This is a genomic window from Secundilactobacillus angelensis (assembly GCF_012641075.1).
Lineage (GTDB): Bacteria > Bacillota > Bacilli > Lactobacillales > Lactobacillaceae > Secundilactobacillus > Secundilactobacillus angelensis.
In genome coordinates this window covers 1-57,671 of record NZ_JAAXLJ010000011.1, presented here as the reverse complement: position 1 = coordinate 57,671, position 57,671 = coordinate 1, and the positions used below count along the sequence as shown (strand labels likewise).

The window sequence follows — 57,671 nt, the reverse complement described above, 5'->3', positions numbered from 1 at the left end:
GAATGAATGAAACTGGCGCCCGTTCTAAGGCGGTTGCTAAAGTTGGTGCCATCAGCATGGGTCTCGAAGCGATCATCTACATCTTCTTGATTGCTCTTGGTGCTTCAAGTTTAAGTTACCTCAAGTTAAGTGCTGATGGTGGGACTGCCTTCTCTGGTATCATGGCCCACTACACCGGCATGATTGGTATCGCTATCCTCGGTGCCGTTACCTTCCTCGCCTGCATCACTTCATGCATCGGCTTGATGGCCGCCCTTTCCGAAGATTGGGGCCACCGTTTTCCAAAACTTGGCTACCATTTCTTCCTAACTTTCAGTTCCATTGGCGCCTTCATCATTGCTAACTTCGGTTTGGATCAAATCATCACTTACTCAACACCACTACTTAGCTTCATCTACCCATTAGCAATGTCTTTGATCTTTTTAGGTTTGCTGCACCCATTCATGGGCAAGAATCCGTTCATCTACAAAACCACGATCATTTTAACGTTCATTCCAGCCTTCCTGGATGCCTTTCACACTTTGCCACCATTCTTTGCCAACATGGGATTGTTCAAAGCCATCAACGCTTGGGCTGGTAACTTTATCCCACTCTTCAATCAAGGTTTGGACTTCTTCCCATTCATGCTGATTGGGATCTTAGGCAGCTGGGCAATTACCAAGCTCTTCAACTTACAGCCAACGGCTAGTCTAGAGAAGAAATAACTCATTTATTTCTATAAATAGAAGTCACATAGTTTCAGTTCCTCCAAACACACATAGTTAAGAAATGAAAGTGGCTCTCATCGGCAGTTTTAAAACTACCGATGAGAGCCACTTTTTATGGTTTATCCTTTATGACGATTACCGCGCCTGTCCAATGAAAAACTGATATAAATCAGTAATAAAACCACTCCAGCACCAAAAATGGTGGTCAAATTATTAGGAATTTGATGCGATTTCACAGCCCAAGCAATCCAAATTAAAATAATTTGAAGTGCCCAGGAAACGATCGATTGACCCGCAAAGTGTTTGGTAAATAGATTCATCATGTCTGCTCCTTTCCATTTTCATTCAGGGATACTGCCGTTTTCAGGAATATAATCAATTGAATCTGCAATCCGTTTAGGAATTGGAATCTGTGGATCAACGTGGGGATTGTTTAAATGAATTAAGTTATAGGATTTACGGTATTCCGACGGTGAAAGCCCCATCTCACTCTTAAAGCGGCGCATGAAAACTTTTGGATCGTTGAAATATGAGTTGTAGGCAATCTCCTTGATCGACATTTCGGTTCTGATCAACAGCAGCGTAGCCACTTCGATTTTAATGTGATTAAGATACTTTAACGTCGACATTCCCGTACAGTGTTTAAATAACCGCGTTAAATAATCTGGATTGAGATGAACTTTTTCAGCAATTTCAGCAACCGTCAGCGTATTTGAGATATTAGCCCGAATCCACTCTTTAACGTAATCGATTCGTGAGCTTTCGTCGTCGCTTAAATCAAAATGATGCCAATAAGAATTGTACAGCTGGATCAACAATGCTGATACCAGGTAATCCCGCTCTTCTATAAAGGAAAGCTCATTATGAATCGACAAAATTTGGTGAATCAAAATAGTGGTCTGTTCGTAATCAACTAATTTGAATTGCATGGGCAAATACAGCTGCTTATCGGTATGGTCACTGTCTTTATTTTGAATTTTGGAAAATAAGTCCTGAGCTTAAACATTCAGCATTTTTTCCTGCTGCTGTGAAAAGAAGTGGACCCAGTAGAAATCGACGTTAGCTGATTTTTTGTAACCAACCATTGTTGTAAACGGTGGCACGATCAGAATCTCATTTTGGCGTAACGTTAACCGCTCATTGCCAACCTGCAGATAAAGTGGATCCTTGATACAAAAAATGAGTTCATAGTCGCCTTTGTGAAACATTTCTTTATGTTTCCAAGGACCATCAGCTTTAAATTCGCCACCCTTGTAATATAACAGCGTCTTTGACAAGGTAAATGTTGAAAATAGCATAATACAAGCCTCCTAACGTGGCAGTCGGAAATGGTCACCAAATGTTTAAAATGAATATCAATTCTAAAGGTCGGAAACCGTCACCATTTGTCGAAAACAGTAGTATGTAAACGCTTCAACCGCCATAAATTATACACAAAATTAAGTCTAAAATATTAGTTTAGTCGGATTTAGTAACTCTTTATGCCATTATAGCCCTTTTTTGATCGTTTGAAAACGCTTACTATTTAATTGTGCACAGAAACTTAATCCGGATTTGAAAGAAGGTACCAAATTTGAAATCGTTTGCAATTGTGTTTTACCGAGCATTTCAAAAGGGTTAGCAATTTTTAGGTTTATTTTTAAGTATCAAAGTACCACTATAAAATTTGGGGGTTTTAATTATGAGCGCAAATGCAAATCACGTTGATCCAAACGCCAATGCTGCCAGTGAGTTGCTTAATAACGACCGGTTACCCTGGCACCGGAAAATAACTTATGGCTTTACCGATATGTCTGGGAACTTGCTTTACTGCATCATCAGTAGTTACATGCTGTATTTCTTCACTAACGTATTCGGCATCGGTGTTGGTACTGCTGGGGGACTGTTACTCCTAGGACGGTTCTTCGATGCAATTGGGGCACCCGTCATGGGGATCTTGGTTGACCACACCCACAGTAAATATGGTAAGAGCCGGCCATGGTTCCTATGGATGTCATTGCCATTTGCCGTCTTTGTTTGGTTACTGTTCACCACACCTGCTCTGAGCGGAACCGCAAAAATTCTCTATGCGGGTGTCATGTACATTTTAGCCGACTTGTCCTATACCGCTATGTCGACACCAATTACGTCAGTTTTACCTAACCTGACCTCTAATTCTGATGATCGGATGGCTGCCAACTCTATCCGGCTGGTTTTAGGTAACGTCGGTAACTTCTTCGCCGTTACTTTCATCATTCCATTTGCCGGCTTACTGGGTCATGGTAACGAGCAGCGCGGCTGGTCATTGGCCGTTGGTGTTTATGCCATCGTTGCCTTTATCCTACTGATTATCGCTTTCTTCGATATGCGTGAAAAAAACATTGAAGAAGAAAAAATCATTACAATCAGGGAAAGTTTGAAAGCCACTAAGGGAAACTGGCCATGGATTCTGATCGTATTGGCTAACTTAACTTACTGGACAGCCTTCATTGTCCGTAACTCAGCACTGCCATATTATTTCCAGTATAATTTAAACGACAAAGGTTTAATTTCATTCTTCAACGGCTTCTCCATTATCCAAGTCTTAGGGATGGCATCCGTACCGTTCTTCGCTAAATACTTACACAAATGGGGCACGACCGTCTTCATGCTTGGCTTAACAATGGTTGGTCAAATTTGGATGGGCTTCGCGGGTACTAACGTTACCTCAGCTTTGATTGGCTGGTGCCTCGCATGTATTGGTTCTGGTAGTGCCTGCACGATGTTCTTCGCCATGGTTGGTGATACCGTTGATTTTGGTGAATGGAAGACCGGTATCCGGGCTAACGGCTTCTTAACTGCCATTGGTGCTTCATTCTGTATTCAAATGGGTTCCGGCTTTGGTTCCTTCATCGCTTCAATGATCATGAAGGCCTTTGGTTTTACCGCTGCTCGTGCTCACCAGACAGCAGCAAGTTTAACTGGTATTCACGTTTCCTTTATCTGGGTTCCCGTAGCTATTTACGCCATTAGCTTGATTCTCATGGTCGTCTACCGTAAGTGGGAAAATCATGAACCAACTGTTAAAGCTGACTTAGCTAAACGAAACGCAGAAAAAGCCCAAACTGCTGAAAGTGCTAACTAATTAAGAGAATTGAAAGGAAGGAATTACAATGCAAGTTTTTACAACGCCCAAATTAAAACACGTGGAAATCACCTCTGATTTTTGGAAACGTTATCGCGAACTCGTCGTTAAAGAGGTCTTACCTTACCAGTGGCAAGTGATGAATGATGAAGCTGATATTGCAATCGCGGAAGATCCGCAAAATAATGGTCAAGACAAGAACAGTCACGCTGTTGCCAACTTGAAAATTGCCGCCGGTAAAATGAAGGGCCACCATTATGGTTTCCCCTTCCAAGATACCGACGTCTATAAGTGGCTGGAAGCCGCTGCATACTCTTTCAGTTATCATTCAAACAAAGACTTAAAGAAGATTACCGACGAGCTGGTTGATTTGATTGCTGAAGCACAGGATGACGATGGCTACTTATCTACCTACTTTCAAATTGACGCGCCAGAGCGAAAGTTCAAACGCCTGCAGCAGTCTCATGAGCTTTACACCATGGGCCATTACATTGAAGCCGGCGTAGCCTACTATCAGGAAACCGGTAATCAAAAGGCCTTAGACATTGCCACCCGCATGGCTGATTGCATTGACCGCAACTTTGGCCTTGATGATGGCAAGATTTCTGGCTACGATGGTCACCCTGAAATTGAGCTCGCATTAGCTCGCTTATACGAAGTTACTCACACCAAAAAATATCTGGAATTAGCCCACTACTTTTTGAATCAGCGTGGTCAAGATCCAGCATTCTTTGAAAAACAGATCAAAGCAGACGGTGAAACGCCAGATCGTGACTTGATTCCGGGCATACGCGCCTTCAAACGTGAATATTACTTGGCTGCACAGCCGATCAAGGATCAAAAAGTGCCCCATGGACACGCAGTCCGGGTTGTTTACCTGTGCACTGGGATGGCCTACGTTGCCCGTTACACACATGACCAAACCTTGCTTGATGCCTGCGACCGATTCTGGAACGATTTGGTCAAACGGCAAATGTACGTGACCGGTAATATCGGCCAAACCACCACTGGTGAAGCCGTCACTTACGATTACGATTTGCCTAATGACACTGACTACGGTGAAACCTGCGCATCCGTTGGGATGTCGTTCTTCGCTCGGCAAATGCTTTCGATCCGGGCAAAGGGTGAATACGCTGACGTACTGGAAAAGGAACTCTTTAACGGTGCTTTAAGCGGCATGGCGCTAGATGGTAAACATTTCTTCTACGTCAACCCACTGGAAGCAGATCCCGCAGCCAGCAAGGGTAATCCAGGTAAGTCTCACGTACTGACCCACCGGGCTGACTGGTTCGGCTGTGCCTGCTGCCCTGCTAACTTAGCACGGCTCATTACATCAGTTGATCAGTATCTTTACACGGTAACTGAAGATAACACGATTTTATCTCACCAGTTCATTTCTAATGATGCTCAGTTTGACGACGGTATCGAAATTAATCAAAGTAACGGTTTCCCTTGGAATGGCGATATCCACTATGAGATTAAAAATCCTAATGGCCAAACCTTTAAATTAGGTCTCCGAATTCCGAGCTGGTCGGCTGACTTTGGCTTAGAAGTCAATAGCAAAACTGCTACCCAACCAGTCAAAGATGGGTTTATCTACTTTGATATTACTGATAAGTCGACAACGATTGATCTTTCATTGGATATGCGCGTGAAGTTCATGCGGGCAAACAACCGTGCCAGTGCTGACTTCGGTAAGGTTGCGGTTCAGCGCGGCCCAATCGTTTACGCAGCTGAACAAGCCGATAATCCAGCCCCACTGTGGACGTATGAAGTGGACACCAAGACAAAGCCAAGCAGTGCTTATGAGGATAAACTGCTAAACGGTGTTGAAGTGGTTAAAGTCAACGCTAACCAGGTACAACTTGATAGTGATGACGGTCCTTTGTATACGGAAGAATCCGACCAATCCACCCAGTCAACTGAGCTGACTTTAGTGCCCTATTATGCATGGGCTAACCGTGAAAATGGTCAAATGCGCGTTTGGTTAAATAAGTAAATCAGTTAATTACTGACAAGAAGCCTCCCGAAACAGATTTGTTTCGGGAGGCTTCTTTGAGTTGTTTAGCCGCTAATGAAACGACCAACTAGTTCACTCTATAAACGTGTGTCTGCGGTGCAAAAAAATTGTCGGATACAATAATGCCAGTACCCCAAAGACTAATCAGTATCACTACCGCACAAACTAAGTAGATTGTCTTATAAAGACTGTTATAGCGACTGTTTCGCCACATCACGTATACTGGTAGTAGTATCCCGACCGGTGGGACAATTGCCGAAATGAGAGCTAACATGACTAAAATCAAACCTTCATCGCGATTTTGAAATAGATTTCGATTCACTTTTTTTAACTGTTTTGGCTTCTCATGGATCTCGATATTATTTACGCCAATCTTAGCCTTCATCTCATCATTATCCTTTAAAAGACTATCGACAGACACATCGTACAACTGACTTAAAAAGACTAAGTTATCAATATCGGGGTAGCCACGGTCGTTTTCCCACTTTGAAAATGATTGCCTCGAAATGTGCATAATGGTTGCGGCATCATTTTGCGATAATCCAGAACTTTTTCGTGCCTCACGCAAGCGTGCCCCTAAAGTTTCCTGCATAACATACCTCCACGTTGTCTGTTACATTAATTAGCCATTTGATAATAACATATAGCAGTTTTACTCATAGCCTTTATAGGTATTCATTTGTTTAAAATGGATACCTGTGTCCAGGGCTACTTCCAGTTTACATGTCGTTAAGTAAACGCCACGTTTCTATTCAAGGCGCTACTCTAGCGTTATATTAGATTTACGCTCATGTAGATGAGTAACTTCACCAATTTTAGAAGAATTGCTATGCTATTGCATTCTTCTAATGCGGGGGAAAAAAAAAAGAAATAAAATAGCGGAGGACTAGCGATGAAATCTAGAAAACCTTCAAAAGTGTTCATTAAGCCTTACGATAAATGGAACCGGCGTCTTGATTCTCTGGCGGCGATTGGTTTGGTTCTAATATTTATTACCTTTTTTTATCATCCACTTTGGCTGACAGCCCTAACCTCAATCAGTTTTTTTGTAAATATTTTAGCTTATTTAGGTTTACTTGTACTCAATGCTCGTAAAAAAAGAAAACTATCTAAGATAAACCATGATAGGTGACCATAAGGAGTAAGAAACGCTTAAAACAATGTCAAAACGGAATTAAAGAATGGGGAGTAGAAATGCAAAAAATGTTATCTAACATTATTTTTTGTCTAGGAATATTATTACTAGGGTTCGGACTCAATTACACGCTGACGACCAAAGCGATTGGTGGTTTGCTAATTTTAGTGGCAATCCTTTTAGATCCTAAAGTCTGGCGGCATATTAAACAATAACTATAATGACACGCAGCTATATAAAATTGAGGTGCTTTTTGATATTGCTTATCATTTTTACAGCGTAAACCCTACGTAAACTCGTGTAACTTAAGCGTTCCTCGCGCGTCCTAGTAATAAAATGTAACCTCAATTTCAGGAGGTTGCGTCATTCAAAAATGGTGAATTTTTGAAATGCGTCACTAGACGTTCATCAAAGTTAAAAACTAATAAAATAGTGGAGGAACATCGATGAGACCTATAAAGCCTTCAAAAGTGTTTATTGAACCTTACGATGACTGGAATCGGCGCCTTAGACCGTTAGACACAATTACTTTTATTTTATTAATCGGTACCATTTTCTATCATCCACTTTGGCTAGCACTTTTAACGTCTATCATCGCTGTTACAGACGCCTTTGCTTCTATAGGCTTAATTGTACTCAATGCTCGTAAAAAAGGAAACTATCTAAGATGAACCATGACCGATGATTTAAGTGGAAATAAGAAGCGGCTTGAGGAGTCATTTAACTCCCGCCGTTGGTGTAGCACTACTTCTGCCCACTTAGCAGCTCATTCCAACCATATTACCAACAAATAATGACGGGAAAAGCAACCATCACGTCCTAAAAAGCACATATTTTCCAATTTAAAGGTGGCAATTATAAATCATGGTCATATCAATAAAACGGATTTTAATCCTACTAATCAGTTTGCTGGTAGCAACTGGGGCTACACTCTTTTTAGATGTAACCATTTATGTTAAGGCAATACTATGCCTGCTATTTTCAATTTTGAACTTCATTTTACTTAAGAATCTGCTGCAAACAAAGCATCTTCTCCACTTGTTAATAGAGGATAGCCGTAAAACTGTACCTACTTGGCTAGAGTTACTTGCTGGACTATTCGTTGTCATTTGGTCGCTGCAAGTGGCTCCAGATCTTACACTCATAGAGAACCTTGTTTGGATTCCAACCAATGCTATTTGTGGCTTCAGTACACTTTATGTGATTTATAAGTTAATTAAACTGGTGCATTAACGCTGGCTTGAAAAGGCTCCCGAAACATTCTGTTTCGGGAGCCTTTTTAATGACGCTATTTTCCTACCACTGCAATCGATTGATTAACATGAGTCCCATTTTGAATCTCCTCAACCACTACCTGCGCAAACGCTGCAACGCTAACCGGTTTTACTGGAACCGGCTGTCCTTCATTAATGAGTTGGACCTCAGCAGATCCAACTTGATCATCGATAATCGGCCGTAAGACGGTGTACGGCATCTCAGCCTCATCCACAATTTTAATGCCATAACGTTGCTGTTTGAGAAACTCTTTAACATCGGTAATCCCGGAATATGTAAGCGGGCCATCAACTTCTTGATCAATACCCGCAACCGAGCGCATCACGGTTCTGACGGTTTGCTGCTGCTTTCGAAGTGCGGTGAAGACGGCTTCTAACTTCCAATCAACATCCATTCCAACGAAATCGGAGTAGATGACGTCCACTCCTTTAACTGCTTCCATATAAGAAGCTGCTTTACGGGCATCGACGTAAAAATCAGCGCTTTTATCAACTTCAGAAAAGCCGACCACTTCCAGCCCAGTCAGCTGTTTAGCCACCAACTGCGCCACTGGCTGATCGATGCCTAAAATTAAACACTTTGTCATATCTCTAACCTCATTTCGTTAGTTTCCGTAATTACTTTACACTATATTCCAACTATTTTCTTCAGCAAATTCCGAACATTTGTTTTTTAAAATAAATATTATTCGTATATTGCAAACGATATAAAATAATGTTACTATAATATCTGGTTTCTTTTGATGAAACACGAACATTATAGCAATTATTTTAGAAGAGGGAGTTAATTCTTATGGGCCAAAAAATCGCGTCATACTTTCAGTTCGATGAGTTAGGGACATCATATAAGAAGGAATTCCTAGCAGGTTTGACCACTTTTATTTCGATGGTCTACATTCTTTTCGTTAACCCCAACGTTTTAGGGGTTTCTGGCATGGACAAGGGGGCTGTCTTCACTGCCACCGCCTTAGCTAGTGCTTTTGGCTGTTTCTTAATGGGAATCGTTGCCAAATATCCGATTGCCATTTCCGCTAGTTTAGGGATCAACGCTTTCTTCTCATACACCGTTGTTTTAGGAATGAAGATTCCTTGGCAAACAGCCTTGGCTGGTGTGTTTGTTGCCTCTATCTTATTCATGATTCTAACCGCGTTTAAAATTCGTGAGATGGTGGTTGACGCCATCCCTCGTGATTTAAAAATGGCCATCAGTGCCGGGATTGGATTATTCATCGCCTTCATCGGTTTAAGTGACGGTGGTTTAGTTACCGCCAACAAATCAACCATGATTGGTTTAGGTTCATTACACGTTGGCTCAACTTGGTTAACCATTATCGGCTTACTCCTCACCATCATTTTAATGAGTGCTAGAGTGCCGGGTGCCATTTTCATTGGGATGGTCATCAACGTCATCGTTGGTTTATCAACCGGCTTGATTCATGCACCATCTCAATGGGTCTCTGGCGTACCAAGTATTCATTCCACTTTTGGGGTCGCTCTGATGAACGTGGGTCACATCAATACCTTGCAGCTAGGTGTGGTCGTTTTGACCTTCTTACTGGTGACCTTCTTTGATACTACCGGGACGTTGGTTGGTTTGACCGAACAAGCCGGTATCGTTAAAGACAACAAGATTCCTCGTATTGGTCGGGCTTTGACAGCCGATTCTACCACAATGGTTGTTGGTTCTTTACTTGGGACTTCACCAATGGGCGCCTTCGTTGAATCATCCGCTGGGATCGCCGTTGGTGGTCGTTCCGGGTTTACGGCTGTGGTCGTCGGGGTATTGTTCCTATTAGGCTCATTCTTCTCCCCACTGCTGACAGTCATTACTAGCCAAGTAACTGCCCCTGCCTTAATCATTGTTGGGACGTTAATGGCACAATCCTTGAAGAACATTCACTGGGAAAAGTTCGAAGTTGCGGCTCCCGCCTTCCTGATTTTAGTTGGGATGCCATTGACTTACAGTATTTCAGATGGGATTGCTTTAGGCTTCATTACTTATCCGCTCTCAATGATCGCAGCAAGACGTGGTAAGGAAGTCAGTCCGATTATGTACGGTTTAGCCGTTGTCTTCGTCATCTTCCTATGGATTTTGCAAGCTGGTTAATGTGTTACAATTCAATTATATAAATAAAACGGCGGTTCCCTTTAGTGGGAACGCCGTTTTAAATTTCCCGGGAAATGAGGCAATTTTTGTGACTATTCAAGAACACCAAGCATGGATCAAGCAATTTTACGAAGAACGGAACTGGTACCGGTTCAATCCTCTCATCCGGATGAACTTTTTAACTGAGGAAATGGGCGAACTTTCCCAAGTCGTCCGCACCATTGAACTTGGTCGTGATCACCCTGGTGAACACAAGGCAACTGCTGAGGAACTCCGAAATCATCTGAAAGAAGAACTATGTGACGTTTTTGATCAAACCTTAATTCTCTGCAGTAAATATGATTTAGACCCAGCGGAGGTTTTTCAATATGGCGAAGATAAGCTGAAACGCCGATTTAATTCGGAAGCCTAACTTGAAATTAAGGTCTAAATACGGTAACGTATACCACTGTTGTATGTATCGCACTCATTTTAATATCTCAAAACGGAGGAAGAATTTACGATGAATTCTAAGACAACTCACTTCGGCATCAACTCGGTAGCGGATATCGCCCGGGTTGCTGTCATCGCTGCACTCTATGTCGTTATCACGACGGTCTTGGCAGCCTTTAGTTTTGGACCTGTCCAGGTAAGACTGGCAGAGATGCTTAATCTATTGGCCATTTATAACAAGCGCTACGTGATCGCTGTCCCCCTCGGCGTTGCCATTGCCAATCTGGCTTCACCATACGGGATCATTGACATTATCTGGGGCAGTTTATCAACTTTTGTGACCATGCTAGTCCTTTACTTTGTCGCCAAGCATATTTCAAATTTCTATGGCAAATTAGTTGCTGGTGTTTTGATCGTGACGTTCTCAATGTTCACGATTGCTCTGGAACTGGCTTGGCTAGGTAACGCTGCTTTTTGGCCAACTTTCTGGATTAACTGGGGTACCATTGCCGTTGGTGAGTTTATCTCACTAACCATCGGTGCCATTCTATTAGTCTTGATGAGTTTCCGAATCGATTTAAATAAACTTTTTGACTGACTTACACCCACTTCTCACTAATTTTGCAGTGATGAGTGGGTATTTTTATATTTTAAAAGTCTCCCAGTTGCGCTTAGGTACCAATTGCTTTATGGTTACATCATAATAACTGTAGCTATACATTAAGGGGATTCAGCAGATGTTTCTAGCATTAAAAGAAATCAAAAAAGAAAAGTTTCGATCGGGTCTGATTATTGTCATGATTGTGCTCATCAGTTATCTGATTTTTATTCTGACAAGTCTCGCTATCGGATTGGCTCGAGAAAATACCGACGCCATCAATTCCTGGGGTGTCGAAAAAATGACGCTGAATTCCACTGCTAATGTTGATATGCGGCAATCGTTTTTAACCAAAAAGCAGGCTGGCACACTGACCAAGAACGAAGCCTATTTAGGTGAAACACCTGTCGTAGCCGAGGCCAAGGGACATAAGCAGCAATCAGCCTTCTTTGTGGGACTAAAAGCCGATCAATTCATCGCCAAAAACATTAAACTTGAATCTGGTCGCTGGGTTAAACATCCCCATGAAGTTGTCGCAGACGACTCATTAAAGCTAAAAGACTACACACTCGGCGATAAGTTCAAAATAGCGGACGATAAAACCAAATTTAAAATCGTGGGTTTCACTAAAAACGCTAAGTTAAATGTCACCCCAGTACTTTACGGTCAGCTCGGCACATGGCGTGCACTTCGCGGTATCGCAATGGGACCAATCAGCAGCGTAGTGGCCTCGAAAAATAGCCAGTACCAATCTACTCAATCAGGAACTAAAACCTACACTCGGCAACAAATTATCAATAAATTACCCGGTTATCAGGCACAAATTTTAACCTTCGTGCTCATGATCAGTTTCTTAATGATCATTTCACTGATCATCATTGCGGTCTTTCTCTACATTCTCACCATGCAAAAATTACCAAATTACGCTGTCCTGCGTGCTCAAGGCATTCCAAGTCGAGTACTCGTCAGCGCAACAATCAGCCAATCATTATTACTGGTCTTCAGTGGCCTGATTATTGGAACCGTTCTAACGGTCATCACTGGCTTTATTATTCCAGCTCAAGTCCCAATGGCCTTTGATATTCCAATGTTGACAGCGGTCGGCCTGGGAATATTGATTATGGCATTGATTGGTAGCCTGATCCCTGTCAGAACCGTCTTAAAGGTCGATCCAGTTTCAGTAATCGGAGGTTAACTATGAGCATATTCGCCCTCATGAAATTTGGGGCAGCGTGTTGATAAAATGGAAACTAGTCAATAACTAAACTTAAGGGCTCACACCGAAATTCAGTGTGAGCCCTTATTTATGATTTTAAAGTCCTATTAAAGCAGCTGTTTAGCTGAACTCGGAGTAATTTCTAGAACTTTACGAATAAATGGATACTTTCCTTTGACGTCATCGAATTCTTGACCTTCATCAACAAACCGAGCCGTCCCTGTTAACCGAAAACCGGTGCCTTGATAACCATCGCGTCCTTCAACTTCTCTTGCGCCGACCGTGAACAAAACCTGGTCATTTTGTGCCAAATCTTTTTCAGCATGAGTAAAGCCAGCTGCTGGAATTAGAATTCGTTCATCGTCAGTCACGGTGAGATACGAATTCCAAGTGTTTGTAATGTGTGGTTCATCTGGTGTCCAGGTAACAACGGAAACGACACCTTCGTGGTTTAAAACGTCGTGAAATTTCTCAGTTAACATGTTTATTCCTTCTTTATATTATGACTTATTCCGATAATATATCAGACTAGTAGCCATGTCAATTCGTGCCCTCTTTTATTTTGCCAAAACGTGTTCACGCAAGCAGACAACTGCATGTAAAGCCGCCCCAGCGTAAATCCCAGGCCCATGATTCTTACTTCTACTTTGCCAAAACGTGTTCACGCAAGCAGACAGCTGCATGTAAAGGGCCTTCATCACAAATCCCAGGCCCATGGATTTATGATGAAGGCCCTTTACACTCCGCTATCTAACCGCTTGCGCTCACACTCTACACAAAAAAGCCATCTCCCCAACAATCGTTATCAGGGAAACGGCTCCTGTATCTAAACCGGTCGCAAACTTCACGACCCTTTCGTACCTGTAGAAGGTTATCGACCAACAAATGGTAAATCTTGGATCTTAACCGTTGGGATTCGTACTCTTGTCGGCTCGAGGGTTTCCATCGAATACCGATTCCATCTCCTGTTATTCGATGCCTCAATTCTCATCTTAGCAGCCTAACAAGGAAACAGCCTATTACCCATTTGATTCTACTCTCAGCTCGATTGGTCTAGTATCACTAAATACCGAGCCTTTGTTGCTTCACAGCAACGATACTACTTTCAAAACTAATTGGTCTTATCTAACCTTCCAACATTATAATACCTAATTTTGTAACCGATTACAAGAAATATGACTTGTCGATTGCCTTAAAATTTCGCTATAAAATTGGGGACAATAACCGGCAAAAACTCTGCTTAAACAGCAGATATCGTGATTGATTGTTAAAGTCCTCAGCCGTCACCAAGCGACTAACTCGCTGATCTTCTTCGAACAGTTTAGCCAGTTGGGCTGCCAGCTTCTCATCGTATAAAAAGGCGTTCACCTCAAAATTCAGCTTAAAACTGCGATAATCCATATTTGCTGAACCAACAGAGGCCAAACGATCATCCACTACCATTGTCTTAGAATGCATAAATCCGCGTTCATAGTAGTAAATTTTAACGCCATCTTTCGCTAACTCATGCGCATAGTACTGAGTCGCACGGTAAACAAACGGGTGATCTGGCATTTGTGGAATCATAATTCGCACATCAACGCCTGCCATGACAGCAATTCGAATGGCATCCATCACACTATCATCTGGGATCAGATACGGGCTTTGAATCCAGACTCGCCGTTTGGCAGACTGAATTAACCGAATATAACCCATTTTAATTTGTTGCAAGTCCGAATCAGGTCCACTACTGACGATCTGCATGTTGGTATCACCCTTCACGTGAGTCAGTGGGAAATAGCGCGGCTCAATGTGACTTGTTGGTAATAACCCTTCTGAGGCCGTGGCATTCCAATCTAGGATAAATCTCCCCTGCAAACCAAAAACTGCAGAGCCCGTCACGCGTAAATGAGTATCGCGCCAATAGCCAAACTTTTTACTCCGGCTCAAGTATTGATCACCAATGTTAAAGCCACCAACGTAACCGACTTTTCCATCCAACACCACAATCTTACGGTGATCACGGAAGTTCAATCGAAAATCGGTAATGGCAGAACGAGCCAAGAATGGTTCCGCGTAACCACCGGCTTTTAGCAGTGGCCTAAAGAATGAACGAAACGCACCCAGCGAACCAAACGGGTCATAGATGACGCGAACTTCAACGCCAGCTAATGCCTTTCGGACTAACAGATCGCGAATTTCCTTGCCGATTTGATCGTTTTTGAAGGCGTAAAATTCAATATGAACACTACTTTTTGCCCGCTCAATATCTTCAATCATTTCGTGAAATAGCTGTTGCCCATCCGCAATGATTCGAACTCGATTTTTCCGAGCTAAAAAAGCATGATTGGCTGTCTGAAACATTGTGACCAATGACTTGACCGAATTAGAGACTAAATCTGCTGGTAAGTCTTCAGTACCAAGCTCCTGCCGTTGTTTAGCTAATAGTTCATCCAGTTGCAGTTGAACGTCACTTTTAACTTTAAACAGTTTATTTTTAGGCAATTGGCGACCAAGAAAGGCATAGATCAAGAAGCCAATTACTGGTAATAAAAAGAGCACCAGCAACCAAGCCCAAATCGCGACAATATCTCGTCGTTGCCTAAAGATAATGATAATTGCTAAAATAATGTTGATGAGATAAACGCCCTCACCAACCATTGTCATGGTAATCTGCATAGATTCTCCCTCTTAGCATTCTAATTGTGCTACTATGAAAAGAATTATAGCACACGCAATATTGCTAGCTTCGAGAAAGGAAGTTTCACATGTTTACTACAATTGTTCCCGCAATTTATGGTATTCACGGCCTTGGTACTATTCGAATCTTTCACTGGTTATTCCGTGAGAACCCGGTGATTGGTTATGGCTTCTTACTCGCCATTGTCCTGTATGGTATCTATCGCTATAATAACCGTCGTTAAATTCAATCTAGAGCGCGCGACACAACCCGGTAGATTCCATAATTTAAACCCCAAAATGCGTATGTCGAACTTTGTCGGCATACGCATTTTGAGGTTTAAATGACAGGAATCTGAGTTGCATTTTAGTCAAGAAACAGACGAAACTTTTATCAATATAAACGTGTGCCACAATTTCTTATCGTTAATAAACCGTCGTTGAAAGTAACACTTCCGGACTGTGATTAGTTAAAAGGTACCCATGACCGCTGCCATCGAAAGTGAGCCCTTCAGTTTCTCGCTTCGGGGACAGTTCTGACCAATTGAACGAATGATTCGTTAAAGAGCCGTGACCCTTTAGTCGTTTCGCGGGAAAACTGGCGACAGAATCATCAGCAACTAAGTAAAGTCGACCACGCTTCGGATTATAGCCCATACTTTGAACGTGTGTCCCAGGCAGATGCCGGAAAATTTGATCCGTTCTTCTAAAAATTACGTGATGTTTAGAAATTTTACCCTTATACAAATTGACGCCGTTACCAGGGTTGCTCCAAAAATAGGCATTGCCGTACTTATCAAAGGCTAAAACGTTACCACCATGAATAAAGCCATGTGACACTAGGTGGAAACTAATTGCCCGATCTGGCTTCAATGTCTTAGTGCTAATATGCTCGATATAGCCACTAGTGGATGCAGGCGCACCTGACTTAGTCTTGTCATCCCGCCACATATATAACGCATGACTCTTTAAATTATAAGCCAGCGACTGCCCATGACCTGTATCAAAAATACCACCAGCTTTAATAGCTCGCTGAATGTCTTTTTGTTTAGCCGAATATTTACCGTTATGTTTGACGTAAACTGACTGCAGTAATTTAGGGTCCTTCGTCACCCCTATTTGACTGAGCCGCTTCATATCATAGCGAACGATTCGACCCTTATTTCGGGCGTTCTTTGGGCAATAAACAATATACATATAACCACTCTTAGAAACCGCGATAGATTGCGGATTACCCCAGTGTTGGTGGCCCTTACCTGGGTCTGGAAGCAAAAAGCGGGTCTTGAAAGTGACCTTGTTACCATGAATCGCCTTTATCTTATTGCTATCATGAGACTTACGCATATGGGTATATCTTCTTGGTACTTTGACGTATTTAACTTTTGAATTATTAAGTCCTCGTAGACTGGATGGATGATTGATCAACGCAGTAGAGCGTTGATGGTATACCTTAACCGAGGCGTTTGCGACAAGAGATTGTCCCAAAATCATGCACACCACAAAACTCATCACCCCTAAAATTAACCTTTTCACGTTGTTCCCCCCAAAAATTAAGACACTTTTAAAAACATACGTATCTATAATAAGACAAAAGGGGTTCTTTGCTCAATAAAATCTTAAAACTTTTTTAATTATTTTGTGAAAAAAACCACTCTAATTAGCATGCGTGACCACTGAGCGTCCAGTTGAATAGTCAATCTTAGCTCCGGGCTGAACGTTAAAAATGTAGATATTAAATCTAATGGCATTGTTGCCTATCGATTGCGCCTGCATTTGAACGCCTCTTGCCAGCAGTTCATTACCGCGGAACACGGGCGTAACCCGATACCTCACGTAATTTGTCGGGCTTAGCTTCAGGTAGGTAGCAACTTCGGTTTCATAGTCTTCCATTCCAGGTGAATTCAGGGATCGTGTCCCGGTCATCAAATTCTTAGGGTTATTGTTCTGCCCGGTAAACTGATAACCAATCAAGTGGCTTCGATTATAAAGCCAGTCTGTCTTCCCCTGATAAGTAAACCGTTTATTATGCCAGCCAGTGGGGTCCACATATAACGGCTCACGCTGAGAACGAGGCATCAACGACTTTGCTAATAACGCATCAGCTCCAGTGACCCGGTTGTACTGATCTAAATTATGATAGACCTGCCACGGTCCTTTAGCCGTGCTTAAGTCAGCTTTGGTAAACGTCGGCACGCCATGATTAACTTTGACGACCTGTTGTCCCTGATAAGTTAATTCTGCTAATTGCGTTGTGCTATTTGCCTGAGTTTGCCCATCAGCGTGAGGTTTGGTATCTGGACGATTATTCTCATTCCCCTTAAAGGATTGAATCACTGAACTCGCTTTTTTCTGTAGCGTTGTGGAACTGCTGTCAGAACCAACGGAATCCGAATTGGAACGATTCCCAGTTCCCGTGGCTGAAATCCCCGCGATGATCGCCACAGCGATGACTAGCCAAGTAAAAAATGAATCATTCCTGCGTGTTCGTCGCCGTCTTGGCATCTTATTTCCCCCTCAATATCTAATGATTATAGTTTATCATTGAACGTATGTTCGTTCCAGCCCCCAAAAAAGCTCATCGCATCATTGATCGATACGATGAGCGTTAAGTTAGTCACTCACTTTTTTAGCATTAAAGTACTCTTGCTCTGCTTTATGGCGCAATTCAACAGCTTCATCAAAGGAACGGGTGGCTTGGTTTAAAACGTACCTTCCATGATACATTAATCGGGCAATATAAGTGCCTGATTTCTTATCAAATGACACGCCAATAACGCCCGTCCGATTACGCTTAGACTTAATCAATGATGAATAGCCAATGCCATTTTTATTTACGAGTGCGCCCCCTTGCGCATTGATGAAACTCTCGTTATGACGGGCATTTTTTCGGGAAACTTCACGTCTTAGGCATCCGCAGCTACGAGTGATTCCCTTTCGCAGTGCATAGCCTTCAACAACTACCCGATTACCGCAATCACAAAGACATTGCCAGCAAACATTTCCATTCCGCGCGACTATTTTTGCCCGCTTTTCTACTTTAAGCCGGCCAAATCGCTGATCTGTTAAATCAATACAATGACTCATTAAAGATCCTTCCCTTCATTTCAAATAAATTCCCCATAACGATTGCCAAATAATTAACGTGATTAACCATATTATCACGCTTACGAATGTTATCCCCATTCCATGCCCACATTATACAATATGTAATTTAAGTTATGTTTCTCAGTTTTTGCTAATTTTTTTAAAAAAATGGGAAACTTTGCCTGTGTTATATCCTTGAATATTTGTTAACGGGGTTTTAGGATCCGGTGGTATCGTCTTATTTTCTTTGGAAATTCTTAACTCTGCCTCAAATACTTGCGTTACCACTCCTTCCACTGCTATACTCGATTCACATAATAATGAGGTGATTAGTAATGAAAACATCCCGAACAAAGGTCATGTTACTGAGTCTCGTCGCAGTTTTAGCCATCTTTTTAACCGCGTGCGGCAGTAAATCTTCTAATAATAAATCCAACGAGCAAGCTAGTTTTAAAAACGAACCCGCAACTACCAAGCACACAGACGTCAAGTCAACCATTTTATCAGGGGACGGATTCTGGTACTTGGCAGGAAAGATCAATCACAAGAGCAATTCTGGTCTTGAAGCAATCGCGTTTGATAAAAGTTCTGGTAAGGCAACCATGTACAATGTCGATAAATTTTACAAATCATATAGTGCAGCTAAAAACGCCAAGGCTTTGAACAAGGAAGGTACTGTAAAGTACACTTTCACCACAAACAAACAAAACCAAACCCTAATTAAGCTTTCTGGTAAGTTGTCGGGTATTGATATGACTCAAACCGTCACGATCAAAGACACAACCAAGGGAACTAATAAGGCGACTAAGTTGCACCTTAGCGGCTATCACGCTACTCGTGATGTCGATATGGATAAAACTAACGTCGTCTTTGTTGAAACAAACTAGCTTCAGGATCTTATAACACAAAACCCGTATGATAGCAGTCTACTCGCTATCCCACGGGTTTTTTCGTATAATCAATTTAAAGTAAATTCAAGGAGGCTGGACCATGGGACACACCAACGCTTATCCGTACCAAGAAGTATTTGAAGCTTACCTTCATCGACAAGAACTAGCCCAGCCTACCATTGTCGAATATCGTTCTGTTCTCACTGACTTATTTAGCTTTCTCAGCAATTTTAACGTAGGATATCAAGCTGACCATCGTGTCGCTACACTGCTGGATCGTGATGTCGAGCAGTACCTAGCAATGCTGGTCAACCAACGCCAAGTAACCAACGGCACTTACAATAAGATGCTGTCACACATCAACATCTACTTTAAGTACCTCTTTACTCACGACCTGATTACCCACTACCCAACACTGACACTAAAAGGTAAATCACACGATGATTTAAAAGCGCCCACTACTAAATGGCTGCATCTCATGCCAAGTATTTTGGCTAATCAGCAACTGGCAGTTTATACTCGCCTGACACTGCTGCTGTCTAGCCACTTTTACACTATCTCGGAGTTTTTGACACCAGGCTTTAATCAGCAATTGGACATCCAGAACTTCAAAACTCACGAGCAGGCTTTTTGGCAGGAATATCAACGGTTCATTGAACCTTTACAAGAACGTCAGCACAGTCGGGACCTCTTTTTAAAACAGCGCCTTGATGGTGACCCTCACCTAACAGCTGCCGGACTGCACAAGTATTTGAAACCTGATGAAAAATTATTAGGGTTCTCTTTAACGCCAACTCGCCTTTACCAAAGTGCAATTCTGGACTTCCTACTACAACACCCTCGCCTAACTGATCAACAGCTCAGCGAAAAGCTTCGCCTTGACCCGCAATCACTTAATTATTATCGCCAACTGGCCATGCAGTACCGCGGCTAAATTTTTCAGTGTTACTCACTGCAATTCGATACACTTTACGGTATGATAAGGAGAAAGGAGTGTGGTTTTTATGGCAAAGAAAACGGTTACTGTTGATTTCGCAAAACTCGCCAACCAGCGGGCCGAATTTGTAAAGGAAAATCCTTGGCTAATTCCGGCTGGGTTAGCAATTCAAATGATTCCGTTAGCACTGTTGATTCATGGTCATGTAAAAACTAACATCTATAAGAAGAAGCTCCAAATCGAACGCGAAAAAACCAAGCAGTTAGAACTACAGCTTCAAAGTGGTCATCCGCATGGTCGTGGTCACGGCCATCATCGTCACCATTATCAACATGACGGTGGTTACCGCAACTTTGAACCGGCAGCTCCCAAGCAACTGTAACGTTAATCAAAAACCAAAATAGCGGTTGGTTCCCAATGAGGAATCAACCGCTATCTCTATTTTTGATTACTTTTAGTTTAATGTATCAACTAGCGTGTAATTCGCTGGCACGGCAAACCTATCTTCTCGCTTAATAGCAAACCCTTCGTGGGCATAAAACTTCAAGGCCTCTTCATTCCTAATCACACACTTTAACGTTAAGGTCCCCACAGCTTCTTGCCGCATTGCCTCAATCAACGCATGACCAACACCTTGATGTTGAAATGCGGGCGCCACGAACAGCAGGTGGATGAAATCCATGACTCGCATCAGGCTAGCGAAGCCTGCGATTTGACCATCAATTTCAGCTACAAGTACCCTCTCACCACGCGAATCGCGATCAAAGTCGGCAATGTCTGGTTTAGCCACCCATGGAAAATCCAGTTGTCGGTCACGCAAATAAATTGTTGCCACCGCTTGCCGGTCTCCTGACTTCATCGGTCTTACTTTCACTTAAGAATCTGCCCCCTCATATTTCATAGAGAAAATTATAGCATTAATTTGTATAGAAGACAGTATTAAGGAAATCAGGTTACATTATATATTATAAATGGCTAAAATAAATTTATACTTATAATCAATAATTATGGTGTCTATTTAAGACAAAATTCGCTCCAAAATAGTTGAAAATCAACTTATTTGGGATTATAGTTACTGCATACCAAATAACCTAATAACCAATCTATATTCTATTTACCGCTTTATTTACGGTTTACTAGAATATTCCCAGAAGCGACCGCCCAATGACGGTCGTTTTTTGTGAGTATTCTGATTAATAATTTTTAATTTATAATAATGATACGAAATAAATATTTCAGGTCGGATAATCGACTATAACTGTCTCAGCCACAATTTAACTCTTTCTTTGACTCTTTCCAGGGTCATTTTCTGCTATACTAATCTCAGTTTTGTGTATGGAGGTGTAACTGTAATCTTAAATACTTATAAAAAAAGGCGTGCTTCAAATTTCCTGATCACACTTATTTGTGCGCTATTGGTATTTGCACCAGCTAACCCAGCTTTTGCAAAAAGTAAAAAAGACACCCGAATGTCCAACTATACGAAGGTCAAATCGGCTTATGTGATGGACGCTAAGAGTGGCCAAACACTATATGAAAATCATGCAGATAAGCAGTTGCCCATTGCCAGCCTATCTAAGATGATGACGCTGTACTTAACTACTCAAGCTATCAAACATCACCAGCTCAACTGGAACGATAAAGTCCCAGTAGATAAACAACTGATTAAAATGAGTAAAAGCTATGCCCTAGGGTCATTTAAAATTAAGCGTTCTAACCAGTATACTGTCAAGGACCTTTATCGCGCTGCGTTAATCGCTTCATCTAATTCAGCTGCCATTGCCCTAGGTAAAGTGGTAGCCCATGGTGATAACGCCAAATTTATTGCCATGATGAATAATCAGGCCAAGGATTGGGGAATTGATGCGAATTTTGTCAGCAGTTCCGGGCTAGATAACACTGATCTCAAACACTACGGCTACCAACTGTCAGGGACCCCTGACAAAGCACAAAATATGGTCAGCGCAAAGGCGATTAGTATAGTTGCTCAACATCTGATCAAGGCATATCCGCAGATTAATCAATGGAGTAATAAAGCCACGTATAAGTTGGCTAATCAAACCCTGGTTAACACCAACTCTCTATTGAAGCCTGGTTATTACTACCGGGCAAGTAATCACTTAACAGGCCTGAAAACCGGTTATACCGAAAGCGCTGGCCTGTGTTTAACAGTCACTTACTGGCGCAACGGCCGCGAGCTCATTGCAACGATCATTGGTGGCCAGAGTACTTTCTCTGCAATGAATGGTTTAATTACGCATCTAGATAAAACGGTACGCAGCAAATCGGTCACTGAATCACCGAAAACCTATCATTTGGAAGGACGCAAAGTTACGGTGAACCCCGCTGAGAAACAGACCCGAGTATGGTACCGCATGGGTCAGGATCCGTCTAAAATTACTGTGTCAAATCAATTAATTGTCAACCAACTCCCCGTTAAAAAGGGCGCTGCAGTGACCACAACCAGTTTTAATCACACAGGGTTGCCAAGTACCACGAACCAGAATGGTACGGCAGCAACAGCCGTCTCTAAACCAATAACAAGCAACCAGGGCAATACCAGTGGTACTAACTGGTTTAGCCGACTATTTGCCGGTATTGGTAAGGCTTTTTCACAAATTTTCTAATCAAGTACGCCACTTACTCACCTATGGTTATTGACCTGGGTGAGTTTTTGCGCTTTTTCATGAGAATTTATCTTTAATTTTCACAAACTTCTCATATTATTTGCTATACTGGCAAGTATAGAATTGGACGAGGAGAGGCAAACACATGGATGAAATTAAAATTGGGCTGGTTGGCCTGGGAACTGTCGGCAGCAGTGTCCTTAAAATGGTGACTGAAAATTCCGATAAGGTACAAAATATTACCGGTCGAAATCTCAGCATTAAAACCGTTGTGGTAAAAAACGTTGCTAAACACCAAAACGAAGTACCTGCCGGTGTCACCGTGACTGACGACATTGACAAGATTATCAACGATCCGGAAATCAAAATTGTGGTGGAAGTCATGGGTGGCGTTCATCCGGCCAAGGAAGTTATCACGGCATTATTGAACGCCAAGAAACACGTGGTGACGGCTAATAAGGATTTAATCGCCTCAGCTGGAGAAGACCTAGCCACGATTGCCAAACAAAATCACTGTGATCTGATGTACGAAGCAAGCGTTGCTGGGGGGATCCCAATTTTAAGAACAATTGTGACCAGTTTCGCCGCGGACTACATTACGGAAGTTAAGGGTATCGTAAACGGTACGACGAACTTCATTTTGACTCAAATGCAACGGAACCACTGGTCTTACGATCAAGCGTTGATGAAGGCTCAGGAACTGGGCTTCGCGGAATCTGACCCGACCAACGATGTAGAAGGCATCGATGCTGCCTACAAGATGGTGATCTTAAGCCAATTTTCTTATGGGACCCATATTAAGTTATCCAATATGTCCGTTGAAGGTATTTCGACTATTCAACAAGAGGACGTTCAGCAAGCAGACGCTTTTGGTTACACGATCAAGCTGCTGGGAATTTCGCGCCGAATCGATGATGGCGTCTTTACCGAAGTCGGGCCAGTATTGGTACCACAAGATCATCCGCTAGCAACCATCAATAACGAAAACAACGCCGTCATGGTCACTGGTGAAGCCGTTGGTGAGACCCTCTTTTACGGCCCTGGTGCTGGTGGTCTACCAACTGCCAATAGCGTGTTAAGTGACATTGTTTCAGTCACTAAAAACATCGTCTTGGGGACCACCGGTAACGGCTTCAATAATTATCAAAGTAAGGTTGGCAAGGTTGACCCCAACAACGTGATTTATCCCTACTACTTATCGCTTAAAATGCTGGATGCTCCTGGTCAGATGCTGCAATTTACCCAAATCATGACTCAGATTGGCGCCAGTTTTAGTCAAATCGTTCAAACTAAAAATGATGATCAAACAGCACGAGTTGTCATTATTACTCATGAAATGTCAAAAAAACAGCTAAATGATTTAAAATCCCACTTAAGCAAAATCAATACCATGTCACTATTAGCAGCTTATAAAGTTTTATAACAAATCAAAAGGAGTTCTCGCCCTCGAGAACTCCTTTTTGTGTTACATCAGTGGATCCCATGGTGCCAATTCTACTGGTTGATGAGTCAAAATCGATTGCTGCTCATCCGTTAAGTACTTTTTGTGCACCACGACTTGATAGACAAACTGATCCATCCAGTCATCCGTCATCACGAAATAACCTTTTTCGCCATTTTTCTCACCCCAGGAATTCTCGACCTTCCAGCGGTTAGGCTGGCCATCAACGAGGTTAACCCCGGTCAAGGTCATGGCGTGGGTCACTTCAGCTTCGTGATAGGCAAACCGCTGTGCTTTGCTCATAGACAAATCAATGCCAAAGAGTTCTGCCCGCCGATATAATTTTGCATCCAAGAAGCCTTGTTCCCGACTCATTTGTTGCAGAACATCGTTACCGAACCAGACCGTTTCGCCATCCTGTAGCTGAGCGATTGCCGCCTGCTTTAAAACTGACATGTCCATATTTAAGAACTGGATCTGCTTACCACCTGCGATGTTTTCCTGACTAGCTAAGCGATAAAGTTCATTTAACGGCTTATCTGGCGAATTGGTGACGACCACATAATCCTCCAAATCAACGTCAAAATCCTGCTTGAAAAAGGCGATTGGCGTCAATTTGGCTTGTCGATGCAACTTCTTGTCACTATCACGGTACTCTAAATCGAAGGTTGCGGGTGGTTCGCCAAAGGAATAGGCGGCCATGCGATATACTTCACCCACCATTTGTCGCCGCTTTTCGTCTAACTGATCTGTGCTGGCACCGCCATGAACCAGGTTACGTAAAATCATGGCATCCCGTTTCATTTTAAGCGCCAAAGTCGACGCAAAGGCATTAGTATGGTCGGTATTATAAGTTTCTGGCATAGCATAAGCCGGCATCACGCCGTATTTTTCGACTAACGCCGCAGCCATAGGCCAATGGCCGCCATCCCCGCCCGCCATCTTCAGATAAAATGCGACTTCACGGTCATTGGGATCTTTATCAGCAGTTGCTAAAATCTGCTGGTAAAACATATTCGCCCGCTCAACTCTGTCCCAAAAACAAATAATTTTGCGACAGTTCAAAGTTCTTAACATGATGGGTTTGTTCGAACTTGTGCCGAAGGGTATTCAATAGTGAAAATTCCCAACAGCGGCCACTTTGTTTCTGATTGGTGACAGTGCCCGTTTCTAATTCGACTGAGAACTCCCGGTGAAGCCGCACCTTTGCTTGCGGATCAGTTGCCGCAGCGTCGATTCCGTTAGTCATCACGGCACGACTAATGACTGCCGCGTCTGGACGCTGAATTAATTCTTCATGATAGTGTTTAAAATCAGCTGTGGTCAGCTGTGATGGATTTGATTTAATCATAAATTCGTTCCTCCTAATTAAACCTGGTTACTCTAAATGGTTTTATTGTAATGCTTATTGCTTAACGAGCATTCGTTCCTTATAAGAAAGCCCTAACGCTCCTAAAATATAAATGAGTATCAGCCCAGCCATTGGCGCATAACTGGCAGTACCAAATAGACCGACTAATGGTGAAGAAATCCCGCCAAATGCGTTTTGCGACAACCCCACCAAGGCAGAGGCACTCCCTGCATTTTGCGGTGTCTGATTCATAATAATGGAAGTGGTTAGCGTCAATAGCATTCCAATAAATAACACTAAGAACCACAATAAGACTGCCACTAAAATCAATGGGAAATGTAACCACGAGCCCGCCAGCAAGATCAGACTATCTAATAGGACGATCATCATACCAATCTTCATTTGCCGAACTTCGGAAAGGTGATTGACTCGACTTGGTAACCCACTCCCAATAACGATTCCCAGTCCGTTCATGGCATAAATCAGACTGAAAGTTTGGGCGGAAAGATGAAATAGCTGCTGGTAAATGAAAGTCGAAGCTGAAATGTAACTGAATAAACAGCCGTAAACTAATCCGGTAATCACAACATTGCGCATAAAACCTGGCATTTTAACTAAGTGACCAAAGGATTTAAATGTGGCAAAGAGTGGCCCGGTTAAACGATTTTTTTGTGCTAAGGTTTCAGGAATGCCGACCACGATGAGGCCAGAAAGTACTAGTCCAATTGCACCTAGGAGAATAAAAATCGCTTGCCAGGGTACAAACTGAATCATAAATCCACCGATAATCGGCGCAATGATTGGGAACACACCGTTGACCGCATTTAAGATGGCATAAAAGTTAGTTAAAGGATGGCCACTAAATAAATCCCGGGCCACTGCTCGGGAAAGCACCTGCCCGCTGGCACCAGCTAACCCTTGAATAAACCGCATGATGATCAGCATGGTGATTGAATGAGTCATCGCAATTAAAAAGGAAGCCAGAGAGAACACCAGAAAACCAGCTAATAGTGGTTTCTTTCGGCCGTAATGATCGCTTAAGGGTCCCGCAATCAGCTGACCGAACGCCAATCCTAATAAACAGGCGGTCAAGCTAAGCTGAATCAACGAGGTGGGGGTATGAAATTGCCGCATCATTTGCGGTAATGCAGGTAAATATAAATCAATGGACAACGGCCCCGTTGCACTTAATGTGCCAAGTATTAAAACGAATCGGAGTCGGTGACGGTTTTCAGACATGTTATCAGTTCATCCCTTCTATGTATCATCATACCTACAATGATACGGAATTATGCCAGAATATACTAGTGAAACCAGCAATAAGCTGGTTAACATTACAGTCACTCAATCTAACTATGATGACTTTTGAAAGAAAAAGAGTAATATAAAGTGTGTTTACAACTCAGCAGAACTTGCACAGCAGGCTCTGGAAGGGATTATTAGTTAATGAAATTTATTAGAGAAATCATTATTCCAGTCGTTATAGGTATCCTCTTGGCAGTCGGCTTAAAAATGTTCGTATTATCACCTGTTCGCGTTGATGGTCCATCCATGGAGCCCAATCTAACCAACAATGAACGGGTCTGGATGTTCAAACAGGCTAAAATTAAGCACTTGAGTGTCATTGTGTTCGATGCACATGGGGCTGATCCAGAAGCCACTGCCGGCACTGACTATGTTAAGCGGGTCATTGGTCTACCCGGTGACACCGTCTCATTCGTTAATGACAAACTTTATGTGAATGATAAAGTTGTTAATCAAAGCTTCATTAGCAATAGTGAAGCCACTACTGGTACTGGCAGCCATAACTGGACGCTACAAACCCTTGCAAAACAGCACAAACTTTCTGGCTGGGGTAGTAAGCGTGTGACAGTTGTTCCTAAGGGTGAATACTTCGTCTTGGGTGACCACCGTAGCGTTTCAAATGACAGTAGATACTGGGGCTTCGTCAAAAAAAGTAAGATTGCTGGCGTCGTTAAAGTACCAATCTGGGCGGGAACGAAGACCCAGCGAGCAAATGTCAACAGTCTGGGCTATGAATAGTCAAAAGAAAAGGCTGTTCCACAACTCAGTAGATTCCAGAATATAACGCCAAAATGACGTCATTCCGATGGCTTTATTATCGGGATGGCGTTATATGGCCGGAATCTAAATTGTGGAACAGGTTAAAGGCTATATTCAAGTAATGAAGAATTAAAACAAATTTTAGGATGTGTGTGTATCAAAAAATTGAATTAAATCCTTGTCGATACAGACTTATGTCACATATCCTGCCTTTGCGTAACAGTGTAGAAACTACCAAGCTGCATCGCGCTATGAATTTCGTTGTCGTTCTTTCTTAAGTTGATTCGACACCTTTTGGGCCTGATGCCGTTGCCGAGACATGTCGTTTTGTTTACTCCTGATATATGCCGTGAAAAACTCACCATAGTCAAGTTCATGATCACTATTGGTGCCCCCAAGTGCATACCGGTTAGATTGTTTTCTTTCGAACCATTTCGCCATTGCATTTCCCTCCTCCAAGATCACTATACCCGTATAATACCAGATTTCATCAATCTTGCGGGTATTACGGCAAATTTGTAACAACGGAACTTGAAAATTATTTTCTCCAGCAAGATGATACAAAAATAGCGGATTACACTTATTTCAGTGTAATCCGCCATTTTTGATGCTTTAAAAACTATTTTTCGTCACCCTGAGCACGAAGCAATTCGCCCAATGATGGCTGCGTCTTTGGATCAATGTGGTACTTCTCTGAGTATGCCTTAACAGTATCCGCGCCGTAGAGTTTTTCGTCTAATGGCATAAAGGCCGTGGCGATTGGGTCATCAGGATTGATGTAAGCATTGATAACGATTGGCTTCTTGTTACCCTTGGCTTGCAGATCCTTGACCTTAGCGAAGACTTCGTCCAGATCAGCTTTGTTCTTAACGGTGAAGCCGATTCCGCCAAGTCCTTCAGCAACCTTTGCCCAATCAGCATCGGTTAAATCAACACCATAGAAATGCTGCTTGGATTCAGCCTGTTCATAATAGATAAAGCCAAATCGGCTGTTGGAGAAGACGACGTTGATGACTGGTAATTCGTAGCGGGCTTCAGTGATAATATCGGGTGCGACCATGGCAAAACCACCATCACCTGATAATGACCAAGCCTGAGCATCAGGAACACTGAGAGCTCCGGCCATACCACCTGGTAAACCAAAGCCCATGGTGGCAAATAAACCGGAAATAGCAAACCGCTGATTCTTATTCATTGGTAAGCCACGAACGCCCCATTCAGAAACATTCCCGGTATCAACAGCGTAAGTATCATTAGAACCTGCTAATTCGGCGATCTTCTTGGTGACGGCTTCTGGGTTCAAGCCCCGGCTGTCGTCTTCGGCCTGTTCATCCAGCCACTTATCCCAGTTAGCCTTGTTTTCTTGGTTAGCTTTTAGCCAAGTATCAGCTGGACGGGTTTCACCAGTAGCAATCATATCGTTCAAGTAAGCCTTAGCATCCGCAATGATGGCGTAATCGACATCAACTGTCTTACCAATATCAAAAGCATTGGTGTTCACTTGGATAATTTTAACGTCCTTTGGCCAGAACTGTGCAAATGGGAATTCGGAAGCCAAGAACAGGATCAAGTCAGTATGCTGCAAGGCTTCAAACCCTGATTTAGCGCCTAAACGACCAAACGTCCCAATAAAGTTCGGGTGATCAGTGGAAATGACTCCGGTAGCTGGTACGGTGTTCATCACTGGAATGTTGAACTGTTCTGAGAACTTCGTTAATTCGTCACGGGCACCTAATAAGCCGCGGCCAGCATAAATTAATGGGTGCTTAGCTTCTTTGATCATCTTAATGCTGTCTTGGATCGCCTTTGGATCAACGGTTTGACTGTAGTTATTAGCTACAACTTTTGGTGTCTTAGCTGGTTCGTAATCGATTTCTTTGGTGGTTAAGTCTTCCGGCAAGATCACTACAGCAACCCCACTTTGACGGTAGGCTTCGCGAATCGCTTCATTGATGACGTATGGCACCTGTTCCGCCGTTGTCACTGTCCGGTTGTAAACCGAAACGTCCTCAAACATTGGCGTCTCATCCATTTCCTGGAAGAAATTGGTGTTCATCGTTGGCTGTGGCACTTGACCCACAATGGCCAGCACTGGTACGTGGTCCATTTTGGCATCGTACAAGCCATTAAATAGGTGAGTGGCACCAGGACCAGCAGAACCAAAAGCTACCCCAATTTTACCGGTAAATTTAGCGTCTGCTGAAGCGGCAATTGCACCCACTTCTTCATGACGAACCTGGATGTATTTAATTTTATCTTGTTCTAGGTATAGACCTTCAACGGTATGGTTAATGGAACCGCCTGGAATCCCATAAATATGGTCAACGTCCCAATCTTCCAATACCTTAACTAATGCTTGTCCTGCCATCATTTTTGTCATCTGAATCGCACTCCTCCATCAGTTTCTATTTAGAACTATTCATTCCTAAATTGTTCAACACGTAAAAGTATAGGGCGACATTTTTTAAAAGTCACGTAGTTTGCTTACTTTTTGTAAGTTATTTTCTTCACAACCATTTTTCTCCCTTAGAATAACAAAAAAACGGCAACCATCTTAGTCACCGCCTGTAAATTCTATTGTCTTTCATCCACAATTTCAACGTTTTGATCAATGACTTCGCTGTCATCCGCCAAGATCAGCGTCTGATACTTCGGCTGCAGCTTTAAAGTCATCTGCTCGCTTAAAAACCGATCGGAATAACTTTTGACGTACATCGGTTGCAGATTCGTGTCGATTTCTTCATCATAGTCCTTGAATGGTTGACTATCATTAATCAGTACTAACTGAAATGAAACTTGCAGAGCTACCAAACCATGGTGAGAATAAGGACCAACACCGTCATCATAGCTTAGTAAAATTCGGGTGTCATCTTTCAAATGCGGTTTAATTTTCGCAATCGCTTCTGGTGATAAGGTTAACTGGCGTGTCATATTCATCGCTTCTTTCCGATATTTTTGGCTTCATTATGAAAGTTGTTAACGCAAAATACAATTATTCTGTTCCTGATTGATTGTTTTGTGAATGTAACCGTTTTATTATCACTTGTGAATTTATGGTAGAATGGTCTTAATTCACCAACCACTGGAGGTCACCACTATGAGCACAAACCAGTTAACCTGTCACCAAACGCTAGCCACTTCAAGTCACCGTGTGTTTAGTTCCGATTTGAACGAACACAACACCGTGTTCGGCGGTCGGATTCTGTCCTTAGTTGATGATACCAGCTCAATTGCAGCCTCCCAGGCCATCCGTCAGGTGCAGGTCACCGCAACAATGGATCACATGAATTTTATCGCGCCATTTGTCATGCAAGATGCAATACTGATTGAGTCCTATGTCACCGGTACCAGCCACCGCTCACTAGAAGTCTTTGTTAAGGGGCTTGGAGAACACCTGCTAACCGGTGAGCGCTTTGTCGGTTTCACTTGTTTTGTCACCTTCGTCACAGTGGCTAATCCCGCTGATCCACCACTGCCCGAAATCATTCCCGAAACCGAAGAAGAAAAGTTCATTTGCAATGGATATGAGGATCGTCTAGTAGAACGCAAAAGTGACCGTGAATACCAAAAGAACTTGTTTAAACATCTTAATTTAGAGTAACCAGGAATTGTGATACAAGATGATATTGATAAAGATTTTTTCCAGGTTCTTAACTGGAACATGAAATATAGTCTCTTGTGTCCAACAATGTGATCTAGCCCAAACCTGTTATACAACTCAGATTCCGGCCATTTAAGACAAATAACCCCACCCCGATAAAAACATCGGAATGGGGTTATTTGTCTTAAACTCTGGAATCTACCGAGGTGTGCCACACTCTCATAAATTAGTGAATCTTAGCAATTTTTCCCTGTTCAATATACACGCTCAAGATGGCAATATCAGCTGGATTAACCCCACTGATCCGCGTTGCCTGCGCAATTGTTTCAGGTCGAATCTTATCTAATTTTTGGTGAGCCTCTGTGGCTAAGCCATCAATGGCATCGAAGTCGATATTTTCAGGAATCTTCTTGGACTCCATCTTCTTCATCTTAGCCACATTCTCTTCAGCTTTCTTAATGTAACCAGCGTACTTAATTCGAATTTCGATTTCCTCAATCACGCGCCGATCCAATGGCTTCTCGGGCGCTGGAATAAATTTCAATAGATCCTTATAAGTGACTTGTGGCCGACGGAGAAATTCTGCAGCTAAAACACCGTCTTTCAACGGTTTTTCGTTGTGTGATTCAACGTAGGCGTTCACTTCTGGAGAAGGCTTGACCCGAACACTATTCAAACGTTCAATCTCATCTTCAATGGTTTTTCGCTTCTCTAAAAAAGCGTCGTACCGTTCGTCAGAAATCAATCCCAGTTCGTGGCCTTTAGGTGTTAACCGTAAGTCAGCGTTATCGTGGCGCAAAATCAAACGGTATTCAGCCCGGCTCGTCAGTAAACGGTATGGTTCATTGGTACCCTTAGTGACCAAATCATCGATCATGACACCAATATAGCCTTCTGACCGTTTCATGACGTAAGGTTCTTTACCCAAAGCACGTAGCCCGGCATTAATACCAGCCATAATTCCTTGGCCAGCAGCTTCTTCATAGCCTGAAGTCCCGTTAGTTTGACCAGCAGTATACAAGTTTTTGACAATTTTAGTTTCCAGTGTTGGCCGTAATTGATATGGCGAAACCACATCGTATTCAATGGCATATCCTGGGCGCATGAGTTCAGCGCTTTCCAATCCCTTGATGGAATGGAGAATCTTTTGCTGCACTTCTTCCGGCATTGAAGTGGATAAGCCTTGAACATACCACTCATCCGTATTTCGACCCTCTGGTTCCAAGAACAATTGATGACGACTCTTGTCCGCAAAACGAACGATCTTATCTTCAATTGAAGGACAGTAACGCGGACCGACTCCTTCGATGACGCCGGTAAACATTGGTGCCCGATCGAGGTTAGCGCGAATAATTTTATGGGTCGTTTCATTGGTATACGTTAACCAGCATGATAGCTGATTTTTGAGTGCCAAATAATTTTCATCTGGCGTTTCGTAACTGAAATGATTAGGTTCTTTGTCCCCTGGCTGCTCTTGTGTTTCACCATAGTTAATGGTATGACCGTCAACTCGTGGCGGTGTTCCGGTTTTAAACCGTTTAAGCTCTAATCCGTATTTTTCGAGGTTCTTAGTGAGTTTCATCGCTGGCTGGGAATTGTTAGGACCTGATGAATACATCAGCTCTCCGATAATAATTTTTCCTCGTGCGGCCGTTCCGGCAGCAATTACCACCGTTTTAGAGCTGTAGTGTGCTCCCGTGTTGGTAATGACACCCTTGCAGACCCCATCTTCAACAATTAAGTCGTCGACGATTCCCTGACGAAGCGTTAAATTAGGTTCCCTTTCCAGAGTATGTTTCATCTCAGCATGATATGCATGCTTATCCGCTTGCGCCCGTAAGGCCCGGACAGCTGGACCCTTACCGGTATTGAGCATCCGCATCTGCACGTAGGTTTTATCAATATTCTTAGCCATTTCACCGCCAAGTGCGTCAATTTCTCGCACGACGATTCCCTTAGCTGGACCACCCACTGATGGATTACATGGCATAAACGCCACCATATCTAAATTGATGGTCATTAATAACGTTTGGTTGCCCATTCGAGCTGCTGCTAGCGCTGCTTCTACTCCAGCATGGCCGGCACCAACGACGATGACATCGTAGTCACTGCCTTGATAGGCTTGAATCTCAGGCATGTTGTTTCCTCCTATAAAATTTCTCTCGTTTACTTACCAACACAAAATTGACTAAAGAGCTGATCCAACAGTTCATCTTGATAACTGTCCCCGGTGATTTCACCCAGTTTATTCCAGCATCGTGTCATATCGATTTGAACCAGATCAACCGGCATGCCAGCCGCAATTCCAGTCATAACATCATCCAATGCAGAACTAGCTTGATTTAACAGCCCAATGTGACGAGCGTTAGTCACCATGACGTTACCGCGACCCGTTTCGATGCCTTCGTCGAAGAACAGATGGCTAATCTCACCTTCTAGCTGATCGACCCCTTGATTTTGAGTCATGGAAGCTTTGATGATCTTGGTCTCACCAGCTAACTGGCCAAGCTCTGTCATCTCAAGTTTCAACGGCAGATCAGTTTTATTTAAAATGATAATTCGCTTTTCATCCGCAGTGTCAGCCAGCAACTGGCGATCTTCATCCGTTAGTGGTTCACTGGCGTTCAAAACCAGCACGACGAGATCAGCAGCAGCGATGGCCTTCTTTGAGCGCTCCACACCAATTTTTTCAACTTTATCTTCCGTATGATGAATACCAGCTGTATCAACCAGCTTTAATGGCACGCCACCAACGTTTACGTATTCCTCGATCACGTCACGAGTGGTCCCCGCAACATCGGTCACAATGGCTTTATCTTCATGAAGCAGTTCGTTTAGCAAACTGGATTTCCCGACGTTAGGTCGTCCGACGATTGCCGTTGCCAGCCCATCACGGAGTACCTTCCCTTGCTTTGCGGTTTTCAACAATTGCTGAATTGAAGCCTTAACTTCCTGCGCTTTCTCTAGCAGTAATTTAGTGGTCATGGTTTCCACATCATCGTATTCAGGATAATCAATATTGACCTCAACTTGTGCCAAAACTTCCAAAATATCTTGCCGCAGATTCTTAATTAACCGTGATAAATTACCATCAAGCTGGTTTAAGGCCACTTTCATGGAACGGTCCGTCTTAGCACGAATTAAATCCATAACGGCTTCAGCTTGGCTTAAATCGATTCGGCCATTAAGGAAGGCGCGCTTGGTAAATTCACCAGGTTCGGCTAACCGCGCCCCCTGACTAATAACAAGCTGCAGAATTTCGTTAGTCGCAACCAAACCGCCATGACAGTTGATCTCAAGCACATCTTCACGTGTGTAAGTCTTTGGCGCCCGCATCACGGAAACCATGACCTCATCCACTTCCGACTGCGTCTCAGGATCAATAATATGACCATAATTGATTGTGTGACTTTTCACCTTGTCCAACGCTTTACCTTTAAATAAAGGCATCACCGCGTCAAAGGCATGATCACCGCTGACCCGAATAATTGAGATACCACCCTCACCAGGCGGCGTTGCAACGGCCGCAATTGTGTCAAATTCACTTGTCGTCGTCATATTTATCCCTCCATTAATTAGTTGTTCATATTTTCACGCACAAAAAAAGTGCCGACTCCATGCCCCTAACAGCATGGATAAAGCACTTTGACTACTTTATCTATTTAAGATAAGAATGATTAAGTATCATAATAGACTGGAATGGGGGGAGTGTCAAGGAAAAAAGGTGCGGAAACGAGCGGTAAGATAGCGGAGTGTAAGGTACTGTCGGCATTGGTGCGCCGTACTGTGGCGTGCCTGTGCCGGACAGTACCTTACATGCAGCTGTCTGCTCGTTGGAGCCCAATTAGTCTAGAGAAAATGAAAGCACCTAACTTGCCAATTTCTCCGACATCCTGCTTCCCTTTCACCTAGCCTAAACTGGCTTCAAAAAGCAGGGAGTTGCACGTAAGGGGACTAGTAGTCTAAGCCCAAGCCCATGGCTTACACTACTAGTCCCCTTACGCTTCACTCCCTGAACGCTTTTTACGCACCTATTTTAACGTAATCACTACCGCTCGCTTCGGCTCCGTTCCCGCCGAATAAGTCATCACGTGTTCGTTTTCCGCTAATACGCTGTGGATTTGCTTCCGTTCAAAAGAAGGCATCGGATCTAGATACACAGGTTTTCCAGTCGCCACCACCTCGCGAGCCATATTTTCAGCCAACCGAGTCAGGGTCTCTTCCCGGCGTTCGCGATAACTGGCAACGTCCAGTGTGACTTCTAGCTTTGAAAAGCGTTTGTGATTCAAATAAACCTGAGCCAGACTCTGTAAAGCATTGATTGTTCGACCATGCTTACCAATTAGCAGACCCTCTTGTTCCGTTTCAAAGTTAATGGTGACATGCCGGTGTTTCATGTCAACTTGACTAGTAGCGTCAATGCCTAGCTGCTTGATAATCTCACCTAAATACTGATTGAGCTCAACTGCAACTTGCTGATATTCAGCCTGCCGATCAACCGTTGGCCCCTCCGTTGTTTCTCCCACTAATTGTGTCTGTTCATTAGACACCGAATCAGTTGTCGCCGTTTGTGCAACAGATGAATCTCCAGCCTCATCTGTTCGCGCGACTGCTTCCTGATTATTCATAACAGCTGGCTTAACCTCAACGCTGGCTTTTCGAGCACCAATACCTAAAAAACCCTTACGCGGCTTAGTAAGTACGGTCACCTCCACTTGAGATCTATCGAGCTGAAGTTGTTGGAGTGCTTGTTGAATCGCATCTTCAACGGTCTCGCTGGTGTATAAAGTCATGACTGTTTCTCCCTTCAATAAAACTACTTGTTATTAGTATAGCATGCACAAGGCAAGGATTTGACTGGTTTTGTAAATGGTAATATTACAATTTAACAAAATCGGCTTTTAAAGAATAAAAACCCACAAAAAAATCTCAGAGCAGCAATACCACTCTGAGATTCGTTATTCGTCTTTTAAAGGTTTGACTGTCTACTTCTTACGACGAGACTGCTTAGCACGCCGAACAGCCTTTCTAACTTGCCGTTCACGTTCTCGCTGTTCCCGGTTCTTTTGCTCACGTTCCCGACGGATCTTCCAAGGATTTTGAATAACCAAGGTTTGGCCTACTTGGAACGCGTTGGTAATTACCCAGTAAAGCGAAAGTGCACTTGGTAAGCTTAACGCGGTGATGAAGATAATCACTGGTGTGGTTACCGTCATCATAGTTGTCATGGTATTAGACTCTGGTTGACCCTTCATCATGAGCCATGAACTTAAAAAGGTAAAGATGGCAGCTAAGATAGGTAAGATCAAATAAGGATCTCTTGCACCCAACTGCAACCATAAGAAATGACCGGACCGCAAAACGTCAGTCCGAAAAATAGCTTGGTACAATGCCCAGATAATTGGCAATTGCACAACCATTGGTAAACATCCAGCAACTGGATTGACACCTGCTTCGCTATAGAGCTTTTGTTGCTCCTCGCGTAACTTAGCCATCGTTTCCTGATCACGAGATGAATACTTTTTTTGCAATGCCTTTAACTGTGGTTGGATCTCTTGGGTCTTTCGCATACTGCGTGTCTGGAAAACCATCAAAGGTAAGATAATGATCCGCACAATAATGGTAAAGACGATGATCCCCATACCGTACCCGCCAAACACATGGGCTAACCAAATAATGGCTCGGGAGAAGTTTAATAAGACAACGCCATCCCAAAACCCTGTGCTATGTTCAGTAATTGGCTGAGTACCACACGCTGTCAGAAGAACTGACAGACCAACGATGCCAAACATCGTTATTAATCGCTTTAATTTTTTCACTGGTCTTCCTCGCTATAATCGTTATCAAGCAATTTTGCAAGTTTCAAAACATGAACCAAGTGGGCTTTAATTTCCGGCATTGGCATTTCTGACGTTGATGGTCTGGCAATCACCAAAAAATCAACGTCTTGTTTGAGATAGGGTTTTAACTCCGTCAGCGACTGCCGGATACGGCGTTTGACCCAGTTTCGATGAACAGCGTTGCCAATTTTTTTACCTACTGAAATGCCAACCCGAAAATGAGGTTGGTTTTTTCGATCCATTCGGTAAATGACAAATTGACGATTCGCTACCGATTGCCGTGCTTCAAAGACTTCTTGAAATTCAGCCTCTTTTTTGACGCGGTAAGATTTTCGCATATTGCATCTCCAAAACGTCCACTCAACTTTATTTTTACAATATAAAAATAAAAGACCACTGATTGGTCAGTGGTCTATGCAGACAGAACTTTTCTACCTCGTTGACGACGACGTGCTAAAACCTTACGGCCATTGCTCGTGCTCATCCGCTTACGGAAACCGTGCACGCGTGAACGGTGACGCTTCTTAGGTTGGTATGTGCGCTTCATAAAACTTACACCTCCTGATCTTCAGGCATGAAGCCATTATTTACATCTCTAAATGCATTTCTAAAATATAATAGCATATCTAGCGCCAACATCAAAGAGCAAATTTGAAAAAGACTGCTTTTTTTATCGCGAACAAAATTTGTTTCATGATTTAGGGCTGTGGATAACCTGTTGATTTTAAATTTATTTCACGCCCTTTTTAACAGAGTTATCCACTAGTCCACAGGCTGTGGTTTCTCAAGATTTCATCCCTGTTAATTCTGGGGACGAACTTGTGAAACACCCGGTATATCAGTATTTGTTTTACACATCTACCTGTGGATAAAAATGTTTCACAGAGAACTCTTTAGACTTATACACACCCTTGTGGAAAACTTTATTCCTGCCTGTGAAACAATTATCCACAAGTTCAAAAGGCTGTGGAAAACTTTTTTACAGCATGCTAAACTGAATTTATCAATTTAATACGGGGAGGAAGAAAAGTGCTTGATTTAGACACGCTTTGGGGTGAAATCAAAGACGGTTTCCAAGAAAAAATCGCCCCTACTGCTTTTAAAACGTGGATCTCATCTGCAGAGCCCGTTAAGTTAACCAACAATCGTCTGACAATCAAGCTACCATCGGAGTTACATCGTGACTATTGGCAACGCAACTTAACCCAACCGTTAGTTGAACTGGCCTATGAATATGCCCAAGAGGATATTCAGCCAGTTTTTATTGTCGCTGATAAAGACGATAATAGCTCCCAGGTATCCACACTTGAACACCCCGCAACAGCATCTGCCCCCTTTAGCCAAAGTGCTAAGCTGAATCCAAAGTACACCTTTGACACTTTTGTTATTGGTAAAGGAAATCAGATGGCTCATGCTGCTGCACTGGTAGTCTCCGAGGAACCCGGTGTGATGTACAACCCACTATTCTTCTATGGTGGTGTGGGATTAGGGAAAACCCACTTGATGCATGCCATTGGTAACAAGATGTTGGCCGACGATCCGAATACTAAGGTCAAATACGTGACTAGTGAGGCGTTCACGAACGACTTCATTACCGCAATCCAATCTAAAACACAGGATCAATTCCGTGAAGAATATCGTAGCGTCGACCTACTATTAGTAGACGATATTCAGTTTTTTGCTGATAAGGAAGGAACTCAAGAAGAGTTCTTCCATACTTTTAACGATCTGCATGATGATGGTAAACAAATCGTTTTAACGTCAGATCGTTTACCAAATGAAATCCCCAAGTTACAGGATCGATTAGTATCACGTTTTGCCTGGGGATTATCGGTAGATATTACTCCGCCAGATCTGGAAACTCGGATCGCCATTCTACGAAATAAGGCGGAAGCTGATAACATTGCCATCCCAGATGAAACTTTAAGCTATATTGCCAGTCGGATTGACTCTAACGTCCGTGAGCTTGAAGGTGCTTTAGCCCGGGTTCATGCCTATTCTAAGATGGTGCATCAGCCGATCACGACTGAGTTGGTTGCCAGCTCTTTAAAGAGTTTAAAACTCGACCGGCGCTCTAGTGAATTGACGATTCCACTTATTCAAGAAAAGGTCGCCAAGTACTATCACGTGTCATTAGCGGACTTAAAGGGTAAGAAGCGGATGAAGACCATCGTGATGCCGAGACAAATTGCCATGTACTTGTCACGGGAAATGACGGACAGTTCATTACCAAAAATCGGCAACGAGTTCGGCGGCAAAGATCACACTACTGTGATTCACGCCTACGATAAAATCGCTGATGCTTTAAAGACAGACAGCGATCTGCAATCTGAAATTACGAATCTCAAAACTGAAATCGAAAGGTAGTCCTTACTAGTAAAAAGTAATCGATTTGATTCAAGTCTCAAGTCGGCTACTTTTTTTACTGGTACGAATAGGCTATGATAGATAAGACTTCAAAGGGCAAGATGTGGAAAACTCAAAAAGTTATGCACAAGTTATCCACATGTGCATAACTTATATCTTTCAAGTGTTACGCTAACTTATCCACAGTTTCCACCGCCCTACTATTACTATTCTTTTATTTATATTATGGATTATAAGGAGTACCGATCATGAAATTTACAATTAATCGTGCAGCGTTCATCAAAGAACTCAATAACGTTCAACGTGCCATTTCTTCAAAAACGACTATCCCTATATTGACAGGTTTAAAATTATCTGCTGACGATTCTGGTTTAACGTTAACTGGTTCAGACGCCGATATTTCCATTGAAACCTTGATTCATGCGGATAACCCGGACAACCAGCTGGCCATTCAAAATCCTGGTGCCATTGTGTTACCTGCCCGTTTCTTCAGCGACATTGTTAAGCGATTACCAGAAGACAACATGACGTTAGATGTTACTGAAGGGTTTCAAACTGAGATCACTTCAGGTTCTGCCTCTTTTACTATTAATGGTTTGGACGCCAACAACTATCCTCATTTACCAGAAATTGACGCCAGCGATGCCATCACATTAACTGGTGATGTTTTCAGCGAACTTATCAATCAAACTGTTATTGCCGTATCTAATCAAGAAAGTCGACCAATTTTGACCGGTGTTCACTTTACGTTAGTCGACAACCAACTGTTGGCCGTCGCTACTGACAGTCATCGATTAAGCCAACGAAAGATTGAATTACCTTCCGCTGCATCCGCTACTTACGATGTGATTATTCCCGGTAAGAGTTTAACCGAATTATCACGGATGATCGGTGATGATAATCCTGATGTGGAGATGCGCTTATCAGAAAACCAAGTGCTGTTTACCATTGGCGACACTATGTTTTACTCACGCCTACTGGAAGGCAATTACCCAGACACTTCACGGTTGATCCCAAATGAATCCACAACTAGTGCTGAATTCGATGCTAAAGGTCTCCTTTCAGCAATCGAACGTGCTTCACTCCTGTCACATGAATCACGGAATAACGTGGTTAAGTTAACCTTGGATCCAGCTAATAACAACGCTAAGATCTTTGGTAACTCTCCTGATGTTGGTAACGTTGAAGAAGCGTTGACCCCTAGTGAGATGGACGGCGATGAACTGGAAATTTCCTTTAATCCGGATTACATGAAAGATGCTCTGCGTTCCTTTGGTGCGGCGGTAATCACAATTTCCTTTACGTCACCATTGCGACCATTTACGCTGGTACCAACTGAAGACAAAGATAATTTCATTCAGCTGATCACACCAGTCAGAACTTTTTAATTGAGATAAATCACGTTAAACGCCGACTCAGCATTCAAGTTGAGTCGGCGTTTTTTGGTAGCTAACGTTTCGTTAGCTAATCCATTGTCATTTTTAATGAATTTTGGTTTTTTAGGCAGGAAACGTTGCTTAATTCCGCTCTTTTCACAAAAGAATTTCTAATTTTAACCCTTTTTGACCAATTTAGCTGTAAAACGTTATTTTTAAGCTCTAAGCGTTTTTGACCGAATTATGGCAAAATACCTTATGAATATAAAAAATCGCTTAAATGGCTTAAAATGAAACAGAAACTATACTTTTACCTTCAAAAAGCGTATAATTATAAGAGAAAATGAAGGTGGGTGAAGCCGTGAAAAAGGAAGTTTTCATTGAACCACCCTTTATCACGTTGGGCCAATTGCTCAAAGAGGAAGCAATCATTGGTTCAGGTGGTCAAGCAAAGTGGTATCTGAAGGAACATGCCGTTGAGGTTAATGATGAGCCGGATGATCGGCGCGGACGAAAACTATATCCAGGAGATACGGTCGATGTCAAAGATGTCGGGCTGTTTTTTATTCGCTTAAATCAGGCTGAATAAGCTTATGAAACTAGAAAAATTAAGGTTGCGACATTTTCGCAATTACCAGGATTTAACGGTGTCGTTTGGTCCGGGTGTTAACGTCTTAATTGGCGAAAACGCACAGGGTAAGACGAATTTGCTGGAAGCTATCTATTTCTTGGCTTTAGCCCGCAGTCACCGGACCAGTAATGATCGTGAGTTGATTGGCTGGCAAGCTGAAGCCGCACAGGTACAAGGTCGCGTACAAAAACATGGTGGTGTAACGCCGCTAGAACTCGATTTATCTAAACATGGCAAAAAAGCTAAGGTGAACCATTTAGAACAGGCCAAATTATCAGGTTACGTCGGGCAATTAAACGTGATTTTATTTGCCCCTGAAGATTTGAACTTGGTAAAAGGTTCACCGCAAGTTCGTCGCCGTTTCATGGACATGGAATTCGGTCAGATGAGTCATAAGTATTTGTATAACACGACGCAATACCGCACGATTCTCAAGCAGCGTAACCGTTATCTGAAAGAATTGGGTAGTAAAAAGCAGTCAGATATGGTGCTGCTGGACGTTTTGTCTGATCAGTTAGCCGCGTATGGTGCTGAGATTATTAGTGCCCGTGTCACGTTATTAAAGCGCCTAGAAGTCTGGGCAGCTCAGGTTCATCAGGAAATTTCCCAACAGCGGGAAAAACTATCATTTCATTATGAAACCAGTGTTCAAGATGATGAGCTAATCGATACCCAGCACGTCTATGATGCGCTTAAGCGGTTGTATCAGCAGCGACGTGATAAGGAATTATTTCAACGGACAACGCTGATTGGACCGCACCGGGACGACTTAAAGTTTCTAGTGAACGATAAGGATGTCTCCAGTTTTGGTTCCCAGGGACAGCAACGGACAACTGCACTTAGCGTGAAGCTGGCGGAGATCGATCTGATGCATGAGCAAACAGGCGAATATCCGGTTTTATTGCTGGACGATGTGTTGTCAGAATTAGATGACAGTCGGCAAACCCATCTGTTAACTGCGATTCAAGATAAGGTTCAGACTTTTTTGACCACTACTAGTTTAAGCGGTGTGGCACAAAAATTAATTCACCAACCAAAGGTATTTAACATCAGCAATGGTGAAATTCAGGTTGATGAGTAGTTATTTTAGGGATTTAGAGTGAGGAGGATCACACTTGGCTGAAGAAGAAAGTAAACAAGAACGTGCTCGCGAATATGATGCCAGTCAGATTCAAGTCCTAGAGGGGCTTGAAGCGGTTCGGAAACGACCCGGAATGTACATTGGCTCTACTAGTTCACAAGGGCTGCACCATCTGGTCTGGGAAATCATTGATAACGGGATTGATGAAGCCTTAGCTGGTTTCGCGGATGCGATTCACGTCACCGTTCAAAAAGATAATAGTGTCACCGTTATGGATAATGGTCGGGGAATCCCAGTCGACACTCAAAAGAAGACGGGTAAATCCGCGCTGGAAACAGTTTTCACCATCTTACATGCCGGTGGTAAATTCGGCGGTGGCGGCTACAAAGTTTCTGGTGGCCTTCACGGTGTGGGTGCGTCAGTTGTCAATGCGTTGTCCTCCAAGCTTGATGTCAAAGTTGTCCGTGAGGGTAAGCGTTACTACATGGACTTTGCATACGGTCGGGTAACTACGCCGATGAAAGTCATTGATACTGGTTTGCCGGAAAACATTCATGGAACGACGGTGCACTTCTTGCCAGATCCTGATATTTTCCGTGAAACCACCACCTTTGATATTAAAATACTGACCACTCGGATCCGTGAATTAGCCTTTTTGAATAAGGGTTTACGGATCACTATTCGTGACGAACGGCCAGCTGAGCCAACTGAAGAATCCTTCATGTACGAAGGCGGAATCAAACACTACGTTGAGTACTTGGATAAGAGTACGGATGTCTTGTTTGATGATCCAATTTACGTTGAAGGGCAAGAAAACGGGATTACCGTTGAAGTTGCGCTTCAGTATACGGATGGCTACCACTCTAATTTACTGACCTTTACTAATAATATTCACACGTATGAAGGCGGTACCCATGAGGAAGGCTTCAAGCGCGCCCTCACTCGGATCGTTAATGATTACGCCCGTAAAAATAATTTGATGAAGGACAATGAACCTAACTTAAGTGGTGAAGATGTCCGTGAAGGGATGACCGCTGTCGTCTCTGTTAAGCATCCGGATCCACAGTTTGAAGGCCAAACAAAGACCAAACTTGGGAATTCAGATGCTAGAACGGCTACTGATCACATTTTCAGTGAGCACTTCATGAAGTTTATGATGGAAAACCCAACCGTAGCTCGAAAAGTTGTGGATAAAGGGTTATTGGCTTCTAAGGCCCGCGTCGCTGCTAAACGGGCTCGTGAAGTTACCCGTAAAAAGAGTGGGCTGGAAATCAGTAACTTACCAGGTAAGCTGGCTGATAATACCAGTAAAGACCCTGCCATTTCTGAATTGTTCATTGTCGAAGGGGATTCCGCTGGTGGTTCTGCTAAACAGGGTCGCTCCCGGTTGACTCAAGCAATTCTGCCCATTCGTGGGAAAATTTTAAACGTTGAAAAAGCCACTATGGATAAGATTCTGGCTAACGAAGAAATTCGCTCGCTATTTACAGCTATGGGGACCGGTTTTGGTGAAGACTTTGATGTTTCGAAAGTGAACTATCACAAGCTGATCATTATGACCGATGCCGATGTGGATGGCGCTCATATTCGGACGCTGTTGCTGACGTTAATTTACCGTTACATGCGACCGTTACTGGATGCTGGGTTCGTTTACATTGCTCAGCCACCACTGTATCAAGTTCGACAAGGTAAGATGCACCGTTATATTGATTCTGATGAAGAACTAAACGATATTATGGGGCAGTTACCACCGTCGCCAAAACCGGTTATCCAACGGTATAAGGGACTTGGTGAAATGGATGCCAGTCAACTCTGGGAAACAACCATGGATCCTGAAAAGCGGCGTTTGTTGCGGGTAGACCCTAGCGATGCGGCTGAAGCCAATGAAGTCTTTACGACTTTGATGGGCGACAAAGTTGAACCACGCCGGGACTTTATTGAAACCAATGCAAAGTATGTTGAAAACTTAGATGTCTAGTTTGAATTGCTTGTTGATTCGCTGGGGGTCACTGATTGGCGGGTAGTTGAGTTACCCGTGATACATTATGGGAGGTACTAAATTTGGCGAATGAAGAACTGCCAAGTCGCATCACCGATGTCGATTTAGCGAAAACCATGCGGACATCATTTCTGGACTATGCCATGAGTGTTATTGTCGCTCGTGCGCTGCCAGACGTTCGTGATGGACTAAAACCAGTTCACCGACGCATCCTGTATGGGATGAGTGAATTAGGGGTTACGCCTGATAAGCCATATAAGAAATCAGCCAGAATCGTTGGGGATGTTATGGGTAAGTTTCACCCCCATGGTGATTCTGCGATTTATGAAGCCATGGTTCGTATGGCGCAAGACTTCAGTTACCGTTACATGTTAGTTGACGGTCACGGTAACTTCGGGTCAGTTGATGGTGATGGTGCAGCTGCCATGCGGTATACCGAAGCTAAATTAAGCAAGGTTGCCATGGAAATGCTGCGTGATATCAACAAAGATACCATCGATTATCAGCCAAACTATGATGGTACTGAAAAGGAACCCGTCGTATTGCCAGCGCGTTTTCCTAACTTACTGGTTAACGGTGCTTCTGGGATCGCTGTTGGGATGGCGACGAATATTCCACCGCATAATTTGGCGGAAGTGATTAGCGCACTGCACATTCTGATGAAAAATCCTGATGCGACCACTGCTGATTTGATGGAGGCGTTACCAGGACCTGATTTTCCAACCGGTGGTGTTGTCATGGGTAAATCCGGTATTCGGAAGGCCTATGAAACTGGTAAGGGAACTATTACCTTACGAGCTAAGGTTGAAATTGAAGAGGATAAGAGCGGCAAGCAAAAGATTGTTGCCACTGAAATTCCCTATATGGTCAACAAGGCCCGTTTAATTGAACGTATCGCTGAACTCGCCCGGGACAAGCGAATCGAAGGTATTACGGATGTTAACGATGAATCTGACCGTGAAGGGATGCGAATCGTAGTCGATGTCCGGCGTGATGCTAGCGCTGAGGTTATCTTGAATAACCTTTACAAGATGACCATGATGCAAACCTCATTTGGGTTTAACATGCTGGCCATCGTTAATGGTTCGCCTAAGATCTTGAGCCTAAAAGAGATTTTGCAGTACTATCTTGTTCATCAACTGGAAGTTATCCGTCGCCGGACTGAATTTGAACTCAAAAAAGCCAAGGCTCGGGCTCATATTCTTGAAGGTTTACAGATTGCGCTTGATCACATTGACGAAATTATTTCAATTATCCGTAATTCTCAAACAGCGGAAGTTGCCAAGAATGAGTTAATGGATCGTTACCCGTTGTCTGACAAACAAGCCCAAGCCATTTTGGATATGCGGTTGGTCCGTCTGACGGGTCTGGAACGAGATAAAGTTGAAAAAGAGTATGCGGAGCTGCAAAAATCGATTGCTGAATATCAAGAGATTTTAGCAAGTAGAGATAAGCAAAACCAGATCATCTACCAAGAATTACTGGAGATTCAAAACAAATTCGGTGATGCTCGTCGGACTGAATTGATGGTTGGTGAAGTCTTGAGTTTGGAAGACGAAGACTTGATCGAAGAAGAGAACGTGATGATTTCTTTGACCCACAACGGCTATATCAAGCGGTTGCCAACGTCTGAATTCAAGGCGCAAAACCGTGGTGGTCGTGGGATTCAAGGGATGGGTATCCACGATGATGACTTCATTGAGCACTTGGTTTCCACTTCAACCCATGACGTGCTGTTGTTCTTTACTAACGCAGGTAAGGTTTACCGGATGAAGGGTTACGAAATTCCTGAATACGGTCGTTCAGCTAAGGGGATCCCAGTGATCAACTTACTGAATATCGAAGCTGGTGAGAAGATTCAAGCCGTCATTAACGTGTCTGACGCTGCAGGTGACCAAGAGAAATACTTGTTCTTCACGACGCTGCACGGTACTGTTAAACGAACACCCGTAAGTGAATTTTCCAATATTCGCAGCAACGGTCTGAAAGCCTTGAGCTTGAAGGATGATGACGAATTAATCAATGTCTCCATCGTTGACGATGAACAGTGCATGATTATTGGGACACATTCCGGCTACGCAGTTAGCTTTAAGGCTAGCGACGTTCGGTCTATGGGTCGTTCAGCAACTGGTGTCCGTGGCGTTCGTCTTCGTGACAATGATTACGTTGTTGGTTCAGCTATTTTACAGCCGAACGATAATGTCTTTGTCATTTCCGAAAAGGGTTACGGCAAACAAACCCCAGCTAGTGAGTATGCCATTAAGGGGCGTGGTGGTAAGGGTATTAAGACCATCAACGTGACCGAAAAGAATGGCCCGCTCGCTGGGTTAACCACTGTGACTGGTGAAGAAGATATTATGCTGATTACAGATAAGGGTGTTATGATCCGGTTTGGTGTGGAAAATGTTTCCCAGACTGGTCGGGCAACCTTAGGGGTTCACTTAATTCGTTTAGATGACGATGCTAAGGTCGCCACTATGGCAATTGTTGAAAAAGAAGCGCCAGAAGATGAATCAGAAGAAGCTACTTCGGCTGATTCAGCTAATGATGGCGATACTTCATTGGACCGGTTAGTTGACCGGGCAACGGATGATGACGATAATTCTGATTCTTCTGCTGATAACGATGATGACAACAACGACAATGAATAAAATGCAATATTTAAAAGAACGGCAATTATTGCCGTTCTTTTTGCGTAGTTAGAAGTATAACCACCATCTCTTGTCAGGTTAGTTTAAAAATAATTGCCAAAAGAATGATTACAGTAGCAGTATTGTGAGGTGACTGTTTCGCTGCTGGTAATCTAAATTTAGAATAACATTGCACTTTTGTAGGAACTTTGGTAGAATAATATTCTGTGAGTAATCCATTCGGAAGACTCTCCTTGCTCTCTTAAAACTCAAAGAAGAGGGCCTGAAGTCCATAAGGAGGTGCAAATTTCATGAAGTATGAAATTACCTACATCATTCGTCCAGATCTTGACGATGCCGCAAAGACCGCATTGGTTGATCGTTTCGACAAGATTTTGACTGATAATGGTGCAGATTTAATCGATTCAAAAGACTGGAAGAAGTCTCGTTTCGCATACGAAATTGGCGGTTATAACGAAGGTGTATACCACGTTGTTAACTTAAACGCTAACGACGATAAGGCATTAAACGAATTCGACCGTCTTTCAAAGATCAATGATGATATTCTTCGTCACATGATCGTAAAACGTGAAGACTAATTTTTGACATTTAACTACTGAGAGGAGCGGGTCGTATGATCAACCGGGCAGTGCTTACCGGACGCTTGACAAGAGATGTTGATTTGCGGTATACCCCAAGCGGGGCGGCAGTTGGGAACTTTACGTTAGCTGTTGATCGGCAATTTACCAATCAAAACAACGAACGTGAAGCTGACTTTATCAACTGCGTTATTTGGCGGAAGTCAGCTGAGAACTTTGCTAATTTTACCCACAAGGGTTCATTAGTAGGGATTGAAGGCCGGATTCAAACCAGAAACTACGAAAATCAGCAGGGTCAACGGGTCTACGTTACTGAAGTTGTTGTTGAAAACTTTGCTTTATTAGAACCGCGTTCAGCGAACAATAATGCAGGGGCTGCCAACAATGGCAGTAACAATAATACACCTACTGGCAATGCTCCTCAGAACACTAATCCGTTTGGTGATCCAAACACCAATGGAGCGGCTAACAATAATCAAAACAACGGTGATAATCAAGCAGATCCATTTGCAAATAATGGTGACTCAATTGATATCTCGGATGATGATTTACCGTTCTAAACGGATCGAATTGGAGGGAAAATCATGGCTCAACAAAGAAGAGGTGGCCGTCGTCGTCGTAAAGTCGACTTCATCGCCGCAAACCATATCGAATACATTGATTACAAAGATACTAACTTATTGGAACGTTTCGTTTCAGAACGTGGCAAGATCTTACCACGTCGGGTAACTGGTACTAGTGCCAAGAACCAACGTAAGTTAACTATCGCTATCAAGCGTGCACGGATCATGGGCTTAATGCCATTCGTCGTTGCTGACTAAGCGTGGTCTAAAAAGGGTTCATCCATTGGATGAACCCTTTTTTATTTGGTTTTACCTAAAATATAAAATCTTGAGGTTTAGCGTTATTTTTGGGGGATTTCAAATTGGTCTATCAACTTTCGGAATTTTATCTTCACCTAAAGCTTTGTTCTAATAAAAATCTTTTTCACTAATAAACCTGATTTATCCAGTTAAAAAAGGGTTTGAATGATAAACAGATTATATTATTCGTTATGATTATAAACATATTATTAAAAGTTGTTCATAAGCATAGATTGATGAAACATGATAGTGGTATAGTAATCCAGAAGATCACCAAACAAATTGATGTTTATAAAATATTAGTTAGGAGTATCACGTTTATGAAAAGTACCTATCGATTAAATCAATCGATCATAGATCACGTGAAAATGAGTGCATCACTGAAAAATGCTGGATACATATGGGCGTTTTGACCCTAACGTTGATGACCGGTTTTACACTCAATATAACAACTGCTGGTGCTAAAACAGCCACGGCCACAGACGAGACAACACAAACAACTGAAGTCAATAATCCTTCAATAGTGGCTGATAGATCAGAGCAAACTGATAACGAAACATCGAGTCAGTTAACTGCAAGTAATGATTCAACGACTTCTGAAAGCAGCAGCACCACCGCGGCGTCTGACACCGAGTCTAGTCGTTCAGAAATGAATGATACTTCAAAGCAAAACTCCCAATCGGATTCAAAGGCGTCTGAGTCTAAATCAGTTCAACAAACAGCAACCGATGTGAATGGTCACGTGTTGAATTTCGAAACTTCAGATCAGTCGAAAAGTACTGATCAATCTCAAGTGCCTGAAGCTACGTCCGCAACGACGTCAATCACGGCCAAGACTACTGTTTCTCAAGATAACAGTGGTAACTTTTGGGTCCCCGCTACTTCTTCTCAGACGGCTGGAGATAGCACTTATACGCAATTAACGGATTATTCCTATTCAAAAAATGCTGATGGCTCAACTTATACGATTACGGGCTATACGGGTGACTTACAAAAATATCTTGCAGGTGGCACAGTACCTGAAGATGGGTACGCAACTGACATTACGTTGCCTGATACATACAATGGTGATGCCGTCACAGCAATTGCGGATTATGCGTTTGATAATGAAAGTGATCATGATCAATTGCAGATCGTTAAAGCATTAACGAAGGTAACATTAGGTAAAAATATCACCACAATTGGTAAGGCAGCCTTTGCTGGCAATGATATTAGCGGCGAAGTAATGATTCCGAATTCCGTAAGCTCGCTTGGGGATGATGCTTATGCAGATAACAAAATTACCAGTGTTGTATTTGGCAATGGCATGTGGTTTACGGGTAATGGTACGTTCAATAATAATCAAATTAGCCATTTGGATTTGGGGACTGGTGTGTCAATCATTGGGACAAGTACCTTTGCTAACAACCAGTTAACAAACCTGACATTGCCGGATCAAGTCGGCCTAATTTATGCCAATGCCTTCCAGAACAATCATGCTTTAGCGACATTGAACATTGGTCAAAATAGTAAATTAACAGATATTCGAGCTTCAGCGTTCGAATCAGACGCCTTAACGACGCTATCTCTGCCACAAGAGTTAACAAATATTGGTAATCGGGCGTTTACTGATAATCAGCTAATCTCGGTGTCATTCGATGACAATCTTCAGGCTATTGGCACAGGCGCTTTTGCCAATAATCAGCTGACTGGTTTAGTGACAATTCCTAATTCGGTTGTTAATATCGGTGATAACGCCTTTTCAAATAATACAATTAGTTCATTAAAATTAGGTACAGGTGTTAAAACTATCGGCACAAGTGCATTTGCTGACAATCAAATTGGTGGCGCGTTAATCATCCCCGAAGGTGTTATCAACGTTGGTGATAATGCCTTTAAAAATAATCGGATTGATTCGCTAATACTAGGAGCCAACGTTGAAACGATTGGTAGCGATGCCTTTGCGAATAATCAAATTGGGGGTACGGTTACAATTCCTGAACGTGTTGCCTCTATCGGTGACCATGCCTTTCTCAATAATCACATTAACGAATTAATTTTAAGTAAGGTGGACTCTGGTGTTCAGCAAACAATAGCAACTGATGCTTTTGCTCAAAACGAAATTAGCAAGGTGGTCAATGAGTCCGGGTATAATTCTGCTGACTATTTAAGCAATCAACATACTTTGGTGAGCGTCACCACCCAAGCAACCTCGACTCAAATTCAAAATATCCGCTCAGTAATTGAGAAGTCAGTTGGCATTACTCTTCCAGAAGATCTCATCTTCATTGATAGTGAGGGACGTGAATGGCACTATGATGCCACGACTGATATACTGACTATTCCCAGTGGAGAGATTACTGGCGATCAAGTGACTTTCCAATTTAGTTCAATAGGTGCCGGCAGTTATGGAACGGATGATCTGGTCATCACATTACAGGAAGAAAAGAGTGCATCTGCACCCGCGGTAAAAGCGACGACCACAACCATCAATTATCAGTCTCCAGATGGTAAAATTAGAGGAACCGCAACGCTAATTGGCAATCCAGGAACACCATTTGATCGGTATAAAGTGTTGGAATACGTACCAGCTGGTTGGCAATTAGCCATTCCTATCAGTGACTTACCGCAACTTATCGCGCAATCACAAAATCAGACGGTTGTTATTCCGCTAGTTTCCCCTAACAATTCGTCAACCACACCTTCACAGCCTAATAATGATGATGGTAATCCGGGCGGTTCCACACTACCTTCACAGTCAAGTAATGGTAATCAGGGTACTGTAACAAAAGAAACCCCTTCAACTGTTCCTAATGATTCACAAGCAGTGCAGTCGAATTCAAATGATGATAATGGCAACAAAACGATTACAGCGCAAAAGCAGTTACCAAATGCAGCAGATCAGATTACGAAAAATCAGGGTGATTCCGATTCGCTTACAGATAAATCGAATAAAGCTCACGGTATGTTACACACCAAGCACACTGTCCAAAATTCGGTTGTGACGACGACATCACCTACCAAGGTAACAACTGTCCATCAGACTGATTCATCTGCCACACAGCTACCGCAAACTAGCGAGAGTGCGTCAGTGAAACCAACTTTGATTGGTGGTCTCTTATTAAGTATATTTGGCTGGTTGGGTTTAGGACGGCGAAAGCATGAAAATAATTAAGCAATAACGCCAAAAACGCCCCCACAGATCTGAAATGATCTGTCGAAGGCGTTTTTACTATTATCGTGAATTATTTTTCAGTCTTAAATGAACGGGTAGTCAGAGCAATGATCAACGCCACGACAGCCAAGACAAGTGGTAAGTAGATGGCCACGTGCACACCAGCAGTGAAAGCGCCTTGTGCATTTAAATGGCTAGCTGCTTGGCCGATACCTAAGAGGCTAGTCGCTAAGGCAGTTGAAATGGCACCAACAATTTGCTGCATGGTGTTCATGATGGTACTGCCATCACCCGATGTAGGACCTGCTAAAGCATTTAAAGCATGGGTTTGAGCAGGAGACATAGCTAATGGACAGCCAATCATCAAAATAATGTGAGCAGTAATTAAGTAGGCAATTGCCGTGTGGGTACCGGTCATGAGTAACATCACCGCACCAATAATAGCAATTAAAAAGCCTAACCGAGTTAACCACTTAGCACCGAAATTATCGAATAAATTACCTGAAACTGCTGAAACTAAGGCGTTAACAACACCACCGGGTAACATAATGATACCGGTCATGGCAACGGGCAGTAATAGTCCTTTTTGCATGTACATTGGTAAAACGTACATTGCAGAAAGAATAATCCCAAAGTCCAACATCACCATTAAAGCACCAGCACGAAAGGCCGGAACGGCAAAAATTTTCAGGTTTAAGATCGGTGCGTTAATATGAACCTGACGATAAGCATAAACGGCTAATACGATGATTCCGAACAATAATACGCCTAAAACAAGTGGTGAACCCCAGCCGCGAGAACTTGCGAAACTAACCGCGGTAACAACACTGGCGAAGCCCACAACACTCGTTAAAATGGAAATGACATCAATTTTAGGCTTGCTAATTTGACCAACATTTTCCAAAGAAGTTAACGCGAAAATTAACGCAATTGCTAGGAATGGTACGAATGCCCAGAAGATCCAGTGCCAAGAAAGCTTGGCAAGGATAAGTCCGGTCAGTGTTGGTCCAATTGCTGGCGCAAACATGATGACCATGGCACAGGCACCCATTGCAGCCCCAATTTTAGCTGGTGAAAAGACCTGCATGGCTACCGTGAACATTAGAGGTAGGATCAGACCAGTAGCAATCCCTTGGATCATCCGGCCGATTAATAAGATTGAAAAGCTTGGGGCTAATGCTGCAATAATTGCACCTACAAGAAAATCAGCTAATCCAAAAATAACGACCTGACGAGTGGTGAACCACTTGGTAATTAAACTATTGAGTGGTAAGACGACCCCAATCACTAACATGTAGCCAGTTACTAACCATTGAACGGTCGCGGTACTGACACCTAGGTTAGACATCAAACTTGGTAATGCGATATTTAACGACGTTTCACTAAACATGCCGACAAAGGCACCAATTAGCATGCTAACCATGGCTAACGCTGGGTGCTTAACGGTAACTCGCGGCTTCGAAGAGGCCATTGTTGCTTGTTGTTCCATTGAATAAATTCCTCGCTTTCAGAAAACTTTTTTGCACAAATGATTACACTACCAGAAAAAAATCATCTTCGTAAGTCATTTTTTTAAAATGGCTAAAGTTTTTTCAAATTTGGTTTAAATGATTGCAAACACCTGTCAAAAATTCATCCCTTAATACTGATGACCGCACCCGACTTTCTTTTGTGCTAAAATATAACTACTATTAATTATCGTCGACAAAGCAGGGGAGTCTGAAGATGAACGGTTTATTTTCACGGGCTAATTTACCCGAATTTTTAAGAAATAGACGGCTTCGTGGTATTGCGCTCTTTATGATCGCACTATCTGTTGTAGGAATCGTTTTGGCCTTTTTGTTCTCGTGGATTTTAGGGGTTTTAGCTTTGGTGGCAGTAATCACCAGCTTAGTGTTCTCTTTTAATACCATGAACGAAATTAGTGCTGATATGAACCGTTATATTGCTGACTTGTCATTCCGAATCAACCGTGGCGAACAAGAGGCATTGATTGACATGCCAGTTGGGGTCATGATTTTTGGAGATAATGACGCCATCGAATGGGTTAATCCGTACTTGCAGCAATATTTTGGTGATGAAGCAGTTCTGAGTAAACGGATGAGTGATGTTGACCCGGAATTGGAACAATTAATCCAAAATCACGTGGACGATAAACACCCGCAAACAGTGACTTGGCGAGATCGACAATTTTCGTTCTTAGTTCAAAAAGATTTCCGTGCAGTTTACATGACTGAGGTCACTTATTACACGCAAATTGAGCAGCGGTATGAGAACGAACGAATTGCTATTGGTCAGGTCTTTTTGGATAACTACGTTGAAGTGACGCAATCCATGACCGATCAGGAAATCTCTAACCTCAGGAATTATGTCACTAATGAACTATCCATCTGGGCACAGCGTTATGGGATGTATCTTAAGCGACTGGATGATGATCACTATCTCGTTTTCATGTATGCACAAGCAATGAAAGCAGTTGAAGATGATAAATTCAGTATTTTGGATACCATTCGGGAGAGTACCTCAAAGCAAAACTTCCCGTTAACGCTCAGTATTGGGATTGCCTATGGCGGAGCTGACTTAAACAAGCTGGCTGATCAAGCGCAGAGTAACCTTGATCTGGCGCTAGGTCGAGGCGGTGATCAGGTGGTCGTACGGGCACAAGATGAAGAAGCCCGGTTCTATGGCGGCAAGACCAACCCAATGGAGAAACGGACTCGGGTTCGTGCACGGATGATTTCACAAGCCTTACAAGAGTTAATGAATCAGTCGGATGCAATCTTCGTTCAGGGACACAAACAGCCTGATATGGACTCAATTGGCGCTTGTATGGGTATTCGGCGGATTGCCCAGATGAATCAGAAGGATTGTTATATTATTTTGGATCGAAACGATATTCATAGTGATGTTCAACGGTTACTTAATTCAATCAAGGACTATCCTGAAATTGAGGATGCCATTATTTCACCCGATGAAGCATTAGCCAAAATGACGAAACAAAGTCTGCTAGTGATGGTGGACCACTCTAAACCATCGTTGTCGATCTCACCAGAGTTATATGAAAAGCTGGAAAATCGAGTGATGATCATCGACCATCATCGTCGGGGCGAAGAGTTCCCTGAAAACCCAATGCTGGTTTACATCGAGCCGTATGCTAGTTCAACTTGTGAGCTCATTACTGAAATGTTTGAATATCAGTCTCAGGAATCAGAACCCATCAATAAGATCGAAGCAACTGCAATGCTGACGGGAATCTTCATTGATACCAAGTCCTTCTCATTGCGTACCGGTTCAAGAACCTTTGACGCAGCTAGTTACTTGCGTTCAGCTGGTGCTGACTCAGTTCAAATGCAGCAGTTTATGAAGGAAAACGTCGATAGTTATCTGCAACGAAATCATTTAATTGAACTCGTTACTTTCGTTCATGAAGATCTGGCAATTATTGCCGGTGAAGAGGACGAAGTGTACGACTCGGTAACAGCTGCTCAAGCTGCGGATGATTTACTGAATATGTCAGGGGTGGACGCCTCATTCGTCATTACTAAGCGTGATGATGGTCGAATCGGGATTTCCGCTCGTAGTATGGGAGAAATTAACGTGCAAGTCATTATGGAGCAGATGGGTGGCGGCGGTCATCTATCTAGCGGCGCCACGCAAATTGCTGATAGCACTGTGGCTGAAGTTAAGGATCAGCTGGTTGCCATTTTAAATAGCCAAGAAGATGAAGTGACAACACCTGCTTCATAAAAATGTGTCGAAAAGGTTTAAAAAATTACGATACCAAGGTTAAAACGGGTCGCGACTTATGGTAAAGTTATTTAATGAGAGCTCCCAATTTGGGATCGATAAAGTCTTGGCAGTTCGAGTTCATCGAGATGTCAGATAAGGAGGACTTATTGTGAAAGTTATTTTTTTGCAAGATGTTCGCGGCAAAGGTAATCGCGGCGAAATTAAGAACGTTCCAGATGGCTATGCCCAAAACTTTTTAATCAAGCAAGGTAAGGCAAAGGCTGCAACGGCCAATGCAATAAGTCAGCTTAAGGGTCAACAAAAAGCTGAAGCGAAACGTGAAGAAGAAGAGCGTCAAGAAGCTGAGTCTGTTAAGAAAGTCTTGGAAGATGATAAGACGATTGTTCAATTGACGGCTAAGGCAGGGACTGACGGTCGACTCTTTGGGTCAATTCCAAGTAAGCAAATTGCACAGGCTTTGGAAAAACAGTATGGGATCAAATTGGACAAGCGTAAGATCGAATTGCGCGAACCAATTAAAGTGATGGGCTTTACCAATGTGCCTGTTAAATTACATCAAGATGTGACTGGCCGAATCCGGGTTCATATCTCAGAAAAGTAATTTGAAGTCCATTTTCTAGGGGTCGTCGGCAAATTGAGTTTGCCCCGACCCCTTCTTTACCACAGCGAGGAGTAATTAAAAATGAGTGAAGGGTTGAGAGATCAAACACCACCTCAAAATATTGAGGCGGAAAAAGCGGTGCTTGGGGCTATCTTTTTAAACGGCGATGCCCTAGTCGACGCCATGGAACAACTCACCGCGGATGATTTCTATCGTCGTGCGCATGGCTTGATTTTTCAGACCATGGTTGATTTAAACGACCGGGATGAAGCCATTGATGTGGTAACGGTGTCGGATGAATTAAAACGGCTAAACCAGCTAGAAGATATTGGCGGGATGCCATATATTGCCGAGTTGGCGGCCTCTGTACCAACGGCGGCCAACGTGGGTTACTATGCTAAAATTGTTGCTCAAAAGGCCGTTTTGCGCCGGTTGATTCAGACTGCCACGAAGATTGTTACGGACGGCTATTCAGAAGATACGCCAGTTGATGAGTTGCTTGATCAAGCTGAGCAGTCGATCATGAATGTCAATGAATCGCGGAATCAGGCGGGATTTAAAGCCATTAAGGATGTTTTGAATTCCACCTTTGAAGAGATCGATCGGCTGTCACAGCAGGGAGATACCGTTACCGGTCTGTCCACTGGTTATCCTGACTTAGATAAGATGACTACTGGGCTACATGACGATGAACTGATGATTTTAGCAGCACGACCAGCTGTTGGTAAAACGGCTTTTGCGTTAAATATTGCGCAAAACGTCGGGACCAAAACTGATAAGGCTGTGGCGATCTTTAGTTTGGAAATGAGTGCTGAATCGCTGGTTAACCGGATGCTCTGTGCGGAAGGCAGCATTAACGCGAATCATTTGCGGACTGGCCAGCTTGAAGAAGGCGAGTGGCAGAACCTGATTGTTGCCATGGGTAGTTTATCAAAAGCCAAAATTTTCATTGATGATACAGCCGGTATTAAAATGTCTGAAATTCGGGCTAAATGTCGCCGGTTATCCAAGGAACAAAATGGTAACTTGGGCTTAGTTGTTGTTGACTATTTGCAACTGGTTGAAAGTTCAGGCGCTGAAAACCGTCAACAAGAAGTTTCTGCAATTTCACGACAACTTAAGAAATTGGCTAAGGAACTTCACGTACCAGTAATTGCCCTATCACAACTGTCTCGTGGAGTGGAACAACGCCAAGATAAGCGTCCGGTGTTATCCGATATTCGTGAATCTGGCTCAATCGAACAAGATGCCGATATTGTTTCATTTCTATATCGAGATGACTATTATGAGCGCGACGATGACGATAGCGATGACTCTGGTGGCGGAGATGGTAATGAAGGTGACCAAGATGTGGGCGAAGTGGAAGTCATTATTGAAAAAAATCGTTCCGGTCCACGAGGAACCGTTAAGTTATTATTTGTAAAGTCCTATAACAAGTTCTCATCAATAGCGTATGGGGCGGAACCAAATTAAGGAGCCAAGGTGCGTAAACAAGGCGTTTAGAAACTGGAGCGGAAGGGCACCCAGACAAAAAT

General features: G+C 43.0%; 50 protein-coding genes and 2 pseudogenes (1 of these 52 running past the window's edge). 30 read left to right on the top strand and 22 right to left on the bottom strand.

Features of this window, described 5'->3' with window-relative positions; all coding sequences use genetic code 11:
• Positions 1-704, top strand: the 3' portion of a protein-coding gene (gene brnQ / locus HC026_RS07485) for a branched-chain amino acid transport system II carrier protein (protein ID WP_168925370.1). 667 nt of this gene lie to the left of the window's left edge; 704 of the gene's 1,371 nt are visible here — the last part of the coding sequence; its start codon lies beyond the left edge, outside the window; its stop codon occupies positions 702-704.
• A 122-nt stretch (positions 705-826) separates the two neighbouring features.
• On the opposite strand, the gene HC026_RS07480 is transcribed toward brnQ, so the two are convergent.
• Positions 827-1,027, bottom strand: coding sequence for a hypothetical protein (locus HC026_RS07480; RefSeq protein WP_168925369.1), 201 nt, complete (start codon positions 1,025-1,027; stop codon positions 827-829).
• A gap of 21 nt (positions 1,028-1,048) precedes the next feature.
• Positions 1,049-2,005: pseudogene (locus HC026_RS13100) on the bottom strand (helix-turn-helix domain-containing protein).
• 383 nt (positions 2,006-2,388) lie between these two features.
• Here HC026_RS13100 and HC026_RS07465 point away from each other — a divergent pair.
• Together HC026_RS07465 and HC026_RS07460 are read left to right on the top strand one after the other, a co-directional pair.
• The gene (locus HC026_RS07465; RefSeq protein WP_168925366.1) at positions 2,389-3,810 is read left to right on the top strand and encodes an MFS transporter; all 1,422 of its coding nucleotides are present in this window, start codon (positions 2,389-2,391) and stop codon (positions 3,808-3,810) included.
• Positions 3,811-3,838: 28 nt separating this feature from the next.
• Positions 3,839-5,809 (top strand): glycoside hydrolase family 127 protein, encoded by a 1,971-nt coding sequence (locus tag HC026_RS07460; RefSeq protein ID WP_168925365.1) that lies wholly within the window; start codon positions 3,839-3,841, stop codon positions 5,807-5,809.
• 88 nt (positions 5,810-5,897) lie between these two features.
• Here the strand turns inward: HC026_RS07460 and HC026_RS07455 are convergent, their stop codons facing one another.
• Entirely contained in the window at positions 5,898-6,422 is a 525-nt protein-coding gene (locus HC026_RS07455; protein WP_089121607.1) for a helix-turn-helix domain-containing protein, read from the bottom strand.
• A gap of 300 nt (positions 6,423-6,722) precedes the next feature.
• On the opposite strand from HC026_RS07455, the gene HC026_RS07450 reads away from it, so the two are divergent.
• Together HC026_RS07450 and HC026_RS07445 are read left to right on the top strand one after the other, a co-directional pair.
• Positions 6,723-6,962: a hypothetical protein gene (locus HC026_RS07450; protein WP_168925364.1), complete on the top strand. Its 240-nt coding sequence runs from the start codon at positions 6,723-6,725 to the stop codon at positions 6,960-6,962.
• Between the two features lie 62 nt (positions 6,963-7,024).
• Positions 7,025-7,180, top strand: a complete 156-nt coding sequence (locus HC026_RS07445) for a hypothetical protein (RefSeq protein WP_168925363.1) — start codon at positions 7,025-7,027, stop codon at positions 7,178-7,180.
• A gap of 1,073 nt (positions 7,181-8,253) precedes the next feature.
• Here HC026_RS07445 and HC026_RS07440 read toward each other — a convergent pair.
• On the bottom strand, positions 8,254-8,826 hold the full coding sequence (locus tag HC026_RS07440; RefSeq protein WP_089121613.1) for an NAD(P)H-binding protein: 573 nt from the start codon (positions 8,824-8,826) through the stop codon (positions 8,254-8,256).
• A gap of 206 nt (positions 8,827-9,032) precedes the next feature.
• Here HC026_RS07440 and HC026_RS07435 point away from each other — a divergent pair, with 206 nt between their 5' ends.
• The 4 genes from HC026_RS07435 to HC026_RS07420 all read left to right on the top strand — a co-directional run bounded on the left by HC026_RS07435 (position 9,033) and on the right by HC026_RS07420 (position 12,571).
• The gene (locus tag HC026_RS07435; RefSeq protein ID WP_168925362.1) at positions 9,033-10,346 is read left to right on the top strand and encodes an NCS2 family permease; all 1,314 of its coding nucleotides are present in this window, start codon (positions 9,033-9,035) and stop codon (positions 10,344-10,346) included.
• An 88-nt stretch (positions 10,347-10,434) separates the two neighbouring features.
• Positions 10,435-10,758, top strand: coding sequence for a MazG nucleotide pyrophosphohydrolase domain-containing protein (locus HC026_RS07430; protein WP_168925361.1), 324 nt, complete (start codon positions 10,435-10,437; stop codon positions 10,756-10,758).
• A gap of 90 nt (positions 10,759-10,848) precedes the next feature.
• Positions 10,849-11,376 (top strand): QueT transporter family protein, encoded by a 528-nt coding sequence (locus HC026_RS07425; RefSeq protein ID WP_168925360.1) that lies wholly within the window; start codon positions 10,849-10,851, stop codon positions 11,374-11,376.
• Between the two features lie 139 nt (positions 11,377-11,515).
• Positions 11,516-12,571, top strand: coding sequence for an ABC transporter permease (locus HC026_RS07420; protein WP_168925359.1), 1,056 nt, complete (start codon positions 11,516-11,518; stop codon positions 12,569-12,571).
• A 128-nt stretch (positions 12,572-12,699) separates the two neighbouring features.
• Here the strand turns inward: HC026_RS07420 and HC026_RS07415 are convergent, their stop codons facing one another.
• Both HC026_RS07415 and cls read right to left on the bottom strand, forming a co-directional pair.
• The gene (locus HC026_RS07415; RefSeq protein WP_168925358.1) at positions 12,700-13,074 is read right to left on the bottom strand and encodes a pyridoxamine 5'-phosphate oxidase family protein; all 375 of its coding nucleotides are present in this window, start codon (positions 13,072-13,074) and stop codon (positions 12,700-12,702) included.
• Between the two features lie 721 nt (positions 13,075-13,795).
• Entirely contained in the window at positions 13,796-15,250 is a 1,455-nt protein-coding gene (gene cls / locus HC026_RS07410; protein ID WP_168925357.1) for a cardiolipin synthase, read from the bottom strand.
• A gap of 89 nt (positions 15,251-15,339) precedes the next feature.
• Here cls and HC026_RS07405 point away from each other — a divergent pair, with 89 nt between their 5' ends.
• Positions 15,340-15,495, top strand: a complete 156-nt coding sequence (locus HC026_RS07405) for a hypothetical protein (RefSeq protein ID WP_168925356.1) — start codon at positions 15,340-15,342, stop codon at positions 15,493-15,495.
• 181 nt (positions 15,496-15,676) lie between these two features.
• Here the strand turns inward: HC026_RS07405 and HC026_RS07400 are convergent, their stop codons facing one another.
• The 3 genes from HC026_RS07400 to HC026_RS07390 form a co-directional block, all read right to left on the bottom strand.
• The gene (locus tag HC026_RS07400; protein ID WP_240891049.1) at positions 15,677-16,783 is read right to left on the bottom strand and encodes a hypothetical protein; all 1,107 of its coding nucleotides are present in this window, start codon (positions 16,781-16,783) and stop codon (positions 15,677-15,679) included.
• 120 nt (positions 16,784-16,903) lie between these two features.
• The gene (locus HC026_RS07395) at positions 16,904-17,752 is read right to left on the bottom strand and encodes a DNA/RNA non-specific endonuclease (protein WP_168925355.1); all 849 of its coding nucleotides are present in this window, start codon (positions 17,750-17,752) and stop codon (positions 16,904-16,906) included.
• Positions 17,753-17,860: 108 nt separating this feature from the next.
• A complete protein-coding gene (locus HC026_RS07390; protein WP_168925354.1) occupies positions 17,861-18,334 on the bottom strand; it encodes a hypothetical protein in 474 nt (157 codons plus the stop codon).
• A 335-nt stretch (positions 18,335-18,669) separates the two neighbouring features.
• On the opposite strand from HC026_RS07390, the gene HC026_RS07385 reads away from it, so the two are divergent.
• The 3 genes from HC026_RS07385 (at position 18,670) to HC026_RS07375 (ending at position 20,543) form a co-directional block, all read left to right on the top strand.
• Entirely contained in the window at positions 18,670-19,221 is a 552-nt protein-coding gene (locus tag HC026_RS07385; protein ID WP_168925353.1) for a hypothetical protein, read from the top strand.
• Between the two features lie 103 nt (positions 19,222-19,324).
• Entirely contained in the window at positions 19,325-20,158 is an 834-nt protein-coding gene (locus tag HC026_RS07380; protein WP_168925352.1) for a winged helix-turn-helix domain-containing protein, read from the top strand.
• A 70-nt stretch (positions 20,159-20,228) separates the two neighbouring features.
• Positions 20,229-20,543 carry a hypothetical protein gene (locus HC026_RS07375; protein WP_168925351.1) on the top strand — a complete coding sequence of 105 codons (315 nt, stop codon included), beginning with the start codon at positions 20,229-20,231 and terminating at the stop codon, positions 20,541-20,543.
• A 72-nt stretch (positions 20,544-20,615) separates the two neighbouring features.
• Here HC026_RS07375 and HC026_RS07370 read toward each other — a convergent pair whose 3' ends face one another.
• Positions 20,616-21,035, bottom strand: a complete 420-nt coding sequence (locus HC026_RS07370) for a GNAT family N-acetyltransferase (RefSeq protein WP_240891051.1) — start codon at positions 21,033-21,035, stop codon at positions 20,616-20,618.
• Between the two features lie 595 nt (positions 21,036-21,630).
• On the opposite strand from HC026_RS07370, the gene HC026_RS07365 reads away from it, so the two are divergent.
• Together HC026_RS07365 and HC026_RS07360 are read left to right on the top strand one after the other, a co-directional pair.
• Positions 21,631-22,788 (top strand): D-alanyl-D-alanine carboxypeptidase family protein, encoded by a 1,158-nt coding sequence (locus tag HC026_RS07365; protein WP_168925350.1) that lies wholly within the window; start codon positions 21,631-21,633, stop codon positions 22,786-22,788.
• 145 nt (positions 22,789-22,933) lie between these two features.
• Positions 22,934-24,211, top strand: a complete 1,278-nt coding sequence (locus HC026_RS07360; protein WP_168925349.1) for a homoserine dehydrogenase — start codon at positions 22,934-22,936, stop codon at positions 24,209-24,211.
• 42 nt (positions 24,212-24,253) lie between these two features.
• Here HC026_RS07360 and HC026_RS07355 read toward each other — a convergent pair.
• Both HC026_RS07355 and HC026_RS07350 read right to left on the bottom strand, forming a co-directional pair.
• Positions 24,254-25,580 (bottom strand): annotated as a pseudogene (locus HC026_RS07355) (C1 family peptidase).
• 54 nt (positions 25,581-25,634) lie between these two features.
• Positions 25,635-26,819 (bottom strand): multidrug effflux MFS transporter, encoded by a 1,185-nt coding sequence (locus tag HC026_RS07350; RefSeq protein WP_168925348.1) that lies wholly within the window; start codon positions 26,817-26,819, stop codon positions 25,635-25,637.
• A 207-nt stretch (positions 26,820-27,026) separates the two neighbouring features.
• On the opposite strand from HC026_RS07350, the gene lepB reads away from it, so the two are divergent.
• Entirely contained in the window at positions 27,027-27,623 is a 597-nt protein-coding gene (gene lepB, locus HC026_RS07345; protein ID WP_168925347.1) for a signal peptidase I, read from the top strand.
• Positions 27,624-27,893: 270 nt separating this feature from the next.
• On the opposite strand, the gene HC026_RS07340 is transcribed toward lepB, so the two are convergent.
• The 3 genes from HC026_RS07340 to HC026_RS07330 form a co-directional block, all read right to left on the bottom strand.
• Positions 27,894-28,085: a hypothetical protein gene (locus tag HC026_RS07340; RefSeq protein ID WP_168925346.1), complete on the bottom strand. Its 192-nt coding sequence runs from the start codon at positions 28,083-28,085 to the stop codon at positions 27,894-27,896.
• Positions 28,086-28,263: 178 nt separating this feature from the next.
• A complete protein-coding gene (gene spxB / locus HC026_RS07335; protein WP_168925345.1) occupies positions 28,264-30,024 on the bottom strand; it encodes a pyruvate oxidase in 1,761 nt (586 codons plus the stop codon).
• Positions 30,025-30,218: 194 nt separating this feature from the next.
• Positions 30,219-30,575 carry an iron-sulfur cluster biosynthesis family protein gene (locus HC026_RS07330; protein WP_168925344.1) on the bottom strand — a complete coding sequence of 119 codons (357 nt, stop codon included), beginning with the start codon at positions 30,573-30,575 and terminating at the stop codon, positions 30,219-30,221.
• A gap of 166 nt (positions 30,576-30,741) precedes the next feature.
• On the opposite strand from HC026_RS07330, the gene HC026_RS07325 reads away from it, so the two are divergent.
• The gene (locus HC026_RS07325) at positions 30,742-31,245 is read left to right on the top strand and encodes an acyl-CoA thioesterase (protein WP_168925343.1); all 504 of its coding nucleotides are present in this window, start codon (positions 30,742-30,744) and stop codon (positions 31,243-31,245) included.
• 226 nt (positions 31,246-31,471) lie between these two features.
• Here HC026_RS07325 and mnmG read toward each other — a convergent pair whose 3' ends face one another.
• The 6 genes from mnmG to rpmH all read right to left on the bottom strand — a co-directional run bounded on the left by mnmG (position 31,472) and on the right by rpmH (position 37,632).
• Positions 31,472-33,382: a tRNA uridine-5-carboxymethylaminomethyl(34) synthesis enzyme MnmG gene (mnmG, locus tag HC026_RS07320; RefSeq protein ID WP_168925342.1), complete on the bottom strand. Its 1,911-nt coding sequence runs from the start codon at positions 33,380-33,382 to the stop codon at positions 31,472-31,474.
• A 29-nt stretch (positions 33,383-33,411) separates the two neighbouring features.
• Positions 33,412-34,803 carry a tRNA uridine-5-carboxymethylaminomethyl(34) synthesis GTPase MnmE gene (mnmE, locus tag HC026_RS07315; RefSeq protein ID WP_168925341.1) on the bottom strand — a complete coding sequence of 464 codons (1,392 nt, stop codon included), beginning with the start codon at positions 34,801-34,803 and terminating at the stop codon, positions 33,412-33,414.
• A 473-nt stretch (positions 34,804-35,276) separates the two neighbouring features.
• Positions 35,277-36,038, bottom strand: coding sequence for an RNA-binding cell elongation regulator Jag/EloR (gene jag, locus HC026_RS07310; protein ID WP_168925340.1), 762 nt, complete (start codon positions 36,036-36,038; stop codon positions 35,277-35,279).
• Positions 36,039-36,230: 192 nt separating this feature from the next.
• The gene (gene yidC, locus HC026_RS07305; protein WP_168925383.1) at positions 36,231-37,037 is read right to left on the bottom strand and encodes a membrane protein insertase YidC; all 807 of its coding nucleotides are present in this window, start codon (positions 37,035-37,037) and stop codon (positions 36,231-36,233) included.
• Between the two features lie 23 nt (positions 37,038-37,060).
• Positions 37,061-37,423 (bottom strand): ribonuclease P protein component, encoded by a 363-nt coding sequence (gene rnpA / locus HC026_RS07300; protein ID WP_168925339.1) that lies wholly within the window; start codon positions 37,421-37,423, stop codon positions 37,061-37,063.
• Between the two features lie 74 nt (positions 37,424-37,497).
• On the bottom strand, positions 37,498-37,632 hold the full coding sequence (rpmH, locus tag HC026_RS07295) for a 50S ribosomal protein L34 (RefSeq protein WP_098823527.1): 135 nt from the start codon (positions 37,630-37,632) through the stop codon (positions 37,498-37,500).
• A 482-nt stretch (positions 37,633-38,114) separates the two neighbouring features.
• Here rpmH and dnaA point away from each other — a divergent pair, with 482 nt between their 5' ends.
• The 10 genes from dnaA to HC026_RS07245 all read left to right on the top strand — a co-directional run bounded on the left by dnaA (position 38,115) and on the right by HC026_RS07245 (position 51,785).
• Positions 38,115-39,452 (top strand): chromosomal replication initiator protein DnaA, encoded by a 1,338-nt coding sequence (gene dnaA / locus HC026_RS07290; RefSeq protein ID WP_168925338.1) that lies wholly within the window; start codon positions 38,115-38,117, stop codon positions 39,450-39,452.
• Positions 39,453-39,700: 248 nt separating this feature from the next.
• Positions 39,701-40,840, top strand: coding sequence for a DNA polymerase III subunit beta (gene dnaN / locus HC026_RS07285; RefSeq protein ID WP_168925337.1), 1,140 nt, complete (start codon positions 39,701-39,703; stop codon positions 40,838-40,840).
• 331 nt (positions 40,841-41,171) lie between these two features.
• The gene (gene yaaA / locus HC026_RS07280; RefSeq protein ID WP_168925336.1) at positions 41,172-41,417 is read left to right on the top strand and encodes a S4 domain-containing protein YaaA; all 246 of its coding nucleotides are present in this window, start codon (positions 41,172-41,174) and stop codon (positions 41,415-41,417) included.
• Positions 41,418-41,421: 4 nt separating this feature from the next.
• The gene (recF, locus tag HC026_RS07275) at positions 41,422-42,540 is read left to right on the top strand and encodes a DNA replication/repair protein RecF (RefSeq protein WP_168925335.1); all 1,119 of its coding nucleotides are present in this window, start codon (positions 41,422-41,424) and stop codon (positions 42,538-42,540) included.
• 34 nt (positions 42,541-42,574) lie between these two features.
• Positions 42,575-44,518, top strand: coding sequence for a DNA topoisomerase (ATP-hydrolyzing) subunit B (gene gyrB / locus HC026_RS07270; protein WP_168925334.1), 1,944 nt, complete (start codon positions 42,575-42,577; stop codon positions 44,516-44,518).
• A gap of 137 nt (positions 44,519-44,655) precedes the next feature.
• Positions 44,656-47,190, top strand: a complete 2,535-nt coding sequence (gene gyrA / locus HC026_RS07265) for a DNA gyrase subunit A (RefSeq protein ID WP_232843690.1) — start codon at positions 44,656-44,658, stop codon at positions 47,188-47,190.
• Positions 47,191-47,480: 290 nt separating this feature from the next.
• Positions 47,481-47,768, top strand: coding sequence for a 30S ribosomal protein S6 (rpsF, locus tag HC026_RS07260; protein WP_168925332.1), 288 nt, complete (start codon positions 47,481-47,483; stop codon positions 47,766-47,768).
• Positions 47,769-47,803: 35 nt separating this feature from the next.
• Positions 47,804-48,328 carry a single-stranded DNA-binding protein gene (gene ssb, locus HC026_RS07255; protein ID WP_168925331.1) on the top strand — a complete coding sequence of 175 codons (525 nt, stop codon included), beginning with the start codon at positions 47,804-47,806 and terminating at the stop codon, positions 48,326-48,328.
• A gap of 24 nt (positions 48,329-48,352) precedes the next feature.
• A complete protein-coding gene (gene rpsR / locus HC026_RS07250) occupies positions 48,353-48,589 on the top strand; it encodes a 30S ribosomal protein S18 (protein WP_054655617.1) in 237 nt (78 codons plus the stop codon).
• Between the two features lie 442 nt (positions 48,590-49,031).
• Complete coding sequence (locus tag HC026_RS07245) at positions 49,032-51,785, top strand: leucine-rich repeat protein (protein ID WP_168925330.1); 2,754 nt, start codon at positions 49,032-49,034, stop codon at positions 51,783-51,785.
• A 70-nt stretch (positions 51,786-51,855) separates the two neighbouring features.
• Here the strand turns inward: HC026_RS07245 and HC026_RS07240 are convergent, their stop codons facing one another.
• Positions 51,856-53,274, bottom strand: coding sequence for a DHA2 family efflux MFS transporter permease subunit (locus HC026_RS07240; protein ID WP_168925329.1), 1,419 nt, complete (start codon positions 53,272-53,274; stop codon positions 51,856-51,858).
• Between the two features lie 236 nt (positions 53,275-53,510).
• On the opposite strand from HC026_RS07240, the gene HC026_RS07235 reads away from it, so the two are divergent.
• The 3 genes from HC026_RS07235 to dnaB all read left to right on the top strand — a co-directional run bounded on the left by HC026_RS07235 (position 53,511) and on the right by dnaB (position 57,609).
• On the top strand, positions 53,511-55,532 hold the full coding sequence (locus tag HC026_RS07235; protein WP_168925328.1) for a DHH family phosphoesterase: 2,022 nt from the start codon (positions 53,511-53,513) through the stop codon (positions 55,530-55,532).
• Positions 55,533-55,683: 151 nt separating this feature from the next.
• A complete protein-coding gene (gene rplI, locus HC026_RS07230; RefSeq protein ID WP_168925327.1) occupies positions 55,684-56,136 on the top strand; it encodes a 50S ribosomal protein L9 in 453 nt (150 codons plus the stop codon).
• A gap of 81 nt (positions 56,137-56,217) precedes the next feature.
• Positions 56,218-57,609 carry a replicative DNA helicase gene (dnaB, locus tag HC026_RS07225; protein WP_168925326.1) on the top strand — a complete coding sequence of 464 codons (1,392 nt, stop codon included), beginning with the start codon at positions 56,218-56,220 and terminating at the stop codon, positions 57,607-57,609.
• Positions 57,610-57,671 lie beyond the last annotated feature (62 nt).

Excerpts from the sequence above, each read along its gene's own strand:
- HC026_RS07395 (WP_168925355.1), bottom strand. The coding sequence starts at position 17,752 with ATGCCAAGACGGCGACGAACACGCAGGAATGATTCATTTTTTACTTGG.
- mnmG (WP_168925342.1), bottom strand. The coding sequence starts at position 33,382 with ATGCCTGAGATTCAAGCCTATCAAGGCAGTGACTACGATGTCATCGTC.
- rnpA (WP_168925339.1), bottom strand. The coding sequence starts at position 37,423 with ATGCGAAAATCTTACCGCGTCAAAAAAGAGGCTGAATTTCAAGAAGTC.
- HC026_RS07420 (WP_168925359.1), top strand. The coding sequence starts at position 11,516 with ATGTTTCTAGCATTAAAAGAAATCAAAAAAGAAAAGTTTCGATCGGGT.
- HC026_RS07415 (WP_168925358.1), bottom strand. The coding sequence starts at position 13,074 with ATGTTAACTGAGAAATTTCACGACGTTTTAAACCACGAAGGTGTCGTT.
- HC026_RS07440 (WP_089121613.1), bottom strand. The coding sequence starts at position 8,826 with ATGACAAAGTGTTTAATTTTAGGCATCGATCAGCCAGTGGCGCAGTTG.
- HC026_RS07380 (WP_168925352.1), top strand. The coding sequence starts at position 19,325 with ATGGGACACACCAACGCTTATCCGTACCAAGAAGTATTTGAAGCTTAC.
- HC026_RS07460 (WP_168925365.1), top strand. The coding sequence starts at position 3,839 with ATGCAAGTTTTTACAACGCCCAAATTAAAACACGTGGAAATCACCTCT.
- HC026_RS07465 (WP_168925366.1), top strand. The coding sequence starts at position 2,389 with ATGAGCGCAAATGCAAATCACGTTGATCCAAACGCCAATGCTGCCAGT.
- dnaB (WP_168925326.1), top strand. The coding sequence starts at position 56,218 with ATGAGTGAAGGGTTGAGAGATCAAACACCACCTCAAAATATTGAGGCG.
- yidC (WP_168925383.1), bottom strand. The coding sequence starts at position 37,037 with ATGTTTGGCATCGTTGGTCTGTCAGTTCTTCTGACAGCGTGTGGTACT.
- HC026_RS07325 (WP_168925343.1), top strand. The coding sequence starts at position 30,742 with ATGAGCACAAACCAGTTAACCTGTCACCAAACGCTAGCCACTTCAAGT.
- HC026_RS07425 (WP_168925360.1), top strand. The coding sequence starts at position 10,849 with ATGAATTCTAAGACAACTCACTTCGGCATCAACTCGGTAGCGGATATC.
- rpmH (WP_098823527.1), bottom strand. The coding sequence starts at position 37,632 with ATGAAGCGCACATACCAACCTAAGAAGCGTCACCGTTCACGCGTGCAC.
- HC026_RS07350 (WP_168925348.1), bottom strand. The coding sequence starts at position 26,819 with ATGTCTGAAAACCGTCACCGACTCCGATTCGTTTTAATACTTGGCACA.
- spxB (WP_168925345.1), bottom strand. The coding sequence starts at position 30,024 with ATGACAAAAATGATGGCAGGACAAGCATTAGTTAAGGTATTGGAAGAT.
- HC026_RS07455 (WP_089121607.1), bottom strand. The coding sequence starts at position 6,422 with ATGCAGGAAACTTTAGGGGCACGCTTGCGTGAGGCACGAAAAAGTTCT.
- mnmE (WP_168925341.1), bottom strand. The coding sequence starts at position 34,803 with ATGACGACGACAAGTGAATTTGACACAATTGCGGCCGTTGCAACGCCG.
- HC026_RS07435 (WP_168925362.1), top strand. The coding sequence starts at position 9,033 with ATGGGCCAAAAAATCGCGTCATACTTTCAGTTCGATGAGTTAGGGACA.
- HC026_RS07330 (WP_168925344.1), bottom strand. The coding sequence starts at position 30,575 with ATGACACGCCAGTTAACCTTATCACCAGAAGCGATTGCGAAAATTAAA.
- HC026_RS07390 (WP_168925354.1), bottom strand. The coding sequence starts at position 18,334 with ATGAGTCATTGTATTGATTTAACAGATCAGCGATTTGGCCGGCTTAAA.
- HC026_RS07240 (WP_168925329.1), bottom strand. The coding sequence starts at position 53,274 with ATGGAACAACAAGCAACAATGGCCTCTTCGAAGCCGCGAGTTACCGTT.
- HC026_RS07365 (WP_168925350.1), top strand. The coding sequence starts at position 21,631 with ATGTCCAACTATACGAAGGTCAAATCGGCTTATGTGATGGACGCTAAG.
- cls (WP_168925357.1), bottom strand. The coding sequence starts at position 15,250 with ATGCAGATTACCATGACAATGGTTGGTGAGGGCGTTTATCTCATCAAC.
- HC026_RS07445 (WP_168925363.1), top strand. The coding sequence starts at position 7,025 with ATGCAAAAAATGTTATCTAACATTATTTTTTGTCTAGGAATATTATTA.
- lepB (WP_168925347.1), top strand. The coding sequence starts at position 27,027 with ATGAAATTTATTAGAGAAATCATTATTCCAGTCGTTATAGGTATCCTC.
- HC026_RS07375 (WP_168925351.1), top strand. The coding sequence starts at position 20,229 with ATGGCAAAGAAAACGGTTACTGTTGATTTCGCAAAACTCGCCAACCAG.
- HC026_RS07385 (WP_168925353.1), top strand. The coding sequence starts at position 18,670 with ATGAAAACATCCCGAACAAAGGTCATGTTACTGAGTCTCGTCGCAGTT.
- HC026_RS07245 (WP_168925330.1), top strand. The coding sequence starts at position 49,032 with ATGGGCGTTTTGACCCTAACGTTGATGACCGGTTTTACACTCAATATA.
- HC026_RS07405 (WP_168925356.1), top strand. The coding sequence starts at position 15,340 with ATGTTTACTACAATTGTTCCCGCAATTTATGGTATTCACGGCCTTGGT.
- gyrA (WP_232843690.1), top strand. The coding sequence starts at position 44,656 with ATGCGGACATCATTTCTGGACTATGCCATGAGTGTTATTGTCGCTCGT.
- dnaN (WP_168925337.1), top strand. The coding sequence starts at position 39,701 with ATGAAATTTACAATTAATCGTGCAGCGTTCATCAAAGAACTCAATAAC.
- yaaA (WP_168925336.1), top strand. The coding sequence starts at position 41,172 with ATGAAGGTGGGTGAAGCCGTGAAAAAGGAAGTTTTCATTGAACCACCC.
- HC026_RS07340 (WP_168925346.1), bottom strand. The coding sequence starts at position 28,085 with ATGGCGAAATGGTTCGAAAGAAAACAATCTAACCGGTATGCACTTGGG.
- jag (WP_168925340.1), bottom strand. The coding sequence starts at position 36,038 with ATGACTTTATACACCAGCGAGACCGTTGAAGATGCGATTCAACAAGCA.
- HC026_RS07480 (WP_168925369.1), bottom strand. The coding sequence starts at position 1,027 with ATGAATCTATTTACCAAACACTTTGCGGGTCAATCGATCGTTTCCTGG.
- recF (WP_168925335.1), top strand. The coding sequence starts at position 41,422 with ATGAAACTAGAAAAATTAAGGTTGCGACATTTTCGCAATTACCAGGAT.
- rpsF (WP_168925332.1), top strand. The coding sequence starts at position 47,481 with ATGAAGTATGAAATTACCTACATCATTCGTCCAGATCTTGACGATGCC.
- HC026_RS07450 (WP_168925364.1), top strand. The coding sequence starts at position 6,723 with ATGAAATCTAGAAAACCTTCAAAAGTGTTCATTAAGCCTTACGATAAA.
- rpsR (WP_054655617.1), top strand. The coding sequence starts at position 48,353 with ATGGCTCAACAAAGAAGAGGTGGCCGTCGTCGTCGTAAAGTCGACTTC.
- ssb (WP_168925331.1), top strand. The coding sequence starts at position 47,804 with ATGATCAACCGGGCAGTGCTTACCGGACGCTTGACAAGAGATGTTGAT.
- HC026_RS07235 (WP_168925328.1), top strand. The coding sequence starts at position 53,511 with ATGAACGGTTTATTTTCACGGGCTAATTTACCCGAATTTTTAAGAAAT.
- HC026_RS07360 (WP_168925349.1), top strand. The coding sequence starts at position 22,934 with ATGGATGAAATTAAAATTGGGCTGGTTGGCCTGGGAACTGTCGGCAGC.